General features: G+C 69.8%; 58 protein-coding genes and 5 tRNA genes (1 of these 63 only partly in view). 44 read left to right on the top strand and 19 right to left on the bottom strand.

What is annotated here, in order from left to right; genetic code table 11:
- The 4 genes in view from C2L59_RS24250 to C2L59_RS24235 are tightly spaced (at most 5 nt apart) and all read right to left on the bottom strand, a layout consistent with a single transcriptional unit that may run on beyond the window.
- Window positions 1–918, bottom strand: the 5' portion of a protein-coding gene (locus C2L59_RS24250) for an NAD(P)-dependent oxidoreductase (RefSeq protein WP_103351807.1). Its footprint begins 102 nt before the window's first position; the window shows 918 of its 1,020 coding nt (coding positions 1–918); its start codon is at window positions 916–918; its stop codon lies beyond the left edge, outside the window.
- Between the two features lie 5 nt (window positions 919–923).
- On the bottom strand, window positions 924–1,571 hold the full coding sequence (locus tag C2L59_RS24245) for a PIG-L deacetylase family protein (protein WP_103351806.1): 648 nt from the start codon (window positions 1,569–1,571) through the stop codon (window positions 924–926).
- Window positions 1,568–2,359 (bottom strand): glucose-1-phosphate cytidylyltransferase, encoded by a 792-nt coding sequence (locus C2L59_RS24240; protein ID WP_103351805.1) that lies wholly within the window; start codon window positions 2,357–2,359, stop codon window positions 1,568–1,570. Before C2L59_RS24240 ends, C2L59_RS24245 begins: the two co-directional genes overlap by 4 nt.
- 1 nt (window position 2,360) lies before the next feature.
- Window positions 2,361–3,593, bottom strand: coding sequence for a class I SAM-dependent methyltransferase (locus tag C2L59_RS24235; RefSeq protein ID WP_103351804.1), 1,233 nt, complete (start codon window positions 3,591–3,593; stop codon window positions 2,361–2,363).
- Window positions 3,594–3,791: 198 nt separating this feature from the next.
- On the opposite strand from C2L59_RS24235, the gene C2L59_RS24230 reads away from it, so the two are divergent.
- A complete protein-coding gene (locus C2L59_RS24230; protein WP_199199228.1) occupies window positions 3,792–4,160 on the top strand; it encodes a YrdB family protein in 369 nt (122 codons plus the stop codon).
- A 37-nt stretch (window positions 4,161–4,197) separates the two neighbouring features.
- Here C2L59_RS24230 and C2L59_RS24225 read toward each other — a convergent pair whose 3' ends face one another.
- Window positions 4,198–5,073, bottom strand: a complete 876-nt coding sequence (locus C2L59_RS24225; protein ID WP_103351802.1) for an LLM class F420-dependent oxidoreductase — start codon at window positions 5,071–5,073, stop codon at window positions 4,198–4,200.
- Between the two features lie 40 nt (window positions 5,074–5,113).
- Window positions 5,114–6,082 carry a YncE family protein gene (locus tag C2L59_RS24220; protein WP_103351801.1) on the bottom strand — a complete coding sequence of 323 codons (969 nt, stop codon included), beginning with the start codon at window positions 6,080–6,082 and terminating at the stop codon, window positions 5,114–5,116.
- Between the two features lie 135 nt (window positions 6,083–6,217).
- Between C2L59_RS24220 and htpX the strand changes: the two genes are divergently transcribed.
- Window positions 6,218–7,069, top strand: coding sequence for a zinc metalloprotease HtpX (gene htpX, locus C2L59_RS24215; RefSeq protein WP_103351800.1), 852 nt, complete (start codon window positions 6,218–6,220; stop codon window positions 7,067–7,069).
- Here the strand turns inward: htpX and rfbA are convergent.
- Both rfbA and C2L59_RS24205 read right to left on the bottom strand, forming a co-directional pair.
- Window positions 7,066–7,947: a glucose-1-phosphate thymidylyltransferase RfbA gene (rfbA, locus tag C2L59_RS24210; protein WP_103351799.1), complete on the bottom strand. Its 882-nt coding sequence runs from the start codon at window positions 7,945–7,947 to the stop codon at window positions 7,066–7,068. The genes htpX and rfbA overlap by 4 nt on opposite strands.
- A 50-nt stretch (window positions 7,948–7,997) precedes the next feature.
- Entirely contained in the window at window positions 7,998–9,122 is a 1,125-nt protein-coding gene (locus C2L59_RS24205; RefSeq protein WP_103351798.1) for a sialidase family protein, read from the bottom strand.
- Between the two features lie 146 nt (window positions 9,123–9,268).
- Here C2L59_RS24205 and C2L59_RS24200 point away from each other — a divergent pair, with 146 nt between their 5' ends.
- Window positions 9,269–9,928 (top strand): hypothetical protein, encoded by a 660-nt coding sequence (locus tag C2L59_RS24200; RefSeq protein ID WP_103351797.1) that lies wholly within the window; start codon window positions 9,269–9,271, stop codon window positions 9,926–9,928.
- 51 nt (window positions 9,929–9,979) lie between these two features.
- On the opposite strand, the gene C2L59_RS24195 is transcribed toward C2L59_RS24200, so the two are convergent.
- Entirely contained in the window at window positions 9,980–10,471 is a 492-nt protein-coding gene (locus tag C2L59_RS24195) for a YajQ family cyclic di-GMP-binding protein (RefSeq protein WP_003079311.1), read from the bottom strand.
- A 129-nt stretch (window positions 10,472–10,600) separates the two neighbouring features.
- On the opposite strand from C2L59_RS24195, the gene C2L59_RS24190 reads away from it, so the two are divergent.
- Window positions 10,601–10,683: transfer RNA gene (locus C2L59_RS24190), tRNA-Tyr, on the top strand.
- 554 nt (window positions 10,684–11,237) lie between these two features.
- On the opposite strand, the gene C2L59_RS24185 is transcribed toward C2L59_RS24190, so the two are convergent.
- Together C2L59_RS24185 and C2L59_RS24180 are read right to left on the bottom strand one after the other, a co-directional pair.
- Entirely contained in the window at window positions 11,238–12,176 is a 939-nt protein-coding gene (locus C2L59_RS24185; protein WP_233223652.1) for an NAD(P)-dependent oxidoreductase, read from the bottom strand.
- Window positions 12,177–12,189: 13 nt separating this feature from the next.
- Window positions 12,190–13,047 carry a GntR family transcriptional regulator gene (locus tag C2L59_RS24180; protein WP_103351795.1) on the bottom strand — a complete coding sequence of 286 codons (858 nt, stop codon included), beginning with the start codon at window positions 13,045–13,047 and terminating at the stop codon, window positions 12,190–12,192.
- A gap of 234 nt (window positions 13,048–13,281) precedes the next feature.
- Here C2L59_RS24180 and C2L59_RS47555 point away from each other — a divergent pair, with 234 nt between their 5' ends.
- The 16 genes from C2L59_RS47555 (at window position 13,282) to C2L59_RS24110 (ending at window position 25,896) form a co-directional block, all read left to right on the top strand.
- Window positions 13,282–13,458 (top strand): hypothetical protein, encoded by a 177-nt coding sequence (locus C2L59_RS47555; RefSeq protein ID WP_158263103.1) that lies wholly within the window; start codon window positions 13,282–13,284, stop codon window positions 13,456–13,458.
- Between the two features lie 41 nt (window positions 13,459–13,499).
- On the top strand, window positions 13,500–13,793 hold the full coding sequence (locus C2L59_RS24175; RefSeq protein WP_103351794.1) for a hypothetical protein: 294 nt from the start codon (window positions 13,500–13,502) through the stop codon (window positions 13,791–13,793).
- 110 nt (window positions 13,794–13,903) lie between these two features.
- A complete protein-coding gene (locus C2L59_RS24170; RefSeq protein WP_233223651.1) occupies window positions 13,904–14,206 on the top strand; it encodes a hypothetical protein in 303 nt (100 codons plus the stop codon).
- Complete coding sequence (locus C2L59_RS24165; RefSeq protein ID WP_103351792.1) at window positions 14,203–14,631, top strand: RRQRL motif-containing zinc-binding protein; 429 nt, start codon at window positions 14,203–14,205, stop codon at window positions 14,629–14,631. The genes C2L59_RS24170 and C2L59_RS24165 overlap by 4 nt, the downstream gene beginning before the upstream one ends.
- A complete protein-coding gene (locus C2L59_RS24160; RefSeq protein WP_103351791.1) occupies window positions 14,628–14,870 on the top strand; it encodes a hypothetical protein in 243 nt (80 codons plus the stop codon). The genes C2L59_RS24165 and C2L59_RS24160 overlap by 4 nt, the downstream gene beginning before the upstream one ends.
- Window positions 14,867–15,163, top strand: a complete 297-nt coding sequence (locus C2L59_RS24155) for a hypothetical protein (protein ID WP_103351790.1) — start codon at window positions 14,867–14,869, stop codon at window positions 15,161–15,163. The genes C2L59_RS24160 and C2L59_RS24155 overlap by 4 nt, the downstream gene beginning before the upstream one ends.
- The gene (locus C2L59_RS24150; RefSeq protein WP_103351789.1) at window positions 15,160–16,263 is read left to right on the top strand and encodes a hypothetical protein; all 1,104 of its coding nucleotides are present in this window, start codon (window positions 15,160–15,162) and stop codon (window positions 16,261–16,263) included. The genes C2L59_RS24155 and C2L59_RS24150 overlap by 4 nt, the downstream gene beginning before the upstream one ends.
- 13 nt (window positions 16,264–16,276) lie before the next feature.
- Window positions 16,277–18,466: a zonular occludens toxin domain-containing protein gene (locus C2L59_RS24145; protein ID WP_103351788.1), complete on the top strand. Its 2,190-nt coding sequence runs from the start codon at window positions 16,277–16,279 to the stop codon at window positions 18,464–18,466.
- A gap of 410 nt (window positions 18,467–18,876) precedes the next feature.
- Window positions 18,877–19,824 carry a bifunctional DNA primase/polymerase gene (locus tag C2L59_RS24140; protein ID WP_103351891.1) on the top strand — a complete coding sequence of 316 codons (948 nt, stop codon included), beginning with the start codon at window positions 18,877–18,879 and terminating at the stop codon, window positions 19,822–19,824.
- The gene (locus C2L59_RS47145; protein ID WP_146060426.1) at window positions 19,824–20,771 is read left to right on the top strand and encodes a DNA cytosine methyltransferase; all 948 of its coding nucleotides are present in this window, start codon (window positions 19,824–19,826) and stop codon (window positions 20,769–20,771) included. Before C2L59_RS24140 ends, C2L59_RS47145 begins: the two co-directional genes overlap by 1 nt.
- Before the next feature lie 34 nt (window positions 20,772–20,805).
- Window positions 20,806–21,837, top strand: a complete 1,032-nt coding sequence (locus C2L59_RS24130; protein WP_103351787.1) for an AAA family ATPase — start codon at window positions 20,806–20,808, stop codon at window positions 21,835–21,837.
- A 133-nt stretch (window positions 21,838–21,970) separates the two neighbouring features.
- Entirely contained in the window at window positions 21,971–22,684 is a 714-nt protein-coding gene (locus C2L59_RS47550; RefSeq protein ID WP_158263102.1) for a hypothetical protein, read from the top strand.
- Window positions 22,685–22,885: 201 nt separating this feature from the next.
- Complete coding sequence (locus tag C2L59_RS24120; RefSeq protein WP_103351785.1) at window positions 22,886–23,086, top strand: AlpA family transcriptional regulator; 201 nt, start codon at window positions 22,886–22,888, stop codon at window positions 23,084–23,086.
- Between the two features lie 20 nt (window positions 23,087–23,106).
- Window positions 23,107–24,510 (top strand): tyrosine recombinase XerC, encoded by a 1,404-nt coding sequence (xerC, locus tag C2L59_RS24115; protein WP_103351890.1) that lies wholly within the window; start codon window positions 23,107–23,109, stop codon window positions 24,508–24,510.
- A gap of 80 nt (window positions 24,511–24,590) precedes the next feature.
- Window positions 24,591–24,662, top strand: a tRNA-Tyr gene (locus tag C2L59_RS47545).
- Between the two features lie 403 nt (window positions 24,663–25,065).
- Window positions 25,066–25,896, top strand: a complete 831-nt coding sequence (locus tag C2L59_RS24110) for a class I SAM-dependent methyltransferase (protein ID WP_103351784.1) — start codon at window positions 25,066–25,068, stop codon at window positions 25,894–25,896.
- Window positions 25,897–25,960: 64 nt separating this feature from the next.
- Here the strand turns inward: C2L59_RS24110 and lon are convergent, their stop codons facing one another.
- The 3 genes from lon to C2L59_RS24095 form a co-directional block, all read right to left on the bottom strand.
- Entirely contained in the window at window positions 25,961–28,363 is a 2,403-nt protein-coding gene (gene lon / locus C2L59_RS24105; RefSeq protein WP_103351783.1) for an endopeptidase La, read from the bottom strand.
- A gap of 100 nt (window positions 28,364–28,463) precedes the next feature.
- Complete coding sequence (locus C2L59_RS24100) at window positions 28,464–29,318, bottom strand: SAM-dependent methyltransferase (RefSeq protein ID WP_103351782.1); 855 nt, start codon at window positions 29,316–29,318, stop codon at window positions 28,464–28,466.
- A gap of 71 nt (window positions 29,319–29,389) precedes the next feature.
- The gene (locus tag C2L59_RS24095) at window positions 29,390–30,328 is read right to left on the bottom strand and encodes a GNAT family N-acetyltransferase (protein WP_103351781.1); all 939 of its coding nucleotides are present in this window, start codon (window positions 30,326–30,328) and stop codon (window positions 29,390–29,392) included.
- Window positions 30,329–30,564: 236 nt separating this feature from the next.
- On the opposite strand from C2L59_RS24095, the gene C2L59_RS24090 reads away from it, so the two are divergent.
- The 6 genes from C2L59_RS24090 (at window position 30,565) to C2L59_RS24065 (ending at window position 34,621) form a co-directional block, all read left to right on the top strand.
- Entirely contained in the window at window positions 30,565–33,204 is a 2,640-nt protein-coding gene (locus C2L59_RS24090) for a bifunctional diguanylate cyclase/phosphodiesterase (RefSeq protein WP_103351780.1), read from the top strand.
- Between the two features lie 80 nt (window positions 33,205–33,284).
- Window positions 33,285–33,357 (top strand) — tRNA-Thr (locus C2L59_RS24085).
- A gap of 50 nt (window positions 33,358–33,407) precedes the next feature.
- Window positions 33,408–33,480: transfer RNA gene (locus tag C2L59_RS24080), tRNA-Met, on the top strand.
- Between the two features lie 49 nt (window positions 33,481–33,529).
- Window positions 33,530–33,694 (top strand): 50S ribosomal protein L33, encoded by a 165-nt coding sequence (gene rpmG, locus C2L59_RS24075; protein WP_005152047.1) that lies wholly within the window; start codon window positions 33,530–33,532, stop codon window positions 33,692–33,694.
- A gap of 82 nt (window positions 33,695–33,776) precedes the next feature.
- A complete protein-coding gene (locus tag C2L59_RS24070; RefSeq protein ID WP_103351779.1) occupies window positions 33,777–34,226 on the top strand; it encodes a MaoC family dehydratase N-terminal domain-containing protein in 450 nt (149 codons plus the stop codon).
- Window positions 34,223–34,621 carry a MaoC family dehydratase gene (locus C2L59_RS24065; protein WP_199199227.1) on the top strand — a complete coding sequence of 133 codons (399 nt, stop codon included), beginning with the start codon at window positions 34,223–34,225 and terminating at the stop codon, window positions 34,619–34,621. Before C2L59_RS24070 ends, C2L59_RS24065 begins: the two co-directional genes overlap by 4 nt.
- Before the next feature lie 107 nt (window positions 34,622–34,728).
- Here C2L59_RS24065 and C2L59_RS24060 read toward each other — a convergent pair whose 3' ends face one another.
- The 4 genes from C2L59_RS24060 to C2L59_RS24045 are packed head-to-tail and all read right to left on the bottom strand — an operon-like array spanning window position 34,729 to window position 37,929.
- Window positions 34,729–35,634 (bottom strand): SGNH/GDSL hydrolase family protein, encoded by a 906-nt coding sequence (locus tag C2L59_RS24060; protein WP_103351777.1) that lies wholly within the window; start codon window positions 35,632–35,634, stop codon window positions 34,729–34,731.
- Between the two features lie 35 nt (window positions 35,635–35,669).
- Window positions 35,670–36,626: a hypothetical protein gene (locus tag C2L59_RS24055; protein WP_103351776.1), complete on the bottom strand. Its 957-nt coding sequence runs from the start codon at window positions 36,624–36,626 to the stop codon at window positions 35,670–35,672.
- Window positions 36,623–36,973, bottom strand: a complete 351-nt coding sequence (locus C2L59_RS24050; RefSeq protein WP_103351775.1) for a GntR family transcriptional regulator — start codon at window positions 36,971–36,973, stop codon at window positions 36,623–36,625. The genes C2L59_RS24055 and C2L59_RS24050 overlap by 4 nt, the downstream gene beginning before the upstream one ends.
- A gap of 59 nt (window positions 36,974–37,032) precedes the next feature.
- Entirely contained in the window at window positions 37,033–37,929 is an 897-nt protein-coding gene (locus C2L59_RS24045) for a TIGR03619 family F420-dependent LLM class oxidoreductase (RefSeq protein ID WP_199199226.1), read from the bottom strand.
- A gap of 241 nt (window positions 37,930–38,170) precedes the next feature.
- Here C2L59_RS24045 and C2L59_RS24040 point away from each other — a divergent pair.
- From C2L59_RS24040 to C2L59_RS24015, 6 genes are all read left to right on the top strand, one after another.
- A tRNA-Trp gene (locus tag C2L59_RS24040) sits at window positions 38,171–38,243 on the top strand.
- Between the two features lie 26 nt (window positions 38,244–38,269).
- The gene (secE, locus tag C2L59_RS24035) at window positions 38,270–38,710 is read left to right on the top strand and encodes a preprotein translocase subunit SecE (protein ID WP_103351774.1); all 441 of its coding nucleotides are present in this window, start codon (window positions 38,270–38,272) and stop codon (window positions 38,708–38,710) included.
- A gap of 74 nt (window positions 38,711–38,784) precedes the next feature.
- Complete coding sequence (nusG, locus tag C2L59_RS24030; RefSeq protein WP_103351773.1) at window positions 38,785–39,642, top strand: transcription termination/antitermination protein NusG; 858 nt, start codon at window positions 38,785–38,787, stop codon at window positions 39,640–39,642.
- A 75-nt stretch (window positions 39,643–39,717) separates the two neighbouring features.
- Window positions 39,718–40,155 (top strand): 50S ribosomal protein L11, encoded by a 438-nt coding sequence (rplK, locus tag C2L59_RS24025; protein ID WP_003079266.1) that lies wholly within the window; start codon window positions 39,718–39,720, stop codon window positions 40,153–40,155.
- Window positions 40,156–40,289: 134 nt separating this feature from the next.
- Entirely contained in the window at window positions 40,290–41,009 is a 720-nt protein-coding gene (gene rplA / locus C2L59_RS24020; RefSeq protein ID WP_103351772.1) for a 50S ribosomal protein L1, read from the top strand.
- Between the two features lie 162 nt (window positions 41,010–41,171).
- The gene (locus C2L59_RS24015; protein WP_103351771.1) at window positions 41,172–41,945 is read left to right on the top strand and encodes an alpha/beta fold hydrolase; all 774 of its coding nucleotides are present in this window, start codon (window positions 41,172–41,174) and stop codon (window positions 41,943–41,945) included.
- Here the strand turns inward: C2L59_RS24015 and C2L59_RS24010 are convergent.
- A complete protein-coding gene (locus tag C2L59_RS24010; protein WP_103351770.1) occupies window positions 41,942–42,868 on the bottom strand; it encodes a hypothetical protein in 927 nt (308 codons plus the stop codon). The two genes, C2L59_RS24015 and C2L59_RS24010, sit on opposite strands and share 4 nt — an antisense overlap.
- Window positions 42,869–43,180: 312 nt before the next feature.
- On the opposite strand from C2L59_RS24010, the gene rplJ reads away from it, so the two are divergent.
- From rplJ to C2L59_RS23950, 12 genes are all read left to right on the top strand, one after another.
- Window positions 43,181–43,735 (top strand): 50S ribosomal protein L10, encoded by a 555-nt coding sequence (gene rplJ, locus C2L59_RS24005; protein WP_103351769.1) that lies wholly within the window; start codon window positions 43,181–43,183, stop codon window positions 43,733–43,735.
- Window positions 43,736–43,785: 50 nt separating this feature from the next.
- Window positions 43,786–44,169, top strand: a complete 384-nt coding sequence (rplL, locus tag C2L59_RS24000; protein ID WP_013222530.1) for a 50S ribosomal protein L7/L12 — start codon at window positions 43,786–43,788, stop codon at window positions 44,167–44,169.
- A 403-nt stretch (window positions 44,170–44,572) separates the two neighbouring features.
- The gene (locus tag C2L59_RS23995; protein ID WP_103351768.1) at window positions 44,573–45,751 is read left to right on the top strand and encodes an ABC transporter ATP-binding protein; all 1,179 of its coding nucleotides are present in this window, start codon (window positions 44,573–44,575) and stop codon (window positions 45,749–45,751) included.
- Window positions 45,752–45,789: 38 nt separating this feature from the next.
- On the top strand, window positions 45,790–46,542 hold the full coding sequence (locus C2L59_RS23990) for an ABC transporter permease (RefSeq protein WP_103351767.1): 753 nt from the start codon (window positions 45,790–45,792) through the stop codon (window positions 46,540–46,542).
- A 4-nt stretch (window positions 46,543–46,546) separates the two neighbouring features.
- Complete coding sequence (locus tag C2L59_RS23985) at window positions 46,547–47,383, top strand: ABC transporter permease (protein WP_103351766.1); 837 nt, start codon at window positions 46,547–46,549, stop codon at window positions 47,381–47,383.
- Window positions 47,380–48,705, top strand: a complete 1,326-nt coding sequence (locus C2L59_RS23980) for an MCE family protein (RefSeq protein WP_103351765.1) — start codon at window positions 47,380–47,382, stop codon at window positions 48,703–48,705. The genes C2L59_RS23985 and C2L59_RS23980 overlap by 4 nt, the downstream gene beginning before the upstream one ends.
- The gene (locus tag C2L59_RS23975; RefSeq protein WP_103351764.1) at window positions 48,702–49,730 is read left to right on the top strand and encodes an MCE family protein; all 1,029 of its coding nucleotides are present in this window, start codon (window positions 48,702–48,704) and stop codon (window positions 49,728–49,730) included. Before C2L59_RS23980 ends, C2L59_RS23975 begins: the two co-directional genes overlap by 4 nt.
- Window positions 49,727–50,713: an MCE family protein gene (locus C2L59_RS23970; protein ID WP_103351763.1), complete on the top strand. Its 987-nt coding sequence runs from the start codon at window positions 49,727–49,729 to the stop codon at window positions 50,711–50,713. Before C2L59_RS23975 ends, C2L59_RS23970 begins: the two co-directional genes overlap by 4 nt.
- Window positions 50,710–51,894, top strand: coding sequence for an MCE family protein (locus C2L59_RS23965; RefSeq protein WP_103351762.1), 1,185 nt, complete (start codon window positions 50,710–50,712; stop codon window positions 51,892–51,894). Before C2L59_RS23970 ends, C2L59_RS23965 begins: the two co-directional genes overlap by 4 nt.
- Window positions 51,891–53,066 carry an MCE family protein gene (locus C2L59_RS23960; RefSeq protein ID WP_103351761.1) on the top strand — a complete coding sequence of 392 codons (1,176 nt, stop codon included), beginning with the start codon at window positions 51,891–51,893 and terminating at the stop codon, window positions 53,064–53,066. Before C2L59_RS23965 ends, C2L59_RS23960 begins: the two co-directional genes overlap by 4 nt.
- Window positions 53,066–54,331, top strand: a complete 1,266-nt coding sequence (locus C2L59_RS23955; protein WP_103351760.1) for an MCE family protein — start codon at window positions 53,066–53,068, stop codon at window positions 54,329–54,331. Before C2L59_RS23960 ends, C2L59_RS23955 begins: the two co-directional genes overlap by 1 nt.
- Window positions 54,332–54,367: 36 nt before the next feature.
- Entirely contained in the window at window positions 54,368–54,946 is a 579-nt protein-coding gene (locus C2L59_RS23950; protein ID WP_103351759.1) for a hypothetical protein, read from the top strand.
- Window positions 54,947–55,137: the final 191 nt, after the last annotated feature.

Below are 55,137 nucleotides of genomic sequence, written 5' to 3'. Positions count from 1 at the left end.
GAACTTGCGGTAGGCCTCGATGAGCTCGACGGCGCCGTCCTTGACCGACCACTCGCAGGCGAAGCCGGGGATCGCCGACCGGAAGCGCGAGAAGTCGACCCGGTAGGAGCGCGGGTCGGCGCCGGCCTCGCCGGTGATGTTCAGCGTCGAGCCCGGCACGGCCTCGACGACCTCCTGGGCGATCTCGGCGACGGTGACGTTGTTGTCCTCGGTGCCGATGTTGAACGCCTTGTTGTGCACGGCCTCCTTCGGCGCCGTCAGGGCCGCCGTGAACGCGCGCGCGATGTCTTGGGCGTGCACCAGCGGCCGCCACGGCGTGCCGTCGGAGAGGACCAGCACCTCGCCGGACAGGTGGGCGTGCGCGGTCAGGTTGTTCAGCACGATGTCGCCGCGCAGCCGCGGCGAGTAGCCGAACGCCGTCGCGTTGCGCATGTACACCGGCGTGAAGTCGTCGTCGGCCAGCTCGTGGACGTCGGCCTCGACGCGCACCTTCGACTCTGCGTATGGCGTCACCGGCCGCAGCGGGGCGTCCTCGTCGACGAGGTTGTCGCCGCCCGCGCCGTACACCGAGCAGGTCGACGCGTAGAGGTACCGCTGCACGCCGGCGTCCTTCGCCAGCTTCGCGAGCTTCACCGACGCGTGGTGGTTGATGTCGTAGGTCAGCTCCGGCGCGAGCGAGCCCAGCGGGTCGTTCGACAGCGCGGCCAGGTGGATCACCGCGTCGAAGCCCTGGACATGGGACGCGGTGACGTCCCGCAGGTCGACGACGTGCCCGGCCGGGTCGGCGGGGGCGGGCCCGAGCAGGCAGTTCTCGAACAGCCCGGAGTCCAGGCCGACGACTTCGTGGCCGGCGGCGGCGAGCACCGGGGCCATCACCGTCCCCAGGTAGCCCTTGTGCCCCGTCAGCAACACCCGCATCGGATTCAGCCCTTCAGATCTAGAGTGAGTTTCTTGACGAAAAACGCTTCGGCGTACTTCGCGGCCGCTTCGATCCCGCGGACCCGGGCCAGCCCGAGGAACGCCTCGCGGTCGTACCAGGGCCGGTGCCGCTGCGACGCGTAGTGCTCCTGCAGCAGCCGGACCTTCCGCTCCGCGGTCTCGTCGGACAGCGGCTGGTACGCCGACGGGCGGCCGAGGTCGCCGTCCCACTTGACGATCTCGTAGCCCAGCGCGAGGTGGTCGCGGAACGCCGTCGGGACCAGCTTGGCCAGGCCGCGGTGGTCCTGGTGGGCGTCGTCGGTGCGCGGCGCCAGGATGACGTCCGGGTCGGCCCGCCGCCGCAGCTCCTCCAGGGCGTTCTTGGCCTCTTCCCAGTGCGCCGGGAAGCGCCCGTCCGGCAGCTTCAGCACCGTGACGTCGAGCTGCGCGCCCGGGCAGAACGCCGCCAGCGCCGCCCGCTCCTCGTCCTCGCGGGGCGTGCCGCCGCCGGACAGGACCAGCGCGTCGACCCGCAGCCCCGGCCGGGACTCGCACAGCGTCAGCAGCGTGCCGCCGGCGCCGATCGCGATGTCGTCGCAGTGCGCGCCGAGGGCGACGACACCGGTGAGCCGGTCCGGCCGGAGCCCGATCACGCGATGCTCGCGGCCGTGCGCTCCCAGAGCGCCCAGGGCCGTTCGCCGTGGCTGTAGGCGTAGTCCAGCGCCGCCCGCTCCTTGACCGTGTCGGTCGGCTTCCAGAACCCGCGGTACGGGTAGGCCAGCAGCCGGCCGCGCTTGGCGAGCTCACCGCAGCCGTCGGCGACCAGGTCGCCGTTCTCCGGGATGTGGTCGAACACTTCCTGCCGCAGCACGAAGTAGCCGCCGTTCTCCCACAGCGGCATTTCGCTCACCGCGGTGATCGAGCCCACCTTGCCGCCCGCGTCCATTTCCACGCAGTGGAACGACGACTGCGGCGGGACGACCATCATCGACGCGCCCGAGTCGGAGTTCGAGAACCGCTCGATCATGTCGGGCAGCGGGACGTCGGAAAGGACGTCGGCGTAGTTCGCGAGGAACATTTCGTCGCCGTCGAGGTACGGGCGCACCCGGCGCAGCCGCTCGCCGATCGGCGACTCGATGCCGGTCTGCACGAAGGTGATCGTCCAGTCCGCGATGTCGGTGGAGAGCAGCTCCGCCTGGCCGTTGCGGAGGACGAAGTCGTTGGAGATGGTTTCCTGGTAGTTCAGGAAGAAGTTCTTGATGTGCGCCGCGCCGTAGCCGAGGCACAGGATGAATTCGGTGTGGCCGAAATGCGCGTAGTAGCGCATCACGTGCCAGATGAGCGGTCTCGGACCGACCATCGCCATCGGCTTCGGGACGTCGTCGGCCGCGCCGTTGCGCATCCGCATCCCGTAGCCACCGCAGAAGAGAACGACCTTCACGTCACTGCACCTCGACGATTTCCAGGTGGGGGATCGGGAACACGAGCTTGCCGCCCCACGACCCGATGTAGGAGAGCTGTCCGGTCAGTTCCTCCCGGAGGTTCCACGGGAGGACGAGCACGTAGTCGGGCCGGTCCGCTTCGATCCGTTCCGGGGGCAGCACCGGGATGCGCGTGCCCGGGGTGAACCGGCCGTGCTTGTACGGATTGCGGTCGACCGTGTACTGCAGCAGGTCCGTCCGGATGCCGCAGTGGTTGAGCAGGGTGTTGCCCTTGCCCGGGGCGCCGTAGCCGACGACGGTCTTGCCGTCGTTGCGCGCCTCGATGAGGAACTTCAGCAGGTCCAGCCGCACGCGGGTGACCCGCTCGGCGAACTCGGTGTACCCGGACAGCTCGTGCAGCCCGGCGGCCTTTTCGCGCTCCAGCACGTCGGTCATCCGCTCGCTGGGTTCGCCGGCCACCTCGGCCGGACGCGCCCACAGCCGGATCGACCCGCCGTGCGTCGGCAGCAGTTCGACGTCGACCACGGTCAGGCCGCCGGTCGCCAGGGCCCGGCGCGCGGATTCGACCGTGTAGTACTGGAAGTGCTCGTGGTAGATCGTGTCGTACTGGTTCTTTTCGATCAGCGTGAGCAGGTGCTGGACCTCGATGGACACCCAGCCGTCGTCGGCGACCAGGGCCCGCAGGCCCTTGGTGAAGCCGAGGACGTCGGGGATGTGCGCGTAGACGTTGTTCGCGGCCACCAGGTCCGCGGGGCCGTGCTCCTCGCGCACCGTCAGGCCGGTTTCCTCGGAGAGGAAAGCCGTCAGGGTGGGCACGCCGGCGTCGCGCGCCGCCTGCCCGACGTTCACCGAAGGTTCGACGCCGAGACACCGGATGCCGTGGCCGACGACGTGCTGGAGCAGGTAGCCGTCGTTGCTGGCGACCTCGACGACGAACGACTTCTCGCCGAGCCCCAGCCGCTGGACGGCGCCGTCGACGAAGGACTTCGCGTGCTCGACCCATGACGTCGAGAAGGACGAGAAGTACGCGTACTCGGTGAAGGTGTCGTCCGGGTCGATCAGCGGCGGGATCTGGGCCAGCCAGCAGTCGGTGCAGACCTTCAGGTGGAGCGGGAAGGTGGCTTCCGGCTCGTCGAGCTGCTCCGCCGTCAGAAATCGCTCACATGGGGGAGTCGCGCCGAGGTCGACGACGCCGGCCGTGTTTGTCGAACCGCAGAGTCGACATGTGGTCATCTACCAGGCTCCTTGGCTCGCGGTCGCGATATGCATCTGACACGTCGACCGGCGCCGGAAGGTCGTTACAGCGACGCGTGAGCCGCCGGTGGACCGATTCGGAACCGCAACCTGGATGGAGTAACTGTGGCGGGGATCACGATCCGTGCCCGTCTCTACCCGTAACGTCCACTGTGGACCCGGTCTTAGGCTGGCCGGATGACTTCGGAGCCGGCTCCTCGCCTGAGCGGGGTCGCGGGCGTGGTGCTGACGGTCCGCTTCCTGACCGAGCTGGCGCTGCTGGGCGGCCTGGCCCTGGCGGGCACACAGCTCGGCAGCGGCGTGGCGCTGGCGATCGTCGACGCCGTCCTGCTGCCGGTGGCGGCCGCCGCGCTCTGGGGCCTGTTCGTCGCGCCGCGGGCGCGTCGCCGGCTCCCGGAACCGGCCCGCTTCCTGCTGGAGTTCGCGCTCTTCGCGGTGACCGGCGTGGTGCTCGCGCTGGTGGGCTGGTTGGTCGCGGGCATCGCGCTGGCCGTCGTGGGAATCGGCGTAGCGGCGCTGACCCGGGTGGTGGCGAAGGACGGCTGACGCTGTCCTCCCCGCCCGCGGCGGGGAGGACGGGCGCTCAGCCCAGGGCCTCGGCGGCCGGGATGACGTCGGTGGCGAACTTCTCGAGGATCGCCGGGTCGTGGACGTTCGGGACCATGCCCAGCGCCACCTGGATGCCCAGGCCGTTCAGCCGCTCCAGTTCGGCGACCAGGGCGCCGGCCTTCTCGCCGTGCTCGCCGACGTCGAGGATGTGGTAGACGGTCTTGGTGATCGAGTCGTAGTCGCGGCCCTCGTTCTCGCAGTGCTGACGCAGCACGTCGAGTTTGCGCTCCAGGTCCGGGCTGTTGAACAGGTTGCAGGCGTCGGCGTACTTCGCGACAAGCTTCAGCGTCTTCTTCTCGCCGCCGCCCCCGATCATGATCAGCGGCCGCGGTTGCTGCAGCGCCTGGGGCACGTTCAGCAGCCGTTCGGCGTCGAAGTGCTTGCTCTTGAAGGGCGCGTCGCCCTCGGCCCACATCTGCAGCACGTACTGGAGGTTCTCCTCCAGCAGTTCGAACCGCTCGCTCACGGAGGGGAACGGGAACCCGAGCCCGCGGGACTCCTCCTCGTTCCAGCCCGCGCCGATGCCGAGGATCGCGCGACCGCCGGAGAGCACATCCAGCGTCGTGATCGCCTTGGCCAGCAGGCCGGGGTGCCGGTAGAGGACGCCGGTGACGACGGTGAGCAGCTTGGCGCGCTCGGTGTGCGCCGCGATGAAGCCGAGGGTGGTGTACGCCTCGAGCATGTCGTTCTCGACCGGGCCGACGCCGCCGATCTGGAAGAAGTGGTCCATCACGGCGATGGAGTCGAAGCCCGCCTGGTCGCCCGCGCGGACGACGGCGGCCAGGTCGGCGCCCAGTGCGGACGCCCCGTTGGGCCAGGTGAAGTCGGGGATCTGCAGTCCGAGTTTCATGCTTGCCGACCGTATACCTGGAGCCGCCCCAGCTGCCCGGTCAGAAGTCGCGGACGACGAACACCCGGCCGTGCAGCGGGTCGGTGACCCACACCGCGCGCGTGCGCTGGTCGACGTCGACGTCGCCGGGGTTGATGCCCAGCGACAGCTCGCCGCTCAGCGTGCCCGCGGTGCCGTCGACGCGGGTGAGCCCGTTCTGGCCGCCGTTGGTGTACACCGTGTTCGTGCCCTGGTGCACGGCGAGGGCGGAGGATTCGCTGCGCAGCAACACGGTCTTGCGCTCGGCGTGCGTCACGGCGTCCACAATGGACATGTGGTGAATGCCGGAGTTCGCGACGTAGACCGTGCCGCTCGCGTGGTGCACCGCGACGGCGGTCGGGTTGCGCCCCACCGCGGCCGAGGCGGCGAACTTGCCCGAGTCGATCGAGAAGACCTCCACGGAGTTCGTGGTGGCGCTCGCGCAGTAGGCCAGCTTGCGGCCCGGGTCGACGGCGATCCCGGTGAGGCTCGGCTTCGGGCCCGGGACGAGCGCGGTCAGCGTGCTGCTGACGCCGTCGAGCACGGCGAGCGTGCCGGTGCCGTCGCTGACGGCGTAGACGCGGTCGGCCTCCTCGTCGACCGCCAGCGCCGACGCGCCGGCACCCGCGCCGACCACGCTCACCAGGTCGTGGGTCCGGCCGTCCAGCACCACCACGGTGCCCCCGGGCGGGTTCGCGACGTAGATCCGGCCGGCCGTCGCGTCGACCGCGACATCGCCGGGCTCGCCGCCGACGTGGACGACGTCGACGACCGACGCGCTGCGCGGATCGAGCACGGCCAGCGTCCCGGCCTCGGCGTCGGTGACGTACCCGAGGCCGGTGACCGGGTTCACCGCCACCCGGGCCGGCGCCCCGCCGACGTCGACCGACCGGACGTCCGCGGCGCGTGCGGTGCCGGGCAGGACGAGGGCCCCGGCGCCCGCCGTGACCAGCGCGAACAGCGTTCTCCGGGGTAGCCGGCGGCCTGGCATCGGCGCCCTCCGCTCCTGATCAACTCGCCTTCCGAGGGTAACCCGCGCCATCCCCACGTGAAGGAACTTCGCGTCGCCCGATCGCGTTGTTTCCACTGGGTAAACCACTGCGGAGGCGGACGGAGGCGAGCGGACGTGCACGGGCACCAGAACGGACTCAAGACGGCGATGCTGCTCGGCCTGCTGTCGGCGATCATCATCGCGATCAGCGGGCTCTTCGGCCGCGGTGCCCTGGTCATCGGCCTGGTCATCGCGCTCGGGATGAACGCGTTCGCGTACTTCAATTCGGACAAACTGGCCCTGCGGGCGATGCGCGCGCGGCCGGTGTCCGAGGTCGAGCAGCCCGCGATGTACCGGATCGTCCGCGAGCTCGCGCAGGTCGCCCGCCAGCCGATGCCGCAGCTCTACATCAGCCCGACGGTCGCGCCCAACGCCTTCGCCACCGGCCGCAGCCCGCGCCACGCCGCCGTGTGCTGCACCACCGGCATCCTGGACCTGCTGGACGAGCGCGAGCTGCGGGCCGTCCTCGGCCACGAGCTGTCCCACGTCTACAACCGCGACATCCTGATTTCGTGCGTGGCCGGCGCGCTGGCCAGCGTGATCAGCGTGCTGGCGAACATCGGCCTGTTCTTCGGCGGCAACAACCGCGACGGCAACCCGCTGCTCAGCCTGCTGCTGATCTTCGTCGGCCCGATCGCGGCGGCCGTCATCCGGATGGGCGTGAGCCGGTCGCGGGAGTACCAGGCCGACGCGTCCGGCGCCGAGCTGACCGGTGACCCGCTGGGCCTGGCGGCGGCGTTGCGGAAGCTGGACGCCGGCACGCGGGCGCGGCCGCTGGTCGCCGAGCCGCAGCTGGTGTCGCAGTCGCACCTGATGATCGCGAATCCGTTCCGGCCGGGCGAGGGCCTGAGCAAGCTGTTCTCGACCCACCCGCCGATCGCCGACCGCATCGCCCGGCTCGAAGAGATGGCGCGCCGGCAGTTCTAGGCCGAAGCTCCGGCCGCGACGGCGACGGCCTTGACGTAGTCGCCGTAGCCGGACTTCGCCAGCTTCTCGCCCAGCGCGTAGCACTCGTCGGCACTGATGAAACCCATGCGCAGCGCGATTTCCTCGAGGCACGCGATGCGCACCCCGGTGCGGTGCTCCAGCACCTGCACGAACTGGCCGGCTTCGAGCAGCGAGTCGTGCGTGCCGGTGTCGAGCCAGGCGAACCCGCGGCTGAGCTCGACCAGCGTCGCGCGGTCCTGACGCAGGTAGGTGAGGTTGACGTCGGTGATTTCGAGCTCACCGCGCGCCGACGGCTTGAGCGCGCGGGCGATGCCGACGACCTCGTTGTCGTAGAAGTACAGCCCCGTGATCGCCTTGTTCGAGCGCGGCTTCGCGGGCTTCTCCTCGATGGTGATCAGCTTGCCCGACTCGTCGACCTCGCCGACGCCGTAGCGCTCGGGGTCCTTCACCGGGTAGCCGAACAGGACGCAGCCGTCGAGCTCGCGCACGGCCTGCTGCAGGCGGCCGGAGAAACCCTGGCCGTAGAAGATGTTGTCGCCGAGGACCAGCGCCACGTCGTCGTCGCCGATGAAGTCCGCGCCGATCACGAACGCCTCGGCCAGGCCGTTCGGGCTGGCCTGCTCGGCGTAGGAGAACGAGACGCCGAACTGGCTGCCGTTGCCCAGCAGCCGGCGGAACATCGGCAGGTCGGTGGGGGTGGAGATGACGAGGATCTCGCGGATCCCGGCCAGCATCAGCACCGAGACGGGGTAGTAGACCATCGGTTTGTCGTAGACGGGGAGCAGCTGCTTCGACACCGCCTGGGTGATCGGGTGCAGACGTGTGCCGCTGCCTCCGGCCAGCACGATGCCCTTCATGGACGGCCTCCCTCTCCTTGGCGACTTCGGCCTCACCCTACGGGCCGGCGCTAGAAGACGGATCCCTTACCGAAGTAGGCCTTGCAGCCGGAGTTGTCCTCGGTGGCGATCTCCAGCACGTTGCGCCCGTCGTCGACCGGGAGCAGCGTCGAGGAGTAGTTGGGGCAGAAGTTGTTGTAGATGCCACTGATTTGGACCGGAGCGGGCAGCTCGTACCAGTCACCACGGCCGAAATCGTCGTTCGCGAGCAGCACCTGGCCGTTCTGCGGCTGCGGCCGGCCCTGGGCGTCGGTGTAGATCTGCCCGACCATGACGATCCGCACGCCGTTCGGCCCGCCGGGGAAGAGCGTGATGGTTTGCGCATGCTGGAAGTAGTTCCCGGAGGCGGTTTCGACCCGCGTGCCGGGGTCGGCGGGATCGCCCCAGTTGGCGCCGTCGGCCGAAATCCGGAAGTACGGGTCGCAGTAGCGGTCCTGGAAGTTGCAGATTTCGTAGGCGAAGTAGTACCGGCCGTCGGGCAGCCGCCGGATGATCGGCATGCCGGGCCGCACGCGGTCGGGCGGGATGGCCACGGTGAGCTGTTTCGTGCCCCAGGTCACGCCGTCGGTCGAGGCGACCCGGTTGAGCACCTGCGCGTACTTCGGCGCCTGCGTCTCGTCGGCGAAGTGGAGCCAGAGCGTGCCCCCGGCGTCGACGGTGAACTCGGGTTCCCAGAGGCCGTCGATGTTGTGCGAGCGCGCGGCCTCGGACAGGAAGCTCCACGAGCGGCCACCGTCCTTGCTGGCCCAGATCCGGATCCCGATCCGGCGTTGCGCCCCGGCGTCCTGCCGGTAGGACGCGGCCCACAGCAGCGTCCCGGCGCGCAGCTTCCCGACCCGTTCCGGCAGCTCGTAGACGGTCCCGCAGCACATGCCGGACCGTCCGTCGGGGTCCCGGATCTCCCCGATCCGGTGAAAGGACTCCCCTTCATCGGTGCTCTCGAGCACGGGAGCGAACTTCCCCGCCGCGTCTTCGCTGCTCAGCGTGGCGATGATGCGGCCGGAGTGCTCGAGCCGGATCAGCCGCGCGTAGGCGCCGAAGCCGGGGATGAGCTGCCGCCGTTCGGCCGCGCCGGCGGGCGTCAGCAGGGAGGCCACGGCCGTGAGCGACAGCACGACAGCGAGCAAGCGGCGCATCTCGGCCCTCCACGGTGACTGCGCGATTACAACACGCACCCACCGGCGGAACCCGTCCCCGCACCCGCACGTCCGGGTGACGTAACACAGGGCCAACGGCCACCGAAAAGATCACCGGGGGCCGCGGTGGCCCACGAGGGGGAACGATGAAAATCCGGCTGGGCTGCCTGCTGCTCGTGGCGTTGACGGCGGCGTGCGCACCATCGACGGGCTACGGAACGATCGTCGCGGATCCGACGCACGCCGTCCCGACACCCACGACCACGGCGCCCCCGGCGCCCCGCGAGGTGCCCACGGAGACCCACACGGGCAAGGGCAGCGGCGAGTTCCAGACCAGCTGGCCCCCGGACCAGCTGGGTTTCTTCACGTTCGACTGCCCCAAGTGCCGGGACAACGTGATCATCGACACGGACGGCGGCGAGCACGGCCTGGTCAACGCGATCGGCGCGTACAAGGGCACGACGTGGATGAACACGGAGCCGGACCGCCCGACGAAGAGGGTGACGGTCCACGCGGACGCGGCTTGGACGGCCACGATCGCGGACTACCGGAGCATCTCCCTGGCGGAGAGCGGCAAACCGGCTTCGGGCAAGGGCGACTCGGTCGTGAAGATCCCGGCGGGGGTGACGCGCATCCAGTTCACGGCCAAGACGAGAAGCAACATCGCGATCTGGTGGATGTCGGAGGACGACCGGGATCTGATCCTGAACCAGATCGGGGATGTGCAGGTGGAGCGGGATGTGAAGGGGCCGGCGTACCTGATGGTGGAGGGGTACGAAGCGACCTGGACGTTGACGCCGTCCTGAAGGCGCTCGGGCCCGAACCGGCGCGGGCGGCTCGCCCGCGCCGGAACACGATCACCGGTAGTTCGTGAACTGAAGGGCGATCTCGAAGTCCTTGCCCTTCAACAGGGCGATGACGTCCTGCAGCTGGTCCTTCTTCTTCCCGGACACCCGCAGCTGATCCCCCTGGATCTGGGCCTGGACTCCCTTCGGGCCCTCGTCGCGGATGAACTTGGCGATCTGCTTCGCCTTGTCCGATGCGATGCCCTGCAGGATCTTGCCGCCGATCTTGTAGATCTTGCCCGACAGGGCGGGCTCGCCGGCCTCGAAAGCCTTCAGGGAGATGTTGCGCTTGATCAGCTTCTCCTTGAACACCTCGACCGCGGCCAGGGCGCGCTCCTCGGTCTCGGACTCGATGGTGAGCGCCTCCTCCCCGGCCCAGTTGATGGTCGTGCCGGTGCCGCGGAAGTCGAACCGGGTGCCCAGCTCCTTGCTCGCCTGGTTGAGCGCGTTGTCCACCTCCTGGCGGTCGACCTTGCTCACGACATCGAAAGAGGGATCCGCCACGTGTCCTCACACCTCGTACTCGCTCGTCAGAGGCCACCCAGCCTAGCCCCTGCCGCCCGACGGGTATCCCGGTTGACCCCCGCTCCGACCCGTTGGGTAAGCTTCTCCACGGCCGGGCAGACCGGCCTGGGCGGGTTACCCGAGTGGCCAAAGGGGACTGGCTGTAAACCAGTTGGCTTACGCCTACGGGGGTTCGAATCCCTCACCCGCCACCCAGCGAAGAAGCCCCGTGACCACGGCGTATGCCGGTCACGGGGCTTCTTCGTGTGTGCAGCCATGTGCGGCGGTATGCAGCCGTGTGCGGCCATCCGTGGGCCATCCGTGGGCAGCGCCTGGGGCATGCCGCTTGCGCTCCCGCGCAAGGGAAAGCGGCTGGAACAGGATCGCGGTTCCGCGAGGGACCCCGCCCCCCTGTTTCAGCCGCTTTTCCGGTGGCAGGGGAGACATAGAATTAGAGTGGGAAGATCGTGACGACGACAGCTGTCACTCTCTTGTCACGCTCAAAACCCCAGGTCAGACGGGGTTGAGTGACAGAGTGACAGGTGTGACACCCTCGACACCCCACAGGTGTCACACCTCGACGGCGAGTAGCCAGGGCGCGGCCCAAAAACAGGCGCTGAGGGCCGGTGTGCGAGTCGGGTGGGTGGAAGGACACCAGCGCACTCGCGTTCGGCCGCGTACGGCCGTCTCAGCGGGCAAAATTTGGGCCGTTACTGGCGCTCACTGCGCCGGTAACGGCCCGAAGGTGTTCGGTAAGCGCTTGCCGCTACGCGCGGCTTCCTGTCGCCAGAACCGCGTTCGATGGCGTCTCGCCACGGATAAACGCGCCGATCTGGTCTACCTGGACCTGATGTACCAAGGTGTTGGTTCCCGGCACCGTCCGTGCGGCATGCGGGCTGATGATCACGTTCGTGCAGTTCCACAGTGGATGGTCATCCGGTAGCGGCTCGGGGTCCGTGACATCCAAAGCGGCACGCAGGCGTCCCGACTGCAGCTCTGCCACAAGCGCGTCCGTGACCACGATTTGCCCACGACCGGCATTTACGAGAAGGGCGCCATCGTCCATTGCGGCAAGGAAATCTTTATCGACGAGTCCACACGTCTTGTCGTTGATAGGCGCAGTGATGATCACCATTTCATGACCTGAGATCAGGTCCGGTATTTCGTCGGCTGCATGAACACCTGGGCGCGCATTTGCGGCCACAAGTGTCGTTGTGACGTCGAACGGCTCTAACCTGCGGACAACGGCGCTGCCGATCGCCCCGGCGCCGATAATCAGGGCGCGCATGCCGAAAAGAGTGTCTGGATCAAACCTGCGGTGCGCCCAGGTGTGTGCATCCTGGAAGCGCACCAGGGTTGGCCAATGGCGCAACTGCGTCAGAATCGCAGACAGAACCCACTCGGAGACGGGGCGTGCGTGCGCTCCTCTGGCGCTTGCCAATGTGACATCCGATGGCACCTCGGCAATCCATTCGTCGACGCCCGCGGACGGTAGCTGAACCATCTTGAGGTTGGGAAGCTGCGGGATAAGAGGTAGGCCGCGATGTGTTCCCCGATACGGGGGAATCAGGATTTCTGCTGCGCGTAGCTCTTCGGGTAGTGAATCCGAGTTCGGGTCATAGAATGAGACGTTTACGCCAGGCAGGGCCTCTAGTAGTTCCCGTGATTGCCTGTCGTCCTGTTCGTTGCTTACTAGAATGCGCATCGCGGATCCCCCGTCACTTGCTGCTTTCGACTTCGGTAATACTCGCAAGCAGGCTTCTCGCCTGCTCGGTCAGCAGACCACCGCTTGCGGAGTTGTCGACTACGACGTGAGGGGCGCTAGGTCGGAAATGGACATCCACATTCTGCATGTACTCGTTCCAGTTGGCCAGCTTTAGGCTGTCGCGCGCCGCGTCTCGATGGCGCACGTACGAGTGCATGGTGTCCGCATCGCAGTACACCCACACGACGGTGAGATTGGCGCCCAGGTTCCTGCAGGTCGCCTGAATCTTGGTGAGCCATGCCTCATCAGAGAACTCGCGTATGAACGGCGCGGTCACAACCGTGCTGTTTCCGCACTGCACGTTTTCGGACATAGCCTCTAGTAGTGAGGCGTATTCGCCAGGGCGAATCTTTTCCATGTAAACGTCTGATTCGCGGTCATTTCGCGAAATTCCTTGCAGTTCAAGAGCGGCTTCGACGACGTACCGCGTCAACGTGTCCTTGTCGAGCATCGGCCATCCGGTTTCGCGGGCGATGATCCGGCCCAGCTCGGTCTTTCCACTGCCGGCGTATCCCCCGATCATGATCACTCGCGGGGTGGCCGAACGTAGCTCGTGGCGGGCTTCCTGCTCGGGCGCGTTCACGGTCCGCGCCGCTCGCGGCTTGCTGTTCACAAGTCCCTCCTTGATCAGCAAGTCCATCGCTTCGTTGATCGTGAAGACGCTGACGTCCCACTCCTTCGCCAGGTCGCGCGAAGACGGCAGGCGCTGCCCGTGGCGTAGGCGTCCCGCTGCAATGTCGTTGCGAATGTGCCTGGCCACCTGCTGGTGCAGCGGTTCCTGCCGGGCGACACCCGAGCGCGGACGACTCATCGGTACTCCTAGCCGGGCCATGTGGCCCGATCGGGTCATCTGATCGGAACCATACCAGATACCTATCAGCTACCAATCACTTGACTGGTCTGTTTGTGCAGGTCAGCGACGAGTTCGAAGATTCTTAGCGCCTAACAGTTGACCCGCAAGCCATTCAACTGTTAGCTTCATGGTGGTCGGGGTCACACCGACCGGGCGGGGGACCGCCCGCCGATCGCACAGGAGGAAGACCTCATGGCCAAGCAGCAGGGGTTCCCGGTTCTGAAGACCGGTTCGGGGTTCGGCCGGAAGCTCGTCGGTCTGGTCCTGGTGGTCGCGGCGCTGGTGTTCGTTGTGTCGTCGCCGGTGGAAGCGGCCGCGCTCGTCCGGCACGTCGTGCAGAGCCTCGTGACCTTCTTCCGCTCGTTCTGAGCGCACCTGACCAGCAACTTTTCTCTGAAGGGACTTCACCGATGGACATCAACGTCTACCGCCGCCGCATCGACGCCACCGTGTCGGCCGCCGACGAGTTCGCCGGCGAGTCGGTCTACCCGGACGGGCTGACCGAAGCGGCGATTGACGCGATGTTGCAGGACGTCTACGGCGAGCTGGCCGCGGACGAGAGCGCCGCGAAGGCGGCCTACCGCTACGACTTCAACGATCAGCGCCGGGTGAGCCGTGCGCTTCGCCGTGCCGGCCGCGAGGCCCTGCGGGCGCTGCCGGCTCGGGTGCCGGCGAGCTGGTCGTCCGACGGCGAGGCCGCGTGATGGCGGCCCGCGTGTTCTTCAGCCCCGACGCGGCGGCCCCTTCCGGCAAGAACGTGCCGACCGCGCCGGGTTCCACCGAGCAGTCGCGAAACCGTACGGAGGAACCCCAGATGGTAGACACCGCCGCCCCGGTGCGCGAGGCCGCGACCGTGGCCTACACCCCGGACGAGCTGAACCGCCTGATCTCCCGCGAGATCGCCGGCCGGCTCCGTGAGGTCGCCGACACGCTGACCACCAACGCGGACGTGGTGGGCGAGCTGTTCACCCGCCTGGTCCTGGCCGGAACCTACATCGGCGCGTTCGCGGTGCGGGCGCAGACGTATCGGGACGTGGCCTCGCAGCTGCGCGCGGTCGCGGCGTTCGAGCTGGAGACGGCCGGGATCGCCTGCTCGTGGTGCGGGGAGGCGCTGTGAACCCGCTCAAGCGTCGCCAGACGGTGACCACGGTGTTCGACGGCCGCACGCACCACGCGTGCCTGTGCCGCGGGGAGCGGGACGGGCTGCCGGTGTTCGGGTGGGGCGAGGCTCCCTCAACCCTGCTCACCCGCACGCAGCTGCGCGAGGTCGGGTTGCGGCCCAACGGACAGGACCCCGTGGCACTGCTGGTGTTCCGCCACCACCGCCCCTACGCCCGGGAAACCGTCGCCGAGCTGTTCTCCGTGGAGCTGGCCGCGGCCAAGCGCCCGCCGGTGCCGGGGCAGCTCGATCACGCGATGGAGGCCCGCCGCACCTGCGTGGACTGCGGGCAGCTCCAGGATTACTGCGTGCCGACCAGCACCCGCCAGTGCTGGATCTGCTTCGAGGGCGAGCAGGCCGATCGGGTGGAGGTGGCCGCGTGAACACGTTCGAGGTGTTGCAGCAGCGCGGAACCCTCGCCCTGGCCCGGTTCGCCGGCACGGTGTGCCTGTTCCTGGTCCTGCACCTGCTGCGGATCCCGCTGGTCGTCGCGGAACGGATCTTGGCCGGCGTGCTGGTCCGGCTCGACCAGGCCGCAATCCGGCAGGCGTCCCGCCCGCCGCGGCGCGTGAACCAGTTCTTTCCCCTCGACTTCCCCACTGGGCAGGAGGTGCCCCGATGAACGTGCAGCGTGAGCAGCGGACCCGGCTGGAGCTGGCGATGGAGTGGGCGGTGTGGCACTTCGGCGAGCTGGCTTTCACGGTCGGGCCGCTGGTCCTGGCCCTGGTCTTCACCCCGTGGTTCGCCCTCGTGTCGGCCGTCGTGGCGGTCGGGTGGGCGGTGCACGAGGTGCGCGACCACCGCGAACAGGCCCGGCTGCGCGCCGGCACCGCCGACCGCGAGCAGCTGCCGGCGACCCCGGCCACCACCAACGACGAGACGACCGACCACGCGAGCCGGGAGGGTGCGCGATGAGCAGCTGGGCAGAGGAGCGCCGCGCCAACCGCGCGGCGGAGGCACAGCAGCGCCGGCAGGACGCTGACGCCGCGCTCGACCGCAAGCTGAAGGCGCAGAGCGCGGAGGCCGACCGGCTCCGCGCCGATGCCACGGCAGCCGACAAGCGCGCCGACCAGCGCCGCAAGACCCGGCAGGCCAAGCGGAAGGCCGCGTGGGACGCGCTCACGGAGTGGCTGTCGGCGAACCGGGTCCGGCTCCCGATCTACCTCCTCGCGCTGGTGTCCGCCGGCATGGCCGTGCCCGCGATGGCCGGCTACGGCGTGGGCGTCTACGGGGACGTGACCGGCGCCGCGCTGCCGGCGCTGTCGGAGCTGGGCATGTGGGCGTTCGCGTTCGCGGTGGAGGTCACCCGGCACCGCCACCCGCAGCGGCCGGTGTGGGCGCTGCAGCTCGGGGTGTGGGTGTTCGCCAGCGTCGGGTTCGGCCTGAACGTCGTGCACGGCCTGGGCCGCGGCTGGGACGCCGCGGTGGTGATGGGCATCGTGTCCGTGGCCGGCGTCATCGCGCACCAGATCGCGGTTGCCTCGCCGCCGCGGTCGCCGGCGGAGCGAGCCGCCGCCCGGATCGAGCGGCAGACGCTGCGCAAGGTCGCCCGGGTGCAGCGGGCCGCCGTCCGCACCGCGGTCGCAGAGCTGGCCGCCGATGGCACGGCGCGGTTGGTGTTCACCCCGGGCCGCTACACCCTCGACGGCCGCCGACTCGCCGCCGTGGTCGACCCAGACCAGCACGCGGCCGACGTGCTCGACGAGGAGATCGCCGCGTTCTTCGCCGAGCAGGACCCGGCTCCGCGGGCCGACGACGGCCCGATCGCCGACGCCCCGATCCTGACCCTCGATCACCCGGCCGACCAGCCGAAATCGACTCGCAAGCCCCGTCCGCCGCGGGCACCGAAGACGCGTTCGATCGAGGACCTGCGGGCCGCGTTCGCCGCCGCGATCGACAACCCCGACGTGGCGATCAACCCGAAGTCGGCGGAGTCGATCCGCAAGACGCTGCACTGCGCGCCGAAGTACGCCCGTCAGCTGCGCGACGAGCACGCCAACCCCAACCGCAGGTGAGCCGGAGGACCCGATGAACGAGCACACCGAGCAGACTCCGGCCGCCGGCGAGCTGGCCACCGTCCACCACCTGCCCGTCGCGCCGGAGCCCGGCGAGGTGATCGAGGGCGAGATCGTCACCGACGAGGAGTACCAGCGCCTCACCTCCCAGAAGGCCCGCGCGATCGCCCGCTACCACGGCTACGGCCACGACGTCGTCACCGTCGCCCGCACCGCGCGCAAGGTCGTCAAGCACGAGAAGACCAAGGCCGCGTTTCGGCACAGCGTCGCTTACCCCGCGGCCGGGGTCAAGGTGGTGGTGACCCGGTGGCGCGACACCCACGGCGCCAACCGCTACGAGCGGATGATGCGGGGCGCGGAAGCCGCCGGTGACCAGGAAGCGCTGCGGTACTGGCAGGAAGCGGACGTGGCCGAGAAGCAGCGCCGCCACGACCGCACGATGGACTGGCTGCGTGCCCCCGGCCAGTTGATCAAGGCCAGCGTGATCGGTTCCCTTGGCGTGACGGGGTCCCTGCTGGTCCTGGGCATCATCATGGCGATCAACGACGGCGAAATCGGCGAGGTCCTGACGCCCATCGCGACGGTGTTCGACTGGATCGCGTTCATCGTGTGGTTCCTGACCACCTACGGCGTGTTCCTGCTGGTCGGGGGCACCACGGTGGCCGTCGGGTACCTGTACCAGCAGGGCCGCACGCACGGCGACATGCCGGCGTGGCTGACTCCGCCGGTCGAGGGCGACGCGATGGACGAGCTGCCGGACGAGAACACGATCCTCAACGCGCTGAAGAACCTGAACGTCCCGGGGTTCAACCGCGCGGTGAAGGAGGGGTGGCGGATCAAGTTCATCACCCCGCCGCACGTGGACGGCAAGGGGTGGCGCGCGCAGGTGGCGCTGCCGCCGGCGTGCCCGGTCGAGGAAATCGTCAAGCGCAAGACCACGTTGGCGCACAACCTGGTCCGCTACCCGCGCGAGGTGTGGCCGACCGAACCGCAGCCGTCCGTTTTGGACCTGTGGGTGGCCAAGCCGGGTGCTCTGTCCGGCCCGGTGGACCCGTGGCCGCTGCTGGCTGACCTGGACAACTCGACCGCGGACTACTTCGCCGGCGTGCCGGTCGGGGTGACGCTCAAGGGTGACGTGGTCCGCGGTCGGCTGTTCGAGGCCAACTACGTGTTCGGCGGCATGATGGGCTCGGGGAAGTCCACGCTGGCCATCAACCTGGTGCTTGGGTCCATGCTGGACCCGCTGGTGGACATCGACGTGGTGGTCATGGCGGAGAACACCGACTACGACGCGATGAAGCCGCGGCTGCGGACGCTGACCACCGGCGCCGGCGAGGAAACCGTGGACGCCTGCCTGAACCTGCTCTACGAGCTGTACGACGACCTTTCCGTGCGCGGCAAGGCACTTCAGGCCCACGCCAGCGACCGCGCGGTCACCCGCGCACTGGCCGAAAAGGACGGACGGCTCCGCCCGCGCGTCGTGGTGATCGACGAGTGCCAGAACCTGTTCATGGGCAAGGACGGCAAGAAGGCCATCGAGGTCGCGTCCAAGCTGATGAGTACCGCCCGCAAGTACGCCATCACGCTGATCTTCCTCACGCCGGAGCCGTCGAAGGACGCGCTGCCGCGCAAGATCACCTCGGTGGCCAGCAACAAGGCGTGCTTCGCCATCGGCGACCAGATGGCCAATGACGCCGTGCTCGGCACCGGGTCGTACAAGGCCGGGATCTCCGCGGTGGGCCTCGCGCCGAAGACCGACGAGGGGCCCGGCGATGTCGGCACCTGCATGGCCCGCGGCTTCACCGCGCAGCCCGGCCTGCTGCGCTGCTTCTACGTCGCGCCCAAGGACGCGCACGCTGTCACCAAGCGCGCCATGGTGCTGCGCGAGCACGCTGCGCTGCCCGCGGGCCTGGAAGCGCCGGCCTCGATCGGGCCGGTCGACCACCTCGCCGACATCGCGGCCGTACTCGGAACCGAAGCTCGGATGCGGACGCAGGAAGTGTTGCAGCGGCTGACTGAACGCGACCGCACCACCTATGGCGAGTGGACCTTCGCCGACCTGCACGACGCGCTGCCGGAGTCGGCGAAGCCGTACAAGACCGGCGGCACCAAGCAGGTGTCCGCCGCCCGCGTCCGCGACGCTATCGCGGAGCGTGACGAAGACGGCGAGTTCGACGGCGACGACACCGAAGGGACCGACTGAGGGAGGCCGCGAGTTCGGGGGAGTTGTCCCTCGCCGGGTCCCCGGGCTCGCGTCCCTCACCTGACCAGCGCGGACCCTGACCAGGGACCTGAGGGACGCACCAGCGCAAACCCCTGATCACGACCCGAAAACCCGTACTTCAACACCCCATGACGCGAGTCCCTCCCGGACGCCGCGCTGGCACCTCCTGCCCAAAACAGGCACACACAGTCACCAGTGATGGGAGACGCGATGAACCGCAAACCGCTCGTACACCGCGGAAGCAGGTCGTGGTGGTCCGGCCGAACCACCACCCTGTGCGGCCTCGTGCTGGAGCCCGGCGAAGCCCGCTCGCCCTGGTTCTGGATCTTCACCGCCAAGTGCCCTGGCTGCGAAGCCGTCCACCAGCTCACGAAAGGCAAGTGACCACGATGGACAGCGCGACCACAGTGGACACGCTCACAGCGGCACTGGCCGCGGCGGCCCGCGGCTGGCACGTCTTCCCGCTGCGGCCGGGTAGCAAGCGCCCGGCCGGGCATGCCGAAGACAGCTGTCCCGGCACCGGCCGGTGCGTCGGCGGACACCGCACCTGGGAGCAGCGCGCCACCACTGACCCCGGCAAAATCCGCGCTGCGTGGACCCAGGCCCCGTACGGCATCGGCGTGGCCACCGGCCCGTCCCGGCTGTGCGTGCTCGACCTCGACACCCTCAAGCCCGGTGAGGCCGTGCCGGAGCGGTGGGCCGGGGCCAGCGCGCAGTGTGGGGAAGACGTGCTCGCCGTCGTCGCCGCCGAAGCCGGGCAGGAACTGCCCGGGGACACACTCACCGTCCGGACGCCGTCCGGCGGGCTGCACCTGTACTACCGGGTCCCGGGGGACACGACACTCCGCAACACCAGCGGCGAACGCGGCAACGGGCTCGGCTGGAAGGTCGACACCCGAGCCTGGGGCGGCTACGTCGTCGGCCCCGGCACCACCACCCCGGCTGGCCGGTACGCGTTCCTGTGGGACGGGCCGGTGGCGGAGCTGCCCAGGTGGCTGGTCGACCGGCTCAACCCGGCGCCGCTGCCGGCCGCGCCGGTGCTCCCGATCCGGCCCGCTGGTGACCGGCGGTCCCGCTACCTGGACGCGGCGGTGCGGGCGGAGGCCGGGAAGGTCGCCGACGCCAAGTCCAACCGCAACGCCACCCTCTACGCCGCGGCGGTCGCCCTCGGGCAGCTGGTGGCCGGGGACGCGCTCCCCGAAGACGAGGTCCGCGCCGCGCTGATGACCGCGGCCGGGCGGCACATCGGGACACGGCACTTCACCGCCCGCGAGGCCGAAACCACGATCACGTCCGGCCTGCGCGCCGGCGCCAACCGACCGCGGAAGGTGGCCTGATGTCCACGCAGGACGAGCAGGTGGTGGAAGGGTTCGCCGGGCCGGGCGGCTGGTCCCAAGGACTTCGGCTGGCCGGGTTCCGCGGCCGCGCCCGCGGGGTCGAGCTGAACGCGGCCGCGTGCGCGACGGCACGGGCGGCCGGACACGAGCGGGTGCACGGCGACGTCGCCGCGGTCGACCCCCGCATGTTCGGCCCAGCGGAAGGGGTGGTGCAGTCCCCGCCGTGCCCAGGACTGTCCGTGGCGGGCAGCCGCAAGGGACTCGGGGACCGCGCCGCCATCCGCGACCGGATGACAGCCTTCGCCGCCGGCGACACGCCGCCGGTGGTCGAGTGGGCCGATCCGCGGTCGCCGTTGTCGGCGGAGCCGCTGCGGTGGGTGCGGGCGCTACTGCCGCGGTGGGTGGCGCTGGAGCAGGTCCGGGCAGCGCTGCCGCTGTGGGAGCACGCCGCCGACCTGCTCACCCAGCTCGGCTACCGAGTCTGGTGCGGGGTGCTCGCGGCAGAGGACTACGGGGTCCCACAGACCCGCCGCCGTGCCGTGCTGATGGCCCGCCGCGACGGGCTTCCGGTGGACCGACCGCGTGTCACGTTCCCCGTGCCGGTGTCCATGGCCGATGCCCTCGGGTGGGACGGGGCGGTACTGGTGTCCAACTACGGCACCGGCGGCGACCCCCGCCGCCGCGGCCGGCGGCCGATGACCGCCCCGGCGTTCACCGTGACCGGCCGATGCGGACGCAACAAGTGGGAGCACCCGGACGGCACCCGGCGGGCGCTCACCCTCGCCGAAGCCGGCCAGCTGCAAGGGTTCCCGGCCGACTACCCCTGGACCGGGGACGTGACCGCCCGGCAGCAGCAGATCGGCGACGCCGTCCCGCCGCCGCTCGCCGCGGCCGTTCTCGCTCCGCTCGTCCAGTACCAGGCGCACCCCGTCCCCGTCGCTGCCTGACCTGCACGTTGTCACGTCCCTGGAGGTCTGAACCATGACCACGCCCCGGCCGCTGGCCGCCGTGCCGACACCGCCCGCCCGCCGCACCCGGTGGACCGATGCGGAGCTGATGCGAGAGGAGTTCCCGCCGCCGAAGTGGGCCGTGCCCGGCCTGCTGGCGGAAGGGCTGAACCTGCTGGCCGGTGCGCCGAAGCTGGGCAAGTCGTGGCTGTCCCTCGGGATGGGCGCGGACATTGCGAACGGGGAGCCGGTGTTGGGGTCGATCGAGGTGGAGCGCGGCCCGGTTCTGTACTGCGCGCTGGAGGACACCGGCCGGCGGTTGCAGCGCCGGCGGCGGCAGATGCTCGCCGCCGGCGGCCGGGCCGCGCCGCTGCTCACCCTCGAAACCGCCTGCCCCACCATGACCGCCGGCGGGGACGCCGTGCTGGTCGAGTGGCTGGAGGCGAACCCGCACGCCCGGTTGGTCATCATCGACACCTTCGAGAAGATGCGCGGCAGCGACGCGGCCGGGGCGTCGGCCTACAGCGCCGACTACGCCGCGGCCGGCCGGTTCAAGCAGCTGGCCGACCACTACAGCGTCCCGTTCCTGCTCATTCACCACGTCCGCAAGCAGAGCGCCGAAGACTGGCAGAACCTGGTCTCCGGCACCGCGGGCATCACCGGCGCGGTCGACGCGACGCTCGTTCTCGAGCGCGGCCGTGGCCAGGCGGACGGGGTGCTGCACGTCACCGGCCGCGACGTCGAAGAAGCCGACTACGCCATGAGCTTCGACGCCACCGCCGGCGCCTGGACCAAGCTCGACGGCCCCGCCGCCGATCACCTGGTCGCCGACACCCGCGCGGACATCCTGCGCCTGCTGCGCGAACACGGCCCGCTCAAGCCCGCCCGGATCGCCGAAGCCCTCGACACCAACCCCAACACCGTCCGCAAGACCTGCTCCCGCATGGCGGACGCGGGACAGCTGCACAAGACGCCCGGCGGCACCTACAGCGCCCCCGGCGCCGGGGACAACGGGGACACCCCGGAGGTGGCACACCTGTCACCGCTGTCCCTCAACGGCAGCTGACCAGCGCAAACGGGTGTGACAGCAGGTGTGACACCCGCACGACCCTGTCCCACCTCAGCCGTCACCGCAGCGCCCACCCCCACCGCGTGGGGACGTGACAAAGCCCAGCTCACCGCACCGAGAGGAGACCCGGATGTGCCGATCAGCTGCCGAAGGTGGCCGCCGGTGCAATGGCCGCAGCTGCGGCGCCGCCGGCGCCCGCGCCCGTCAAGCCCGCTGCCGCGCCCGCCGCGGCCTCGAAACCGCCCGCGCCACCGGCGACCCGGCCGCGGTCGCCGTGGCCGAAGCCAAGTACACCGCCGCCACCGGCGCACCACCGCCCGACGCCGGCTCATTCGCCGGCCAACTGCCCACCCCGACCCCGGCGGAGAAGCCCATGGCCAAGCCCGACGAACCGAAGCCCAGTAAGCCGGAACCGAGCAGCACACCGACCGGATCCACCGAAGAACGCATCCGCGACGCCGTGGCGAAACTGGCCACGGCAGACGGCGAATGGGTCGGTCTCGTGGAACTCCGCAAGGCACTCGGAGACGTCGACCACGACGAGGTGACCCGGGTCCTGCGGGAGATGAACCGCAACAACCCCAACATCGACTTCGTACCGGAGGACAACCGCAAGGCCCTCACCGACGTGGACCACGCCGCGGCGATCGAGATCGGCGGCGACGCCCAGCACTTCGTGCGGATCGAGCGCCCACGCGACACCAGCGCAAAGGACCGCGTGCAGGCCGCCGGCATCGGCAACGCCAGCGCTGACGACCTCGCCCAGGCGCTGCGGGACCCGTTGATCTCGTCGCGGGCTTACGACGAAATCCGCGCGGAGCAGAAGCGCCGCGGACTCCCGTAGCGGCCTGACCTGCACGTTGTCACGTCCCCGGCAGGTGTGACACCGGCGACCACCCCACCGGTGTCACACCTGTCACTCCGTCACTCGACCCGCTCTGACCAGCGCAAACAGGTGTGACAGCACCTGTGACACCCACCAGAGGGAGCCACCCATGTTCGTCACCGCCCTGACCGTCGCGTGGCAAGGGGAGATCTACAGCTTATGGCTACCGGTGTCGGTTCACTTGCTGTTCTGACAGTGAACGAGATTTGCGACTTGCTGAAAGTGTCGCGCCGCACGTTCTACGAATGGCGCGCAAAGAACACCGGCCCGCGGTGCACCAAACTGCCAAACGGCGAACTCAGGGTGCGACTGGCGGAATTCGAACGTTGGATGAACTCGTGTGGAGAGGCGGCGGCTTGATGGGTGCTACGAGCTACAAGGTGACCGTCTGGTCCCTGCAGACGCGTTATAAGACGGATGGCGCCGGGGAGCGCGTACCGACCCGATACGTCGTCCGGTGGAAGGTCGAAGGCGGGCGATTCGACGAGACGTTCAAGCTCTACGCCCAAGCGGACAGTTTTCGGTCCGACCTCAAATCGGCGGCGAAGCGCGGTGAGGCATTCGACATCGAGACGGGGCTTCCTGAGTCCAAGATGCCTCCGCCGGAAAAGCCCGCTGACGTGCCCTGGGTGCAGTTCGCCTGCAAGTACGCAGACATGAAGTGGGATGACATCTCACCCAAGCATCGGGCGAGCATCGCTGACTCCCTGGTCGCGATCACCTTGCAATCGGCGCCGGACACCGCAGGGCGGCCTGAAATCGGCGAGGCGTCGCGGGCGCTGCGCTGGGCGTTCAACAAGAGCCATCGGGAACTGCGGCCGCCCGAGCGTTTCGCGGACGCACTGCTGTGGTTCGAGAAGAACTGCTGGACCGTCGCCGAATTCTCGGCGCCGGAACGGTTTCGGATCGTGTACTCGGCACTGGCTCGAAAGCGCGACGGTAAGCGCGCGGCGCGGAGTACGCTCAAGTTGCGTCGCGCGGCTCATCGTGAGGCGCTCGACTACGCCATTGAGTGCAAGTTGCTCGACGCCAACCCGTACTCCGAGCTGGCCGTGAAGAAGGTGAAGACGGTCGTCCGGCAGGTCGACAAGCGCAGCGTGGTCAACCCGATTCAGTTCCGCACGATCCTGAACGAGGTTCGGCGGATCGCCCCGCGGCTGGTCCTCTTCTACGCACTGCTTTTCTTCGCCGGCCTCCGGCCTGAAGAGGCGAAGGCGGTTCGAAAGGATGACTTCGTCCTGCCTCCGCCAGTGTTCAACGAGGCGACGGGCGAATGGGAGTACGAGGACGGAGAGATCCACCTGTGCGACGCGCGGCCGGACATCGCGGGGGAGTGGACGGACTCCGGCGAACGTAGCGAGGCGCGTGGGCAGCTCAAGCACCGCGAAGAGGACGAGGGGCGAATCGTGCCATGTCCGGCCGAGTTGACCAAGCTGGTGCACGAGCACATCGACGCCTACGGCGTCGCGCCGGATGGCCGTCTGGTGCGTGGGCAGCGCGACGACCGGCCGTTGTCGAGCAGCGTGTACCTGCGTGTGTGGGGGAAGGCGCGTGAAGTGGCGTTCGTGCCGGAAGTCGTCGCGTCCCCGCTCGGGAAGCGCCCCTACGATCTCCGGCACGCCGCCGTGTCGGTTTGGCTGAGCGTCACCGGAGACCCGGTCCGTGTTGCGGCTTGGGCCGGCCACACCGTCGCCGTCCTGCTGCGGGTGTACGCGAAGGTCATCGACGGCGGTGAGCAGCAGGCTCGCGCTCGCCTCGCAGCGTGGCTGAAGGGGGCCGCGTGAGGTGCCCGGTGGGCCATCTGTGGGTCATCGCCACGTGTTGGAGCCTGCAAAACGGCTCCGGCGCAGGTCAGACACCCTGTGGGGCGCGGCTGCCGGGCTGGCTGTAAACCAGTTGGCTTACGCCTACGGGGGTTCGAATCCCTCACCCGCCACCCAGCGAACGAGCCCCGCGACCGCGACGACAAGTCGGGCGCGGGGCTTCTTCGTGTGTGCCTTCGGCGCCGCCGTGCCGTCCGAACGGCCCAGTGCGTTTCCCCGTTCTGGTGCCGTCAATTCCGGAATGGTCTCGCAGGGTGACCGCGGTCCATTTCCGGACGCGTGAACCCGGCATCGCGCCTGTTGGCCGGGTATGCGTTATTTGGGAGATATCGACCGGTGATCGGTGCGCTGTCCGGTGACGGGGCGGCTCGGGTGACGCGGATGGCCGGTTCGGGGGAAGGTTCACTCCGCCTTTCGCGGTGATTTCCGGAAAACGGTAACGCATTTCTTGAGCCACTCGACCCCAGTCTGGGGTGCAGGGCTTCCGGGGATTCCACCGAGCCGTTGGAGGAGCACATGTCCGTTCCCGTGACGTTGCGACCGGCCCGCGAGGAGCTGGTGCGGGTGCAGTACGCCGAGCCCGAGCTGGTCGCCGGCTACGCGAACGACCACGCCGGATGGGGACCCACCGCGCGCTACCACCATTCGCGGCGCTACGCCATCGGCCTGGTGCTGGCCGGCTGCTCCGGCGGCGATCTGCTCGACGTCGGGTGCGGGCCGGGGATGATGGTGCGCCACCTGCTCGACTCCCGGGCCGGCGACTTCCGGATCACCGCGTGCGACCAGTCGCCGGCCATGGTCGACGCCGTCGCCGCGCGCGCCGGTGACGGCGTCAAGCTGTCCGTGGGGGACATCCAGGAAATGCCGTTCGGTGACCGGCAGTTCGACGTCGTCCTCGCGATGGGCGTCCTCGAATACACCGACGCCGTGCTGGCGCTGCACGAGGTCGCCCGGGTCACACGGCCCGGCGGGCTCGTCGTGACGACGATGCTCAACCCGCGCAGCCCGTACCGGCTCTTCGAATGGGGTGTCTTCTGGCCGGCCCGCCGCACCCTCGGCGCGCTCGAACGGCTCGTCGGCGTCCCGCCGTCGAGACGGCACGGGGCGCGGCGCACCGGGATCGTCGCGCTGACCCCGCGGCGCCTGCGGGAACTGCTGTGGCGCGCCGGCCTGCAGCCCGGGGAGGTCATCGCCTACGACGTGACCGCGTCGGTGCCGCCGGTCGACCGGCTGGTCCGGCGCCGGGACCGCTCGTGGCGGGCGCACCCGGAGACGACGATCGCGCGCGGCGCCAAGCGCTGGCTCGGCACCGGCTACCTGATCGCCGCCCGCAAGCTCCACGGATAAGGGGAACGGCCGGTTTCCCTTGCGGGGAGGGAAACCGGCCGTCCTGGGCGGCGGCGCTCGGGGGTTACGCCGCCTGGGAAACCGGCGTCGAAGCCGGGGTCAGGGCGAGGTCGAGGACCTCGCCGACGTTGGCCACCGCGTGCACGTCCAGCTGGGCCAGCACCTCGGCCGGGACGTCGTCGAGGTCCGGCTCGTTGCGCTGCGGGATGATCACCGTCTTCATCCCCGCCCGGTGCGCCGCCAGCAGCTTCTGCTTCACGCCGCCGATCGGCAGGACGCGCCCGGTCAGGGACACCTCGCCGGTCATCGCGACGTCCGCGCGGACCACACGGCCGGAAAGCAGCGACGCCAGCGCCGTGGTCATCGTGATGCCCGCCGACGGCCCGTCCTTCGGGACCGCGCCCGCCGGGACGTGCACGTGGATGCCGCGCTTGCGCAGGTCGCCGACCGGCAGTTCCAGCTCCGCGCCGTGCGAGCGCAGGTAGGACAGCGCGATCTGCACCGACTCCTTCATCACGTCGCCGAGCTGGCCGGTCAGCTGCAGCCCGGACGCGCCGGACTCCTCGTCGGCCAGCGACGCCTCGATGTAGAGGACGTCACCGCCGGCGCCGGTCACCGCCAGGCCGGTCGCCACGCCCGGGGTCGCGGTCCGCTGGGTCGACGCGGGCAGCGACGACTCCGGCAGGTGCCGCGGCCGGCCCAGGTACGCCTCCAGGTCGGCGGCGTCCACGGTCAGCGGCAGCGCCACCTCGTCGAGGGCGACCTTGGTCGCGATCTTGCGCAGCACCTTCGCGATGGTCCGGTTCGCGTCGCGCACGCCCGCCTCGCGGGTGTATTCGGCGGCGATCCGGCTGAACGCGGCGTCGGTCAGCGCCACGTCGGCCGTGGCGAGCCCGGCGCGTTCCAGCTCGCGGGGGAGCAGGTGGTCGCGGGCGATGGTGACCTTCTCGTGTTCGGTGTAGCCGTCCAGCGTGACGAGCTCCATGCGGTCCAGCAGCGGGCCGGGGATGGTCTCGAGCGCGTTGGCCGTGGCCAGGAACACGACGTCGGACAGGTCGAGCTCGACCTCGAGGTAGTGGTCGCGGAACGTGTGGTTCTGCTCCGGGTCCAGCACTTCGAGCAGGGCCGCGGTCGGGTCGCCGCGGTAGTCGGCGCCGACCTTGTCGATCTCGTCGAGCAGCACGACCGGGTTCATCGAGCCGGCTTCCTTGATGGCGCGGACGATCCGACCGGGCAGCGCGCCGACGTAGGTGCGGCGGTGCCCGCGGATCTCCGCCTCGTCGCGGATGCCGCCGAGGGCGACGCGGACGAACTTGCGGCCCATGGCCTTGGCGACGGACTCACCCAGCGACGTCTTGCCGACCCCGGGAGGGCCCGCGAGGGCGAGCACCGCGCCCGAACGACGTCCGCCGACCGGGCCGAGACCCGATTCCGCGCGGCGCTTGCGCACGGCCAGGTACTCGATGATGCGTTCCTTGACGTCGTCGAGACCGGCGTGGTCGGCGTCCAGGATGGCCCGGGCCGCGGCGATGTCGTAGACGTCCTCGGTGCGCTCGCTCCAGGGCAGCTCCAGGACGGTGTCCAGCCAGGTGCGGATCCAGCCGCCCTCGGGGGACTGCTCGGACGTGCGGTCGAGTTTGTCCACTTCGGCCAGTGCGGCTTTCTTGACGGCGTCGGGCAGTTCGGCGGCCTCGACGCGGGCGCGGTAGTCGTCGTCCTGCGCGGTGCCGTCGAGCTCGCCGAGCTCCTTGCGGATCGCTTCGAGCTGGCGGCGCAGCAGGAACTCCTTCTGCTGCTTTTCCATGCCCTCGGCGACGTCCTTGCGGATCGTGTCGGTGACTTCGAGCTCGGCGAGGTGCTCCTTGCTCCACTCGAGGGCCTTTTCGAGGCGGGCGCTGACGTCGAGCGTGGTCAGCAGCTCGAGCTTCTGCTCGGTGGACAGGTAGGGCGCGTTGCCGGACAGGTCGGCGACCGCGGAGGCGTCCTCGACCTGCTGGACGGCGTCGATCAGCTGCCAGCCGCCGCGCTGCTGGAGGATCGAGATGACGACGGCCTTGTACTCGGCCGCGAGCTGCGCGGTCCGGTCGTCGATGGTCTCGGGGGCGTCCTCGGCGTGCACCCAGCGGGCGGCGCCGGGGCCGTCGGCGATCCGGCCGACGAGCGCGCGGCCGGTGCCGCGCAGCAGGACGGCGGCCTTCCCGCCGGGGACGCGGCCGATGCGCTCGACCGTCGCGACGGTGCCGAATCCGGCGTACTCGCCGTGGGCGCGCGGGACGATGAGGACCTCGGCCTTGCCGGCGCCGGTCGACCGGATGCCGGGGAAGGAAGCTTGGCTGGGGGTGTTGGCCTGGGCGGACTCGACGGCCGCCCGCGTCTCGGTGTCGCTCAGGTCGAGCGGGACGACCATGCCCGGCAGCACGACGTCGTCATCGAGCGGAAGCACGGGCAGGAGGCGGGTGTCGGACATGTGCACTCCTCGGATAGTTGAGTCTGCCTAGCTCAACTCTCCGATGGGCATGTTTGTTTCCGGTGGAGCGTTCGCCCAGAGCGATCGGGGAAAGCGCAGGTCAGGCGCGGGGTTTCTCCGCCACGGCGCACCAGGCGAACGGCCGCGCCTCCGCCTCCAGCGCGTTGATCTTCCGGTCCGGCCGCCAGTCCGGCAGGTGCACGATGCCCGGCTCCAGGATCGGCCAGTCGCCGAACAGGGGCTCGATTTCTTCGCGGTTGCGCAACCAGACCGGGTTGCTCGTCTTGCGGTACTGCTCGACGAACCAGCGCAGGCCGTCCAGGTACGGGCCCTCGCCGTCGCCCTCGCTCATCTGGGAGATCGCCAGCCAGCTGCCCGGCGCCAGGGCGTCGCGGTAGGCCGCCAGCAGGCCGTCCGGGTCGTCGTCCGGGCCGACGAAGTGCAGGACCGCCGCCATGATCAGGCAGACCGGCTGCGAGAAGTCGATCAGCCGCCGCGTCTCTTCGGCGCGGAGCACGGACTTCGCGTCCCGCATGTCGGCCTGGACGATGCCCGCCCAGTCCGTCGCCACGCTCTCTTCGAGGATCAACGTCGCGTGGGCGACGGCGACCGGCTCGTAGTCGACGTACACGACCTTCGCGTCGTGGTCCTCGGGCAGCTCCGCCTCGACCACCTCGTGCACGTTGCCCGCCGTCGGGACGCCCGAGCCGAGGTCGATGAACTGGCGGACGCCCGCCCGCAGGGCCGCGCGGACCGCGCGGTTCATGAACTCGCGGTTCTGCTTGGACCCGGGGCGCACCAGCGGCCACTGCTGCTCCATGCGCCGGCCGAACTCGCGGTCCACGGCCCAGTTCTGGGTGCCGCCCAGGTACCAGTCGTAGATCCGGGCCGCGGACGGCTTCTCGGTGTCGACGCCCTCGGGCGCTCTCGGCGCGGAATCCCGCTGGTCGGTCACTTGAGGCTCCCCTCGCTGGCGGCGGGGCCCAGCCTATAAGCCCGCCGCACCGGCGGTAATCCTCCAGTAGTTCACCGAACAGCCGGTCGACGCTGCCAGTACGTCCACAGGGGGCGGTAGCCCTGCGCGTACCAGAACGGCGTCGACAGCGGGTTCGCCGCCGCGTGGTGCAGCAGGACGACGTCGGCGCCTTCTTCGTCGAGGACGTGGTGGGCGTGCGTCGCCAGCGCCGTGCCGACGCCGGACGACCGCGCCGCCTCGGCCACGGCCAGTGAGGACAGGTAGCCCACCCGGGAGGCGGCGACGCGGCCGCTGATCCAGCCCGTCTCGCCCGGGTGCTGGACGCTCACCATGCCCAGCGGGCGGCCGTACAGCTCGGCGATCCACAGCGGCGGCTCCGGCCGCTTCAGCTGCTCGGCCAGGTCCTTGGCCAGGATCTCCTCGACCCCGGTCCGCCAGTTCACCGTGCCGTACTGGGCGTCGTAGGAGTGCAGTTCCATGCCGAGCGCCACGGCCGTTTCGAGGTCGCCGGGCTCGGCGCGGCGGATCTTGACGCCGGGCGTGCCGAGCGGGGTCGCCGGCACCAGCCGCTGCGACGGGCGGACCGCGACCACCCGCAGCGGCGCGAACCCGTGGTGCAGCATCTCCCGCCCGCCGGCGGCGTCGCGGCTCGCGCGCGGCACGATCGCTGCCGTCTCCGTGTCACCCGGCTCGGCGACCGCGCGCAGATGTTCATCCCATCGGGTGAGGAGAGCGTCGAGGACGGCCGCCGGCTGGGGGCCGGCCAGCTGGAGGTCGAGGCGGTGCTCGGTCAGCGCGCGCCACGGCGCGTTGGGGGCGTCGCGGTCGACCTGGACGCGGGACGCCAGCCCGGAAGCGGCCGAATCGCCGGTCGCCACCTCCAGGACCACGGCGTTTTCCGCCGCCTCGAAGGGAGTCGAACCGGGGAGGAGGGAATCCACCGCCGCGAGCCGCGCCGCGTGTTCGGTGGCAATCACGTCGCTGTGCATGGAGCCATTGAAGCGCTACCCGCGCCGGCGTGTGCGGGGAACCGCCACAGTTACGACACCTGCCGTTTCACCCCTTGGTCCACGCAGGTCAGCGCGTTCGAGGCATTGTTAACCCTGGGGTGATCTCTTACTGTCTCGAAAGGGACACGGGTACGCCCTACGGGGTACGGTATGGCCCCTGTCCACACCCGAAGTCACGGATCAGCACCGGTGGACAAGCCGGGAGGGAAGGTCGGATGCCGGACACCAACGCCCACGGTGACGCCGTCGCGCAGGCGCAGCCCGGGCCGGGAGCCGCTTCCGGGACACCGCCCGTCTCCGCCGAAGCCCGCACCGACGAGCGCCGGTTCCGCGCGTACACCTTCGCCGTCCTGAGCCTCGGGCTCGTCGCCGCGTTCGCCGTCGGCTCGTGGCTGCCGTTCGAGTGGGACGACCGGCTGCTGTGGATCGGGCCGGTGCTCGCGGTCGCCTTCCTGCTCGCCGAACAGCTCGGCATCAACGTCGACGTCCGCAGCGGCATCTCCTGGACCATCTCCTTCACCGAGATCCCGCTCGTCATCGGCTTCTTCATCGCGCCGTTCGAGGTCGTGCTGGCCGCGCACCTGGTCGCCGGGATCGGCACGCTGCTCGCGCGGAAGGTCGCCGGCCGCGTCCTCTACAACGCGGGCGCGTTCCTGCTCGAGATCACCGGCGCCTTCGCGGTCGCCGGGCTGGTCAAGCACGCCGTCGGGTCCGGGGACAAGATCCCGTGGGTCGCGGCGCTGGCCGGCACCCTGACCGCGCCGCTGGTGAGCACGCTGCTCGCGCTGGCCGCGGTCCGCGTGCTGCGCCGCCGGATGCGGGTCAGCACCGCCGTCCGGCTCACCGGGCGGATCCTGGTCGTCGGCTTCGTCAACGCCTCCGTCGGCCTCTCCGGTTACCTCGTCATCTCCAGCACGCCCAAGGCGTGGCCGCTGGTGCTCGCCGTCTTCCTCGGCCTCACCGCGCTGTACTGGGCGTACTCGGACCTGCTGCGCGAGCAGCGGGACATGGAGGCGCTCTCCGACGTCAGCCTGATGGTGGCCCGCTCCGGCCAGCAGGCCGCGGCGCGCCCGGCCAGCCGCGCGGACGAGCTCGTCGGCGGCGTCGACGTCCGCGAGTGGGCGACGATCGCCGAGCGCATCAAGGACCAGCTCGCCGCGGGCCGCGTCGTGCTGAGACTCCGGCTCGAACCGAAGGACACCATGCGGGTCGTGGTCGCCGGCGACGACCTGCCGCCCGCCGACCCGGCCGCCGACGACCCGCTGCTGCGCCTGCCCGGCGCGCACGTCCGGCACTTCCGGATCACCGAAGCCAACCCCGACGTCCGCGCGGCGCTGCTCGACCGCGGCGCGCAGGAGGCGCTCGTCGTCCCGCTGCGCAGCGCGAACCGGCTGCTCGGCGTGGTCGAGGCGCACGACCGGCTGTCCCGCTGGCGCGGCTTCGGCAAGTACGACGTCCAGCTGCTCGGCACGATGGCCAGCCACCTCGCGACGTCGCTGGACAACCGGCGCCTGCTCGCGACCCTGCGCCACGACGCCTACCACGACCCGCTCACCGGGCACCTCAACCGGCCGGGCTTCCGGCAGGTGGCGAAGGAACCGTTGCGCGACTTCGCCAACGCCGTGGTGCTGCGGATCGACCTCGACGTCTTCTCCACGGTCAGCGACGCGCTCGGCTACGCCTGGGCGGACCGGATGGTCGTCGCCGCGGGCCGCCGCATCCGCGACGCGCTCGGCCCCGACGTCCCGCTCGCCCGGCTCGAAGGCGCGTCCTTCGCGGCGCTGCTCGTCGGCCTCCCGCCGGAGGACGCCCACCGGGCGGCGGAACGGCTGCGCGAAGAGCTGTCGGCGCCGTACCCGGTCGACCGGCTCTCGGTCGAGGCGAACGCGATGATCGGCTACGCGACGACGTCCGCGGAGGAACCCGGCGACGTCGTCGACATCGAGGGCCTGCTGCAGCGCGCCGACGTCGCCGTCCGCGCGACGAAGGGCGGCGAAGAGGTCCGCGGCTACGTGCCGAGCATGGGCCAGATCTTCCTGCGGCGCTTCCAGATGGTGACGCAGTTCCGGCAGTCCCTCGAGGACGGCCAGGTCAGCGTGCACTACCAGCCGAAGATCACCCTGCCGAACCGGCAGGTGCAGGGCGTCGAGGCGCTGGTGCGCTGGGTGCACCCGGAGTTCGGCCGGCTCGGGCCGGACGAGTTCGTCCCGGCGATCGAGGCGGCCGGCCTGATCGGCGTCCTGACCGGGTTCGTGCTCGGCGAGGCGCTCAAGCGCTGCCGCAAGTGGCTCGACGAGGGCCTGCGGATCTCGGTGGCGGTCAACCTGTCGGTGCGCAACCTGGCCGACGAGGACTTCCCGAACAAGGTGGCCCGCGAGCTGGAGCACCACGGCATCCCGCCGGAGCTGCTGACGTTCGAGCTGACCGAGTCCGGCGTGATGTCCGACCCGCAGAAGGCGCTGCCGATCCTGCGTGAGCTGCACTCGCTGGGCATCACGCTCGCGGTGGACGACTTCGGGACCGGCTACTCGTCGCTGGCCTACCTGCGGCAGCTGCCGGTGGACCAGGTGAAGATCGACAAGAGCTTCGTCCTCGGGATGGGCACGGACCTCGGCGACCTGGCGGTCGTGCGGTCGATCGTCGAGCTGGGGCACTCGCTCGGGCTGACGGTGGTGGCCGAGGGCGTCGAGGAGGACGTGGCGCGGGACCAGCTCGAGGCGATGGGCTGTGACGTCGCCCAGGGCTACCTGATCTCGCGGCCGCTGCCCGAGGACCGCCTGGAGGCGTGGCTGCAGGCCCGGACCGCGCGCTCGCCGGGACGGCACTCGGAGACCGTGCTGACCCTGCTGACCTGAGGTTTTGCGGTTTGGGGACCCCGGTTGCACGGGCGGGTGACGGCCCTTGCTAATCTTTCCAAGTCCTCGCGAGAGGCCAGGCCCCTTTAGCTCAGTCGGCAGAGCGTCTCCATGGTAAGGAGAAGGTCTACGGTTCGATTCCGTAAAGGGGCTCACGACCTCAGCCGCGTCACGCCTGCGTGTCGCGGCTTGGGTCATGTAAGGGCGGTGTAGCTCAGTTGGCAGAGCAAGCGGCTCATAATCGCTGTGTCGCCGGTTCAAGTCCGGCCACCGCTACGCGGTAAGACGGGGCTGGCCCCCGGGACCTGAGAGAGAAGGAAACGCTGTGGCTGCCACCGACGTGCGACCCAAGATCACGCTGGCGTGCGAAGAGTGCAAGCACCGCAACTACATCACCAAGAAGAACCGGCGCAACAACCCGGATCGCCTGGAGATGAAGAAGTTCTGCCCGAACTGCGGTACGCACCGGACGCACAAGGAAACCCGCTGACGACGTAGCGCGTTCACACCAGCTCGAAGAAGCCGCCCGGAGTTGCTCCGGGCGGCTTCTCGCTGTTGGTAGCCTCGTCGCCGTGCCCTTGGACCAGTCGTTCACCGGGCGGAGCTATCCGCCGCAGACCAGTTACGAAGTGAGCCGGGAGAAGATCCGGGAGTTCGCCGACGCGATCGGCGACGCGAACCCGCTCTACCGCGACCCGGAGGCGGCCCGCGAAGCCGGTCACCCGGACGTGATCGCCCCGCCGACCTTCCTCACGATCATCAACCTCGCCTCGATCAACGCGATCGTCGCCGACCCCGAGCTGGGGCTCGACTACTCGCGGATGGTCCACGGCGACCAGGGCTTCACCCACACGCGCCCGGTGTACGCGGGCGACGTGCTCGAGGTGACGACCCACATCGACGGGATCATGGCCCGCGCCGGCAACGACTTCATCAACCTGCGCGCGGACGTCACCGACGCCGCGGGCCAGAAGGTCTGCACCACCCGCGCGCAGCTGGTGGTCCGAGGGGAGACCGCGTGAACCCCGGCGACGAACTGCCCGCCCTCGAGGTCCGGATCACCCGCGAGCAGCTGGTCCGCTACGCCGGGGCGGCGCTGGACTTCAATCCGATCCACTGGAACGAGGCGTTCGCGAAGGACGTCGGCCTCCCGGACGTGATCGCGCACGGGATGCTGACGATGGCGGTGGCGGGCCGCGTGGTGACGGACTGGCTGGGCGACCCGGCCCGGCTCGTCGACTTCAGCGCCCGCTTCACCCGCCCGGTGGTGGTCCCGAACACACCGGAGGGCGCGGTCGTCGAGGTCACCGGCAAGGTCGCGGACGTGAAGTCCGACGGCATCGCGCGGATCGACCTCGTGGTGAAGTTCGACGGGAAGACGGTGCTGGGAAAGCCGCAGGCCCTGGTCCGCACCTGACGCGGCCCCGCCCCAATGTGGCGTTCGGTGCGTCCGGCGCACCCAATGTGGCGTTCGGTGCGTCCAGCGCAACCAACGCCACATTGGGGTGCTTGGGGCGCCCGCGGCTACGGCAGCTTCAGCACCGACACCACCGCGTCGGCCATGCCCTGCTCGCCACGGGCGTTCGGGTGCAGGGGCGCGGCCGGGGAGGCCGGCAGGAGGCCCTCCACCCAGCGGGTGTCCGAGGCCGAGCACACGTCGTGGCCCTTGCCCGGGGTGGCCGTGTCCGCGTAGCCCGCTCGGTGGGCGTCCGCCTGGTCCTCGAGCATCTTGTTCAGCTTGCCCAGTGCTCCGCGGAAGTACTCGACGTCGCCCGCGCCGAACGGCAGGGCCGGCCAGCAGCCGTTGCCGTCCGGGAGGACCGTCGGGTAGCCGACCACCACCACCTTCGCCTCGGGGGCCTTCGTGTGGATGCGGTCGAGGAGCGCGCCGATCTTCGGGGCCGTGGCGTCGATCCGCTCGGCCAGCTGGTCGTGGCCGCCCGCGGTCAGCTTGTCCTTGCACGGCGAGGCGTTCGGGTGCGTCGTCGCGCAGCCCGATGCGTACGAGAAGAAGCCCACGTCGTTGCCGCCGATGCCCACCGTCACCAGGGTCGTGTCCGCCGTGACCGCGTCCAGCTGGGGCGGGTTCGTGCCGTTGCCCGTCTTCTGGGGCGCGGTCAGGTGGGCCGTCGTCGCGCCGCCGCAGCTGACGTCCGCGAACGCGGCCGGCTTCAGCTTGGCCGAGACCAGGTGCGGGTAGTTGTCGTCCGATCGCTCGCAGCCCGCCGGGGTGCCCGCCTGCCGGCCGGTGCGCGGCGACGACGTGTACGAATCCCCGAGCGCGACGTAGCGGCCGGTGCCGCCGCCGGTGTCCGCGCCGTCCGGGGGCGCCGACGACGAGCCGTGCTGCCACTTGTAGTACCCGAAGGCCAACAGCCCGGCCACGAGCAGGACCACCAGGCAGCCGCCGCCACCGCTCTTCTTCGCCACTTCTTCGTTTCTACCGAAACCGGTGCCGCCGCGAGCTAGCCAATCCGGGTGACGCGCTGCGCGAGCAGGTCGTTGACCAGTCCGGCGCCGGTCTCCGGGTCGGCCACGCTCACCAGCACCGTGCGGCCGTTCTCCAAGGCCAGCGCCAGCGCCGGGCCGCCGCGGACCTTGTACGCCGTCGTGCCGGTGACCGGGTTGAAGCGCAGACCCAGGCCACCGTCGCCGAACGTCGCCAGCTCGCGCGCGGTGGCTTCGTGGACGTCCGCCGGCGCGATGTGCCGCCACGGGAGGCCGAGGAGGCCTAAGCGGATCGTCACGCCCTTCGCGTCGACGGTCACCTTCACGCGGTACGTCAGCGCGGTGAGCGCGGCGCCGACCAGGGCGATCCAGACGGCCGTCGGCAGCGGAAGCCCGGCGGGCAGGAGGGCGATCGCCAGCGGGACCAGCGCCAGCGCCCAGAGCATCGCCGGGTTCGCCGCGTGACTCGACCAGAACGCGCGCTGCCCCGGCCGGAGACCCACGCTCGGCCGGTGCGCGGCTGCTTCGGCGACCGGGGCCGGGAAGCCGCCGGCGAAGCCCGCCGCGACGCCGGCGACGACCGCGCCGAGCAGGAAGAGCAGGACGACGGCGCCGCTGCGGGCCGCGTGCCAGTCCGGCACGTCGAGGTTCGGCACCAGCACCGAGAGCAGGACGGCAGGCGGGAGGACGGCGAACCCGGCGCCCATCCCGACGCTCAGGCGCGGCAACGGCCGCCCGCGGCGCAGCGCGGTCAGCGCCGTCGTCGTCAGCATGACGGTGACCAGGGCGCCGAGCGCCAGGCACATCCCGGTGAACAGGCCCAGCGGGGTCGAGCCGTCCGGCGGCCCGTTCCAGTGCGTGGCGACGGGGTCGGGCAGCCGGTCCGCCCAGGCGTTCGCGAGCGCGGCCGCGACGGCCAGCGCGGCCCCCGGGAGGACGGTGGTGGCGGCGAGGATCCGGATCAGCTTGCTCATGTGTACTTCTCCTTCAGCACCCCGGTGAGCTCGTCGAGGCCGACGCCCGTGCGCTTGGCCTCGCGGACCAGCTCGGCGGCCAGTTCGGCGAGCCGCGCCCGGGACGGCGCGCCGCCGAGGACGACGGCACCACGCCGTCGTCGCAGGTCGATGAGGCCCTCGTCGCGAAGCAGCGCGTACGCCCGCAGCACGGTGTGGACGTTGATCTCCAGTGACGCGGCCAGCTCGCGGGCGGGCGGCAGCTGCTCGCCGGGTGCCGGGCGGCCGTCGGCGAGGGTGCGGCGCAGCGACGCCGCCACCTGTTCGAAGAGCGGCACGGCGGAGCTCGGGTCGATCCGGACCAACATAGTTCTAACTATATTAGAACTATGTGACCGTGGAGTGACCTGCCTCACATTAAAGGTGATCAGTTCGCGATGAGCTCCGCCGCGAGGTCCAGGGCGTGGTCGACGTCCTTGGCGACGTAGTGCAGGTCGAGGAGGACCTCGGTGATGCCCTCCTCGCGCGCGGTGTCCAGGCACGGCGGGACGTCGGCGATCGTGTCGATCCCGGTGCCCGCCCGCGGGTTGATCCGCAGCACGCGACGCAGCTCGCCGGGGTCGCGACCGGCCTGCTCCGCCGCGTCGAGCGCGACGGACCAGAGGCCGTTCAGGTACTGCTTCGGCATCCATCCGGCCAGCCAGCCGTCCGCGCGGCGTCCCACCCGGGCCAGCGCCGGCGGCGAAAACCCGCCGAGCAGCACCGGCGGGCGCGGCTGCTGCGCCGGGCGCAGGCCCACCGTCGACGGCGCGATCCGCCACTGCGGGCCTTCGTGCGCCGCCGGATCGCCGGTCCACAACGCGTCGAGGGCGTCGAGCAGCTCTTCGAGCCGCTTGCCCCGGCCCTCCCACGGCACTCCGGTGGCGAAGTACTCCTCGCGCAGCCAGCCGAGCCCGAAGCCGACGTCCAGCCGGCCCGAGCTGGCGAGGTCGAGCGAGGTCAGGGCCCTGGCGAGCAGGACGGGGGAGTAGACCGGGCCGGTCAGCGCGCTCATCCCGAGGCGGGCCGTGGAGGTGACGGCGGCCGCGGCCGCCAGCGTCGTGAACGGGTCGGCGAAGGTCTCGAACTCCGTGGGGTACGGGTGTTCCGGCGTCCCGCCGCCCGGGTAGAGGTCCGACGGCGCGAGCGGCGTCAGGATGCGGTCGCCCACCCACAGCGACGCGTAGCCGAGCTTCTCGGCGGCGGCCGCGAACCGCGGCACGGCAGCCGGGTCGGCGAGCGGGCCGTACTGGGGGAGCGCGAGCCCGAGCTGTGTTCCGCTCACCGGCGCGCACCCGCCGACCGGGGGGTGGTCGTCATGGCGGACATCCTGGCATGATCAGGAGGTCGGCGGGGAGTTTTCCGCAGGCCGGCCGGGGTTCGGTGGCCGATCGGGGGGCGCGGTTGCGGCCTCCCGCGAGGCTTGCCGTAGACTTCGGGACTTGGAACGCACTACGGTCATCCCCGCCTGGATGGTGGGGACGATGGAATGCGTCCACCGGGGCTCCGAAGGATCGGGGCTCCACAGGGGTGTAGCTCAATTGGCAGAGCAGCGGTCTCCAAAACCGCAGGTTGCAGGTTCAAGTCCTGTCACCCCTGCGTAACGGAACTGGTGGAGCGGAGGAGTGGTCGTGAGCGACAGCGACGCCAGCGGCGGCGAGCAGGAGCAGGACGGCACCGGGCAGAAGCCCGAGAGTGCGTCCCGTCCCGTCACAGCCGCCGCCCGGCGCGAACGCCGTGCGACCGCTCGTCCGGCCGGGAAGTCCGCGGCACGTGCGGACGACAAGGCCCGCCCGGCCGGGAAGTCGGGGGAGAAGACCGCCCCCGACGCGAAGGGCGCTCCGACTCCGAAGCGGGACCAGAAGGCGAAGAAGGCCTCCGTGTTCGCGCGGCTGGTGCGCTTCATCCGCGAAGTGTGGGCGGAGCTGCGCAAGGTCATCTGGCCGAACCGCAAGCAGATGGTCACCTACACCGTGGTCGTGCTGGCCTTCGTGGTCTTCATGGTGGGCCTGGTGAGCGTGCTCGACCTGGCATTCAAGTGGGGCATCGGCAAGATCTTCGGCTGACGCGCCCCCGGGCGCGCGCCGGATGGGGCCCGGGTCCCGGCCTGGCCCGCAATGATCAACTGAGAGGACGGAACGTGACCTCCGACAACGGCACATCAGCCGGTCACGACCTGACCGAGCTTTCCGACGAGCAGGTGCACGCGGCACTCGGTGACGAGGAGTCCGCGCACCTCGAGCCCGTCGACGTGTCGGACTCCGAGGTCGACGACGACGCTGCCGACGAGGCCGCGGACGTCTCCGTCGACGAGGGCGGCGATGACGTGGCCGTGGCCGACGACGCCGAGGACGAGGCCGAGCCCGCCGCGGACGACGAGGACCCGGTCGCCAAGCTGCGCTCGGAGCTCATGGCTGCGCCCGGCGAGTGGTACGTCGTGCACTCCTACGCCGGGTACGAGAACAAGGTCAAGACCAACCTCGAGACCCGGACCCAGACCCTGGACGTCGAGGACTACATCTTCCAGATCGAGGTCCCGACCGAAGAGGTCACCGAGATCAAGAACGGCCAGCGCAAGCAGGTGCAGCGCAAGGTGCTGCCCGGCTACATCCTGGTCCGGATGGACCTGAACGACGCCTCGTGGAGCGCGGTGCGCAACACGCCGGGTGTCACCGGGTTCGTCGGCGCCACCTCGCGGCCGTCGCCGCTGACCGTGGACGAGGTGCTGAAGTTCCTCGCGCCCAAGGTCGAGAGCGAAGCCCCGGCGAAGGCGGCCAAGGGCGAGTCCACTTCGGCGTCGTCGCAGCTCGGCGGACCGACGGTCGAGGTCGACTTCGAGGTCGGCGAGTCGGTCACGGTCATGGACGGCCCGTTCGCGACGCTGCCGGCGACGATCTCCGAGGTCAACATTGACGGGCAGAAGCTGAAGGTCCTGGTGTCGATCTTCGGCCGGGAGACCCCGGTCGAGCTGTCGTTCAACCAGGTCTCCAAGATCTGACGGCCGGCCTTCTCGGCCGCAGTCCCCGCGTCCACGGCAGGTACGCGGGGAACGTAGTACAGGACAGGAAAAGAAATGCCACCCAAGAAGAAGAAGCTTGCGGCGATCATCAAGCTGCAGATCAAGGCGGGTGCGGCCAACCCCGCGCCGCCGGTCGGCCCCGCGCTGGGTCAGCACGGCGTCAACATCATGGAGTTCTGCAAGGCCTACAACGCCGCGACCGAGTCGCAGCGCGGGGACGTCGTCCCGGTCGAGATCTCCGTGTACGAGGACCGGTCGTTCGACTTCAAGCTGAAGACGCCGCCGGCCGCGCGCCTGCTGCTCAAGGCCGCTGGTGTCGAGAAGGGCTCCGGCGAGCCGCACAAGACCAAGGTCGCCAAGGTCACCTGGGACCAGGTCCGCGAGATCGCCAAGACCAAGGAGACCGACCTCAACGCCCACGACATCGACCAGGCCGCGAAGATCATCGCCGGCACTGCTCGTTCGATGGGCATCACGGTCGTCGACGCCTGACGTTTGCAGCTTGCGAGATCGCGGCTTGAGAGCGATCTCGTCGCCTCGACGGAGTCGAGGCAGACAACACCGTGGGAGAGCCGAGTGCTGGCTCGTCACCACACTGATCCGTTTTCAGCAGTAAGGACAGAAGCATGACCAAGCACAGCAAGGCTTACCGCCAGGCTGCGGAGCTCATCGACAAGGCGCGCCTCTACGCGCCGCTCGAGGCCGCGAAGCTGGCGAAGGAGACCTCCAAGACCAAGATGGACGCGACCGTCGAGGTCGCGATGCGTCTCGGTGTGGACCCCCGCAAGGCCGACCAGATGGTCCGCGGCACCGTGAACCTGCCGCACGGCACCGGTAAGACCGCTCGCGTCATCGTCTTCGCCGTCGGCGACAAGGCCGCCGAGGCCGAAGCCGCCGGCGCGGACGCGGTCGGCACCGACGAGCTGATCGAGCGCATCCAGGGTGGCTGGCTCGACTTCGACGCCGCGATCGCGACGCCGGACCAGATGGCCAAGGTGGGCCGCATCGCCCGCATCCTCGGCCCGCGCGGCCTGATGCCGAACCCGAAGACCGGCACGGTGACCCCCGCGGTCGCGAAGGCCGTGCAGGACATCAAGGGCGGTAAGATCAACTTCCGCGTCGACAAGCAGGCCAACCTGCACCTGGTGATCGGCAAGGCTTCCTTCGACACGGAGAAGCTGGTCGAGAACTACGCGGCGGCGCTGGACGAGATCCTCCGCGCCAAGCCGTCGTCGGCGAAGGGCCGCTACCTGAAGAAGGTCACCTTCACCACCACGATGGGCCCGGGCATCCCGGTCGACCCGCTGCGGACCCGCAACCTCCTCTCGGAGGAAGCTGCCGTCTGAGAACCTTATTCCGGCTAGGCCGGCGCCACGGACTGCAACGTGCCCGCCTGAGGCGAGCTTTGCGCCGGCCGACGGCTGAATAAGGTTTCTGAGGCTGAGATCACCAGAAAGGGCGTCCCCGCGTGCTGCGGGGGCGCCCTTTCTTCGTGTCTTATTGACGGCATGCCGACTTTCGCGTCGTTCGACGGCCTCCGGTTGAACTACACCGTGTGGGAGGGCGACGGCGCCCGCCGCCCGGTGCTGCTGCAGCACGGGTTCGCCGCGGACACGAACGCGAACTGGATCTCCACGGGTGTCGTCGCGGCCCTGCGGTCGGCGGGTTTCACGGTGATCTCCCTCGACGCGCGCGGCCACGGCCGGTCCGAGAAGCCGTACGACGAGTCCTGCTACGCCGAGGACGCGATGGCCCGGGACGTTTCGGCGCTGCTCGACGAGCTGGGCCTCGACGAGGCGTCGATGGTGGGCTACTCGATGGGCGCGATCATCGCGTTGACGGTGACGGCGGCCGACAAGCGCATCCGCCGCCTGGCGACCGGCGGGGTCGGCTCGGGCATCGTCGACTTCGGCGGGGTGGACCTGCGCGTCGTGAAGCCGGCCGATATCGCCTCGGCGCTGCTGGCGGAGGACCCTGCTTTGGTCCCGCCGTCGGGCGTGCCGTTCCGCCTGCTGGCCGACGCGGTGGGCGGCGACCGGAAGGCACTGGCGGCGGTGGCGCTGGCTTCGCGGCAGGGGCACCTGGACCTGTCGTCGATCGGGGTGCCGACCCTGGTGCTGGCGGGGGAACAGGACCAGCTGGCGGCCGAGCCGGAGCGGCTGGCCGCGGCGATCGCGGGGGCGCGGTTGGTGCGGATCCCGGGTGACCACATGACGGCGGTGATGTCACCGGCGTTCGCGGAGGCGCTGGTGGCTTTCCTGGCGGCGCCGCACCCGCGCTAGCGGCTGGTCGGCGTCGGCGCCGGGCAGGGGGTCGGCTCGTTCGTGTGCTCGACGATCAGCCATTGGCCCTTCGGCACCTTCGCCACGGTGAACGCGCCGAGTGCCGGGCCGCCTTCGATGCCGAACCGGCACGAGCTGATCGTGAACCGGTCGCCCGGGATCGGCTCCGAGACGTACGACGGCATCGATTCGGCGTACTTGTTCTTGTTGGTGACCTTGCGGTTCAGCTCGTGGACCGCGACCTGGCAGTCGGTGTAGCCCAGGTCCTGGGCGAACTTCTGCTGGATCGGCTCGTCCATCCGCCCGCACGCCTGCGGGACGAGGTTCTGCGCGATGGCGTCGTAGACCTCGCGGACGGCTTCGTACGGGCTGGTCGAGAGGATGTGGTTCGTGTGGTACTTCCCGCCGCCCTCCTGGGCGAGCTGGGCGGAGGACTTACCCGAGTCATTGGGGAAGAAGTGGTTGTACAGCCAGGTGGCCGCGAGCCCGAGGATCACGATGGCCAGGACCCAGGCGATGACCTTCTTGCCGAGCCAGGTCAGCCACTTCGGCGCGCGACGGCGTTCGGTCGGGACGAGCTGGTAGCCCGGCGGGATCATCGGGGGCTGGGCGCCGCCCTGCTGCGGGGCCGGCTGGGAGGGCGGGGCCTGGACCATGCCCGCGTCCGGGAGGGGCGCCGGCTGGTTGCCCTGCTGGGACTGGGTGTAGCGCAGGTAGTCCTGGAACTGCTGGAACTGGCGGAACTGCTCCAGCTCCGCCGGATCCACCGGCGGCTGAGCCGACGCGCCGGACGGTTGGGGGAGCGGCGGAGGCCCCTGGCTGGGCGCCAGAGCACCGCCGGGCCGGGGATCGGCAGCGGGCGTGTTCTGGCCCGCCGGTTCGACTTCCGAGCCCGGCTTTCCGTCATCGCGCTGCTCCGCCACGTCACCATGATGCCCTCCGGCACCGCATACGGAACCCCCAGGCGCCCTAAACGCAGGTCAGGGCCGGGGGTGAGAACAGCCGCCGGAACCCGTCGCGTATAGTTGGTGACGGTTCTACCGAAGACCGCTGGTTTTCCCCGTCTCAACGGGGAACGAAGGTCCCGCATCTCGCCGGGCGGCCCGCGCAGGAGGAACGAGGCCGGGCACTCAGGTGCCCGAAGACGCCCCGCGCCTGTCTGCGCGAGGGCGTTTCGTCGTTTGCGGAGCCCCTCGAGAGCCAGTGGAACCCACTAGCCAAGAGAGGAGGCGACCATGGCGAAGCCCGACAAGGTGGCGGCCGTCGCCGAGATCGCGGAGAGCTTCCGCACCAGCTCGGCCACCGTCGTTACCCAGTACACCGGCCTCTCCGTGTCCCAGCTGTCCCAGCTGCGCCGCGCTCTCGGCACCAGTGCCAAGTACCGGGTCGCGAAGAACACCCTCGTCAAGCGTGCCGCCGAGGACGCTGGCGTCCAGGGGCTCGAGGACCTGTTCGTCGGCGCGACCGCCATCGCCTTCGTCGAGGGTGAAGCGGTCGACGCCGCCAAGGCGCTTCGCGACTTCGCGAAGGACAACAACGCGCTTGTGATCAAGGGCGGCTACATGGACGGCCGTGCGCTGTCCGTGGACGAGATCAACCGGATCGCCGATCTCGACAGCCGTGAGGTCCTGCTCGCCAAGGCGGCGGGCGCGTTCAAGGCGAAGCTGTCCCAGGCCGCCGCGCTGTTCCAGGCGCCGGCGTCCCAGGTCGCCCGCCTGGCTGCGGCGCTGGAGGAAAAGCAGCGCGAAGCCGCCGGTACCGAAGCAGCCGAAGCACCCGCCGAGAGCTGAACCACCCCCCACCCCGAACGTCTCGTTCGTTTTTCTGAGAGGAAGCCATCATGGCGAAGCTGAGCACCGCCGAGCTGATCGACGCCTTCAAGGAGCTGACCCTCCTCGAGCTGTCCGAGTTCGTGAAGGAGTTCGAAGAGGTCTTCGACGTGACCGCCGCCGCGCCGGTCGCCGTCGCCGCCGGCCCGGCCGCCGCCGCTGCCGCCCCGGTCGAGGAGCAGGACGAGTTCGACGTCGTCCTCGAGGGCGCCGGCGACAAGAAGATCCAGGTCATCAAGGTCGTCCGCGAGGTCGTCTCGGGCCTGGGCCTGAAGGAGGCCAAGGAGCTGGTCGAGGCCGCTCCCAAGGCCCTCCTGGAGAAGGTCGACAAGGAGGCCGCCGAGGCCGCCAAGGAGAAGCTCGAGGCTGCGGGCGCCAAGATCTCCATCAAGTGATTCCGGGCGCGCAAGCGCCTGTAGCACCACCTCGAGAAGGGGCGGGCATCCACGCGGATGCCCGCCCCTTCCGTGTCTACGACTTCCTGAGCTGCAGGGCCGGTGCAACCCCTAGGAGCGGTGTCCGGATCTCCCCGGGGTCCCTAAATCGTGGACCCGGGGCCGCACAGACCTGCGCAGTTGCCCCGTTTGGGCTACCGTGCTGCGCATTGGCGATCACGGCGGGGTGACGATGGAGCCGGGGCTGGCCAGAAAAGAAAACTGGTGAGTAACCTGTTCGCACTCAGCTCGTTGCACCTGGTTGACGCGGGTTCGTGGGCGCCACCGGCCCATATCCGCCGCCGGCGTGGGTGGCAGGGTGTGGCAGCGGGCGCAATGACGCGGAACAGCTCCTGGAGGTGCGATGGGTGCCGAGGTGGTCATCGAAGGTCTGACGAAGTCCTTCGGTAAGCAGACCATCTGGCGGGACGTCACGTTGACGCTCCCCCCGGGCGAAGTGTCGGCCATGCTCGGCCCGTCAGGGACCGGCAAGTCGGTGTTCCTGAAGTCGATGATCGGGCTGCTCAAGCCCGACCGCGGCCGCTGCGTGATCAACGGTGTCGACATCGTCACCTGCTCCGAGCACAAGCTCTACGAGATCCGGAAGCTCTTCGGCGTCCTCTTCCAGGACGGCGCCCTGTTCGGCTCGATGAACCTCTACGACAACGTCGCCTTCCCGCTGCGCGAGCACACGAAGAAGTCCGAGACGGAAATCCGCCGGATCGTGCTCGAAAAGCTGGACATGACCGGTCTGAACGGCGCCGACAAGAAGCTGCCGGGCGAAATCTCCGGCGGGATGCGCAAGCGCGCCGGCCTGGCCCGCGCGCTGGTGCTCGACCCCGAGATCATCCTGGTCGACGAGCCGGACTCCGGCCTCGACCCGGTCCGCACCACCTACATCTCGCAGCTGTTCCTCGACGTCAACGCGCAGATCGACGCCACGTTCCTGATCGTCACCCACAACATCAACCTGGCCCGCACGGTGCCGGACAACCTGGGCATGCTCTTCCGCAAGGAACTGGTCATGTTCGGCCCGCGCGAGGTGCTGCTGACCAGCGAAGAGCCGGTCGTCAAGCAGTTCCTCAACGGCAAGATGCAGGGCCCGATCGGCATGTCCGAGGAGAAGGACAGCGCCCAGATGGCCGCCGAGCAGGCGATGTTCGACGCCGGCCACCACGCGGGCGGGGTCGAGGACATCAGCGGGGTGCCGCCGCAGATGCAGACGACGCCGGGCGTGGCGACGCGGATGGGGGCGATCCGCCGGAAGGACCGGGTCATGGAGATCATGCACCGGCTGCCGCCGGCCGCGCAGGAGAGCATCATCGAGTCGCTGAGCCCCGAGGAGCAGCGCCACTACGGCGTGCGGCCGCACCGCGGGCAGCCGCAGCAGGTCCCGGCCGGGATGCGGCCGCCGGGTGACGGCGTCCCGAACCAGCACCACGGCCAGCTGCCCGCCGAGCAGGTCGCGCGGATCCCCGGCGGCGAGCCGCCGAGAACCGGCACGCACCGGATGCCACCGAACAACGGGCCAGGTGGCCGGTGAGCTCTCCCGCAACACAGGCGAAGATCCCCGGGATCGGCATGCTGCGCGAGACCGGGAACCTGTTCGCTCTCGGCCTGGACATCGTCCGCGGCCTGTTCCAGCGGCCTTTCCAGCTGCGGGAGTTCATCCAGCAGTCCTGGTTCATCGCGAGCGTGACCATCCTGCCGACGGCCCTGGTGGCCATCCCGTTCGGCGCGGTCATCTCGCTGCAGTTCGGCTCGCTCGCCCGCCAGCTGGGCGCGCAGTCCTACACCGGCGCGGGCTCCGTGCTCGCCACCGTGCAGCAGGCCAGTCCGCTGGTCACCGCGCTGCTGGTGGCGGGCGCGGGCGGCTCGGCCGTCTGCGCCGACATCGGCGCCCGGACCATCCGCGAAGAGATCGCCGCGATGGAGGTGCTCGGCGTCTCCGCGGTGCAGCGGCTGATCGTGCCGCGCACCCTCGCGATGATGCTGGTCGCGCTGCTGCTCAACGGCATGGTCAGCGTCATCGGCGTGCTCGGCGGCTACTTCTTCAACGTCGTGCTGCAGGGCGGGACGCCGGGTGCGTACCTGGCGAGCTTCTCCGCCCTCGCGCAGCTGCCCGACCTGTGGGTCGGCGAGCTCAAGGCGCTGATCTTCGGGTTCATCGCCGCCGTCGTCGCGTCCTACCGGGGCCTGAACCCCTCCGGCGGCCCGAAGGGCGTCGGGGACGCGGTGAACCAGTCGGTGGTCATCACGTTCCTCATGCTCTTCGTCGTGAACTTCGTGATCACCCTGATCTACCTGCAGATCGTGCCCGGAAAGCTGGACTAGCGCCATGACGTTCCTCCAGGGCGCGAAACGCGTCGCCAACCGTCCGTTGCAGACGCTGGACACCCTCGGTGACCAGATGTCGTTCTACGGCCGGGCGTTGCTGTGGACGCCGCGGACGCTGCGCCGCTACACCAAAGAGGTGCTCCGGCTGCTGGCCGAGGTGAGCTTCGGGTCCGGCTCGCTGGCGGTCATCGGCGGCACGGTCGGCGTGATGGTCGGCCTGACCCTGTTCACCGGTGTCCTCGTCGGCCTCCAGGGCTACTCGGCGCTGAACTCGATCGGGACGTCGGCCTTCACCGGCTTCCTGACCGCCTTCTTCAACACCCGGGAGATCGCGCCGCTGGTCGCCGGGCTCGCGCTGTCCGCCACGGTCGGCGCCGGGTTCACCGCCCAGCTGGGCGCGATGCGGATCTCCGAGGAGATCGACGCGCTCGAGGTCATGGGCGTGCCGAGCCTGCCGTACCTGGTGACGACCCGGATCATCGCCGGGTTCGTCGCGGTCATCCCGCTCTACATCATCGGCCTGCTGAGTTCGTACCTCGCGTCAAGACTGGTCGTCATCTACATCTACGGCCAATCGGCAGGCACGTACGACCATTACTTCGACCTGTTCCTACCGCCGCAGGACGTGCTCTATTCGTTCATCAAGGTGCTGTTGTTCAGCGTCCTGATCATCCTGTCGCACTGCTACTTCGGGTACCGGGCGACCGGCGGCCCGGCCGGTGTCGGCGTCGCGGTCGGCAAGGCCGTGCGGCTGTCGATCGTCACGGTGTCGATCATGAACTTCTTCATCGGGTTCGCCATCTGGGGAACCGACGTCACGGTAAGGATCGCGGGATGAGGGTGCTCCGGCGCAGGCTGCTCGGCCTGCTGCTCATCGCCGTGATGGTCGGCGGGGTGGCGCTGTCCATCGCGCTCTACGACAAGGCGTTCACGCCCGTCGTCACGGTCAAGCTGCAGGCCGACAAGATCGGCAACCAGCTGATCAAGCAGTCCGACGTCAAGGTGCGCGGGCTGATCGTCGGCTCGGTGCAGGACATCGTCGCCACCGACCACGGCGCCGAGCTCACGCTGGCGCTGCAGCCGGAGTCCGCGAAGCTCATCCCGGAGAACGTCTCGGCGCGGTTCCTGCCGAAGACGCTCTTCGGCGAGCGGTTCGTCTCGCTGGAGATCCCGAAGGACCCGTCGGCGAAGACCCTCTCCACCGGGGACGTCATCCCGCAGGACCGCACGTCCAGCGCGGTCGAGCTGGAGCAGGCGTTCTCCCACCTGATGCCGGTGCTGCAGGCGGTGCAGCCGCAGAAGCTGTCGGCGACGCTCACCGCGATCTCGACGGCGCTGCAGGGCCGCGGCAACCAGCTCGGCGACACGCTTTCGCAGCTGGGCACCTACATCGGCGAGCTGAACCCGCACGAGCCCGAGCTGCAGCACAACCTCAAGGCGCTCGCGGAGTTCTCCGACCACCTGAAGGACGCCGCGCCGGACCTGGTGCAGAGCCTGGACAACCTGAGCACGACGACCCGGACCGTGGTCGACGAGCGGCAGAACTTGAGCACCCTCTACGGCAGCCTGACCCAGGCTTCGGTGGACCTGCAGACGTTCCTGCAGAACAACAAGGACAACATCATCTCCCTCGTCGACACCGCCCGGCCGACGGCCGAGCTGCTGGCGAAGTACGCGCCGGAGTACCCCTGCGTGATCTCCCAGATGGCGAAGAACGTGCCGCTGATCGACCAGGCGCTGGGCGCCGGCACCAACCAGCCCGGCCTGCACGCCACGATCGAGATCATCGTGCCGCGGGCGCCGTACCAGGCGGGCAAGGAAGAGCCGCGGTTCGAGGACAAGCGCGGCCCGCGCTGCTACGACATCAAGGACATCCCGAAGCCGTTCCCGTCCGAGCCGCCGGACGGCGCGTTCAAGGACGGCACGCTGCACCAGGCCGCGCCGAAGAGCGCGAGCGAGGGCCTGAACCCGGCCAAGTTCAAGGCCGACGCGGCCGGCAGCGGAGGCAGCGGCGGTGACCTGGCGTACTCGACGGCGGAACAGGGTTTCCTGGCCGACCTGCTCGGCCCGCAGCTGGGCATGGCCGCGGCCGACGTCCCGGGCTGGAGCTCGCTGCTCGTCGGCCCGCTGTACCGGGGTGCGGAGGTGACGGTCAAGTGAGGGGCCTGCTCGCGCCGCTGATCAAGCTCGGCATCTTCGTGGTCGTCACCGTGCTGTTCACGACGATCCTCGGGATCAGCATCGCCAACATCAACACCACCAGCACCAACGCCTACCACGCGCGGTTCACCGACGCGACGCTGCTGCTGCCCAACGACGACGTCCGCATCGCCGGCGTCCGTGTCGGGCAGGTCAAGGACGTCAAGATCGTCGACAAGCGCCAGGCCGAGGTCGAGTTCGAGGTCGACTCCGGGCGGACGCTGCCGGCCGGGGTGACCGCGCAGATCAAGTTCCGCAACCTGGTCGGCCAGCGATACGTCTCGCTCGGCGAGGGCGAGAACTCCGGTGGCAAGGCGCTGCCGCCCGGCGGCACCATCCCGCTGGAGCGGACCACGCCGGCGTTGGACCTGACCGAGCTGTTCAACGGCTTCAAGCCGCTGTTCACCGCGCTCAACCCCGAGGACGTCAACAAGCTGTCCTACGAGGTCATCCAGGTCCTGCAGGGCGAGGGCGGGACCGTGGAAAGCCTGCTGTCGCACACGGCCTCGCTGGCCACCACGATCGCCGACAAGGACCAGGTGATCGGCGAGGTCATCGACAACCTCAACTCGGTGCTCGACACGGTCAACGCGCACACGCCGCAGCTCAACGACCTGATCGTGAAGCTGCAGCAGCTGGTATCCGGGCTGGCCGCCGACCGCAAGCCGATCGGCGACGCGATCGAGAGCCTCGGCAACCTGGCCCAGACGACGTCCGGGCTGCTCGGCGAGGTCCGCGAGCCGCTGAAGAACGACATCAGCGCCCTCGGGAACCTGACCCAGCAGCTCAACAAGAACGAGCCGGAGCTGGAGCACTTCATCCAGTTCCTGCCGACCAAGGTGAGCACGCTGACCCGCACCGCGGACTACGGCTCCTGGTTCAACTTCTACGCCTGCGAGTTCTCCGGGAGCGTCAGCTTGCCCCCCTTGATCAACGACGTCGCGCTGCCCCTGATCCCGGTCAACCGGGCGAGGTGCACGGGATGAAGTCCTTCCAGAAGCGCAACCCCGTGCCGATCGCGCTGGTCGGGATCGTCGTGCTGGCGCTCGCCTTCACCGCCGCCCTCAACTCCGACGACCTGCCGGTGATCGGCGGCGGCACCACCTACAGCGCCGAGTTCAGCGAGGCGTCCGGCCTGCAGAAGGACAACGACGTCCGGATCGCCGGGGTCAAGGTCGGCAAGGTCAGCGACATCGAGCTCGACGGCGCGTCGGTCAAGGTGTCGTTCAAGGTAAAGGACGCCTGGCTGGGCGACCGGACCAGTGCCGCGATCAAGATCAAGACGCTGCTCGGGCAGAAGTACCTGTCGCTGGACCCGCAGGGCCAGACCGCGCTGAACCCGGGCACCGGGATCCCGCGGGACCGCACGATGGCGCCCTACGACGTGCTCGACGCCTTCCGCGGGCTGTCCCAGACGGTCGACAACATCGACACCAAGCAGCTGGCCCAGAGCTTCGACACGATCTCCCAGACCTTCGCCAACACGCCGCAGGACGTGAAGGGCGCGCTGTCGGGGCTGTCGAAGCTGTCGGACACGATCGCCTCGCGCGACCAGCAGCTGTCCAACCTGCTGGCCAACACCCGCGAGGTGTCGCAGACGCTGGTCGACCGCGACGCCGAGGTGCAGAAGCTCCTCGACGACGGCAACGACCTGCTCGCCGAGCTGGCCAAGCGCGAGGACGCGATCACCGCGCTGCTGAACGGCTCCCGTGAGCTGGCCACCCAGCTGCAGGGCCTGATCGACGACAACTCCAAGCAGCTCGACCCGGTGCTGACCCAGCTCGACCAGCTGACGTCGATGCTGCAGCGCAACCAGGACTCGCTGGCCGAGGGGCTCAAGAAGTTCGCGCCCTTCATCCGCGTCTTCACCAACACCATCGGCAACGGGCGCTGGTTCGACAACTACATCTGCGGCCTGGTCCTGCCGTCGTTCGGCCCGATCAACGAAGAGGGGTGCTACACGAAATGAGTGACACCCGCTTCGGGGCCGCCCTGACCAGGGGCTTCACCATCGCGATCGTCCTCGCGCTCGTCGTCGCCGGCGGCATCTGGTGGACCCTCAAGGACGCCGGCCGCAACCACCTGACCGCGTACTTCGCCGGTGCTGTCGGCCTGTACGAGGGCAACAGCGTGCGGATGCTCGGCGTCGACATGGGCACGGTCACCAAGATCCAGCCCATGGGCAACCAGGTGAAGGTCGACTTCGAATACGACCGCTCGGTCGCCGTCCCGGCCGACGCGAAGGCGCTGATCGTGGCGCCGTCACTGGTGTCCGACCGGTACGTCCAGCTGGCCCCGGCCTACACCGGCGGCCCGCGGATCTCCGACGGCGCGGTCATCGGCCTGGACCACACCGAGGTGCCCCTGGAGGTCGACCAGCTGGCCGCCAGCCTGGCCCGGGTCAGCGAGACCCTCGGCCCCAACGGCGCCAACAAGACCGGGTCGCTGTCGAACCTGCTGAACACCGCGGCGGCCAACGTCGACGGCAACGGCCAGGCTCTGCACGACACGATCACCAAGCTCGGCCAGGCGGCCGGGACGCTGGCCGGCAACAAGGACGACCTGTTCACCACCGTCCAGAACCTCGGGAAGTTCTCGCAGACGCTGGCCGACTCCGACAAGCAGGTCCGCAGCTTCGAGAGCCAGCTCGCCGACGTCAGCGGCTACCTGGCGTCCGAAAAGGACAACCTGGCCGCGACCGTGCAGCAGCTGGGCACCACGCTCACCTCGGTGCAGACGTTCATCGACGCCAACCACGACCGGCTGAAGTCCAATGTGGACAAGCTGGCCGGGATCACCAAGGTGCTCGTCGACCAGCGCAGCTCGCTCGCCGAGATCCTCGACGTCGCCCCGGTCGGCCTGAGCAACCTGGTGAACACCTACAACGGCGCGTCCGGCACGCTCGACGCCCGGCCGAACCTCAACGAGCTGACCCAGCCGCCGCTGGTGATGATCTGCCGGCTGCTCAAGCAGGTCGGCACCAAGGGCATCCCCGACGTGCTCGGCAACGCCTGCGAGAACATCGCCGCCGTGGTCGACAAGGTGATCCCGCTGCCGTCCGTGGCGCAGACCGTGCAGGCCCTGCAGTCCGGTCAGCTGCCGCCGCTCCCGCTGCCCATCGCCGGGCAGCTCTACGGAGGTGGCCAGTGAAGAAGCTCCTGACCGCCGGAGTCCTCGCGACGGCGTCCGCGCTGACGCTGTCCGGCTGTGCCTTCAAGGGCATCTACGACCTGCCGCTGCCCGGCGGCGCCGACCTCGGCGACCACCCGTACACGGTGAACGTCGAGTTCCGGGACGTGCTCGACCTGACCCCGCAGGCCGGGGTGAAGGTCGACGAGGTGCCGGTCGGCCGGGTCGAGAACGTCGGGCTGACCAAGGACGGCTGGCACGCGCTGGTCACCCTCAAGGTCAACGGCGGCATCAAGCTGCCGGCCAACGCGATCGCCAACGTCAAGCAGTCCAGCCTGCTCGGCGAGAAGTACGTCGAGCTGGCCTCGCCCGGCACCGACCAGGCCCAGGGCAAGCTCGCCGACAACGCGACCATCCCGCTGGCCCGTACGAACCGCAGCGTCGAGGTCGAAGAGTTGCTCGGCGCGCTGTCGCTGTTGCTCAACGGCGGTGGCGTCGACCAGCTCAACACGATCACCAAGGAACTCAACAACGCCACTTCCGGCCGCGAGCCGGACATCAAGGCGCTGCTGGACAACGCGAACCAGCTGGTGACGAACCTCGACAAGCAGTCGCAGAACATCACGCGGGCCATCGACGGGCTGAACCGGCTCTCGTCGACCCTGAACGACCAGAAGGACAAGCTGGTCGGCGCGGTCGACAACCTCGGGCCGGGCCTCGGCGTGCTGGAGCAGCAGCGCGGCCAGCTGGTCACCATGCTGCAGGCGCTGGACAACCTCTCCGGCGTCGCCACCGACACGGTGAACAAGTCGCAGAAGGACCTCGTCGCCGACCTGAAGGCGCTGACGCCGACGCTGCAGAAGCTCGGCGAGGCGGGCAACGACCTGCCGAAGGCGCTGCAGCTCCTGCTGACGTTCCCGTTCAGCGACCAGGCCGTCAACGGCGTCAAGGGCGACTACTTCAACCTGTACGCGAAGGTGGACCTCAACCTGAAGACCATCGTCGACAACCTGGGCAACAGCCGGCAGAACGCCCTCGCCGGGCAGCTGCCGCTGGCCGGCCTGACCGGTGGCGTCCAGGGCACGCCGGCCAACCAGCCGCCGCCGCTGCCGATCCCGGGTGCCGGGCAGTCGTCGCCGTCGAAGCCGGGCCTGGGCAACCTCTTCGGGCTCCTGCCGGGAGGTGCGGGCTGATGCTGATCCGCCGGACGAAGATCCAGCTGGTGGCCTTCGCGGTCATCTCCGTCGTCGCGATCGTCTACGCGCTGATCCGGTTCGCCGGGCTCGGCAGCGTGTTCGGCAACAGCGGCTACACGGTGAAACTGCAGCTCAACGAATCGGGCGGCATCTTCACCAACGCCGAAGTCACCTACCGCGGCTACAACATCGGCCGGGTCGGCGAAATGCGGCTCACCCCGACCGGGCTCGAGGCCGACCTGAACATCGACCCGTCGGCGCCCAAGGTGCCCGCGGACCTCGACGCCGTGGTCGCCAACCGGTCGGCGGTCGGCGAGCAGTACGTCGATCTCAAGCCGAAGGCCGACCAGGGCCCGTACCTGGCGGCCGGCTCGGTGATCCCGGCGAACAAGACGACCACCCCGGTCAGCACCGACCGGCTGATCGGCGACCTCGACTCGCTCGCCGCGTCGGTCCCGGTCGACTCGCTGCGCACGGTCGTCGACGAGTCCTACGACGCCTTCCGCGGCACCGGCGGCGACCTGCAGAAGCTGCTGGACACCGCGCGCAGCTTCACCACGACGGCGCAGGAGTACCTGCCGCAGACGATCCAGCTGCTGGACGCCGGGGGCCAGGTGCTCGACACGCAGAACGACGAGGCGAAGAACTTCGCGTCGTTCAGCAAGAGCCTCAACGAGCTCACCGGCACGCTGAAGAACTCCGACGGCGACCTGCGGAAGCTGATCGGCATCACGCCGCAGGTGGCCGCGCAGGTCAGCCAGGTGCTGAAGGAGTCCGGCCCGGGCCTGGGCGCGCTGACGGCGAACCTGCTCACCACGGCCAACCTGACCGTGACCCGGCTCGACGGGATCGAGCAGGGCCTGGTCACCTACCCGGCGCTGGCCGGCGCGGCGAGCAGCGTGGCGCCCGGCGACGGCACCGCGCACCTCGGCCTGGTGCTCAACCTGTTCAACCCGCCGGCCTGCACGAAGGGGTACCTCCCGTATTCGCAGTACCGCGCCGGGAACAACCTCACGCCGCGGCCCGCGGCCGACAACGCGTACTGTGCCGAACCGAAGGGCAGCCCGATCAACGTCCGCGGGGCGCAGAACGCGCCGTACGGCGGGGTGCCGGTCGCGCCGTCGGACGGCGACGTCGCGGCCAACGCGAACCGGCCGGCCGAAGAGCTGGCCGACGAGCGGGACACCCGGGGCGTTCCGGGCATCGTCGGCAGCCCCGGCGTCAGCCTGACCAGCCTCGGCTCACTGCTCGGCCTGTCCTGACGTGGATTTGATGACCGTTACCTACTCTGGAGTGTCATGAGCACGGACGAGCCGGCCGCCACGGCGGTGGAGGACGAGGAGTCGTCCGCGACGCCGCCGAAGGACCCCTCGCGGACCCTGGTGCTCGGCGCCGGGGCGCTGGCGCTGGCCGCCCTGATCGCCGCGGCGTTCTTCGGCATCCAGTGGTGGGCGGCGGCGGCCGACGACAACGCCGGCCTGGCGGCCTCGCGCGAGGCCGTCGTCAAGGCGGGCACGAACGCGCTGAAGGCGTACACCGAAGTCGACTACAACGACCTCGACGGCTTCTTCGCCCGGCAGAAGGCCGTGTCGGACGAAAAGATGGCGCAGCAGATCGACCAGTCGGCCCCGACGTTCCGCAAGGCGCTCACCGACGCCAAGACGAAGGTCACCACGGACGTCCAGGACATCGCCGTCGAGGAACTGGACGACCACGAAGGCAAGGCCAGCTTCCTCGCCGCCATCGCCACGACCGTCACCCAGGGCGACAAGAGCAGCGCGAAGCCGCTGCGCCTCGAGGTGTCGATGACCCGGGTGGGCGATGATTGGAAGCTGTCCGGCATCGACAGCGTCCCGCTCGTCGCGGCCGGCCAGTAGCGTCACCCCAAAGGAGCTTGTAGTGCCCCCCTCCCGCCGCCAGCCGCCTCGCAGCACCCCGACGCCGTCGCGGCGTCCCCGCGTGGCCGGGCTGCGCAAGCCCTCGACGGACGAGTCCGCCGCCGAGCGGACCGGTCAGCTGCCCGCCGTGCCCGCCGAGCCGCGCCGGCCGCGGCCCCGGCCGGCGCCGC

This window comes from Amycolatopsis sp. CA-128772, from assembly GCF_002904295.1.
Lineage (GTDB): Bacteria > Actinomycetota > Actinomycetes > Mycobacteriales > Pseudonocardiaceae > Amycolatopsis.
The sequence above is the reverse complement of the archived record's forward strand: the minus strand, read 5'-3'. Positions and strand labels throughout refer to the sequence as shown.

What these genes read in the sequence shown, in the direction of transcription:
- C2L59_RS24235 (WP_103351804.1), bottom strand. Translation starts at nt 3,593, where the DNA reads ATGACCACATGTCGACTCTGCGGTTCGACAAACACGGCCGGCGTCGTC.
- C2L59_RS24230 (WP_199199228.1), top strand. Translation starts at nt 3,792, where the DNA reads ATGACTTCGGAGCCGGCTCCTCGCCTGAGCGGGGTCGCGGGCGTGGTG.
- C2L59_RS24225 (WP_103351802.1), bottom strand. Translation starts at nt 5,073, where the DNA reads ATGAAACTCGGACTGCAGATCCCCGACTTCACCTGGCCCAACGGGGCG.
- C2L59_RS24220 (WP_103351801.1), bottom strand. Translation starts at nt 6,082, where the DNA reads ATGCCAGGCCGCCGGCTACCCCGGAGAACGCTGTTCGCGCTGGTCACG.
- rfbA (WP_103351799.1), bottom strand. Translation starts at nt 7,947, where the DNA reads ATGAAGGGCATCGTGCTGGCCGGAGGCAGCGGCACACGTCTGCACCCG.
- C2L59_RS24205 (WP_103351798.1), bottom strand. Translation starts at nt 9,122, where the DNA reads ATGCGCCGCTTGCTCGCTGTCGTGCTGTCGCTCACGGCCGTGGCCTCC.
- C2L59_RS24200 (WP_103351797.1), top strand. Translation starts at nt 9,269, where the DNA reads ATGAAAATCCGGCTGGGCTGCCTGCTGCTCGTGGCGTTGACGGCGGCG.
- C2L59_RS24185 (WP_233223652.1), bottom strand. Translation starts at nt 12,176, where the DNA reads ATGCGCATTCTAGTAAGCAACGAACAGGACGACAGGCAATCACGGGAA.
- C2L59_RS24180 (WP_103351795.1), bottom strand. Translation starts at nt 13,047, where the DNA reads ATGAGTCGTCCGCGCTCGGGTGTCGCCCGGCAGGAACCGCTGCACCAG.
- C2L59_RS47555 (WP_158263103.1), top strand. Translation starts at nt 13,282, where the DNA reads ATGGCCAAGCAGCAGGGGTTCCCGGTTCTGAAGACCGGTTCGGGGTTC.
- C2L59_RS24175 (WP_103351794.1), top strand. Translation starts at nt 13,500, where the DNA reads ATGGACATCAACGTCTACCGCCGCCGCATCGACGCCACCGTGTCGGCC.
- C2L59_RS24170 (WP_233223651.1), top strand. Translation starts at nt 13,904, where the DNA reads ATGGTAGACACCGCCGCCCCGGTGCGCGAGGCCGCGACCGTGGCCTAC.
- C2L59_RS24155 (WP_103351790.1), top strand. Translation starts at nt 14,867, where the DNA reads ATGAACGTGCAGCGTGAGCAGCGGACCCGGCTGGAGCTGGCGATGGAG.
- C2L59_RS24150 (WP_103351789.1), top strand. Translation starts at nt 15,160, where the DNA reads ATGAGCAGCTGGGCAGAGGAGCGCCGCGCCAACCGCGCGGCGGAGGCA.
- C2L59_RS24145 (WP_103351788.1), top strand. Translation starts at nt 16,277, where the DNA reads ATGAACGAGCACACCGAGCAGACTCCGGCCGCCGGCGAGCTGGCCACC.
- C2L59_RS24140 (WP_103351891.1), top strand. Translation starts at nt 18,877, where the DNA reads ATGGACAGCGCGACCACAGTGGACACGCTCACAGCGGCACTGGCCGCG.
- C2L59_RS47145 (WP_146060426.1), top strand. Translation starts at nt 19,824, where the DNA reads ATGTCCACGCAGGACGAGCAGGTGGTGGAAGGGTTCGCCGGGCCGGGC.
- C2L59_RS24130 (WP_103351787.1), top strand. Translation starts at nt 20,806, where the DNA reads ATGACCACGCCCCGGCCGCTGGCCGCCGTGCCGACACCGCCCGCCCGC.
- C2L59_RS47550 (WP_158263102.1), top strand. Translation starts at nt 21,971, where the DNA reads ATGTGCCGATCAGCTGCCGAAGGTGGCCGCCGGTGCAATGGCCGCAGC.
- C2L59_RS24120 (WP_103351785.1), top strand. Translation starts at nt 22,886, where the DNA reads ATGGCTACCGGTGTCGGTTCACTTGCTGTTCTGACAGTGAACGAGATT.
- C2L59_RS24110 (WP_103351784.1), top strand. Translation starts at nt 25,066, where the DNA reads ATGTCCGTTCCCGTGACGTTGCGACCGGCCCGCGAGGAGCTGGTGCGG.
- lon (WP_103351783.1), bottom strand. Translation starts at nt 28,363, where the DNA reads ATGTCCGACACCCGCCTCCTGCCCGTGCTTCCGCTCGATGACGACGTC.
- C2L59_RS24095 (WP_103351781.1), bottom strand. Translation starts at nt 30,328, where the DNA reads ATGCACAGCGACGTGATTGCCACCGAACACGCGGCGCGGCTCGCGGCG.
- C2L59_RS24090 (WP_103351780.1), top strand. Translation starts at nt 30,565, where the DNA reads ATGCCGGACACCAACGCCCACGGTGACGCCGTCGCGCAGGCGCAGCCC.
- C2L59_RS24055 (WP_103351776.1), bottom strand. Translation starts at nt 36,626, where the DNA reads ATGAGCAAGCTGATCCGGATCCTCGCCGCCACCACCGTCCTCCCGGGG.
- C2L59_RS24050 (WP_103351775.1), bottom strand. Translation starts at nt 36,973, where the DNA reads ATGTTGGTCCGGATCGACCCGAGCTCCGCCGTGCCGCTCTTCGAACAG.
- rplK (WP_003079266.1), top strand. Translation starts at nt 39,718, where the DNA reads ATGCCACCCAAGAAGAAGAAGCTTGCGGCGATCATCAAGCTGCAGATC.
- rplA (WP_103351772.1), top strand. Translation starts at nt 40,290, where the DNA reads ATGACCAAGCACAGCAAGGCTTACCGCCAGGCTGCGGAGCTCATCGAC.
- C2L59_RS24015 (WP_103351771.1), top strand. Translation starts at nt 41,172, where the DNA reads ATGCCGACTTTCGCGTCGTTCGACGGCCTCCGGTTGAACTACACCGTG.
- rplJ (WP_103351769.1), top strand. Translation starts at nt 43,181, where the DNA reads ATGGCGAAGCCCGACAAGGTGGCGGCCGTCGCCGAGATCGCGGAGAGC.
- rplL (WP_013222530.1), top strand. Translation starts at nt 43,786, where the DNA reads ATGGCGAAGCTGAGCACCGCCGAGCTGATCGACGCCTTCAAGGAGCTG.
- C2L59_RS23995 (WP_103351768.1), top strand. Translation starts at nt 44,573, where the DNA reads ATGGGTGCCGAGGTGGTCATCGAAGGTCTGACGAAGTCCTTCGGTAAG.
- C2L59_RS23990 (WP_103351767.1), top strand. Translation starts at nt 45,790, where the DNA reads ATGCTGCGCGAGACCGGGAACCTGTTCGCTCTCGGCCTGGACATCGTC.
- C2L59_RS23985 (WP_103351766.1), top strand. Translation starts at nt 46,547, where the DNA reads ATGACGTTCCTCCAGGGCGCGAAACGCGTCGCCAACCGTCCGTTGCAG.
- C2L59_RS23980 (WP_103351765.1), top strand. Translation starts at nt 47,380, where the DNA reads ATGAGGGTGCTCCGGCGCAGGCTGCTCGGCCTGCTGCTCATCGCCGTG.
- C2L59_RS23970 (WP_103351763.1), top strand. Translation starts at nt 49,727, where the DNA reads ATGAAGTCCTTCCAGAAGCGCAACCCCGTGCCGATCGCGCTGGTCGGG.
- C2L59_RS23965 (WP_103351762.1), top strand. Translation starts at nt 50,710, where the DNA reads ATGAGTGACACCCGCTTCGGGGCCGCCCTGACCAGGGGCTTCACCATC.
- C2L59_RS23955 (WP_103351760.1), top strand. Translation starts at nt 53,066, where the DNA reads ATGCTGATCCGCCGGACGAAGATCCAGCTGGTGGCCTTCGCGGTCATC.
- C2L59_RS23950 (WP_103351759.1), top strand. Translation starts at nt 54,368, where the DNA reads ATGAGCACGGACGAGCCGGCCGCCACGGCGGTGGAGGACGAGGAGTCG.